General features: G+C 66.6%; 46 protein-coding genes, 1 tRNA gene and 2 pseudogenes (1 of these 49 running past the window's edge). 23 read left to right on the forward strand and 26 right to left on the reverse strand.

Annotation, left to right across the window (positions count from 1 at the left end; translation table 11 throughout):
* Nucleotides 1-125: 125 nt before the first annotated feature.
* A complete protein-coding gene (locus G6N55_RS04615; protein WP_085225497.1) occupies nucleotides 126-329 on the forward strand; it encodes a cold-shock protein in 204 nt (67 codons plus the stop codon).
* 4 nt (nucleotides 330-333) lie between these two features.
* On the opposite strand, the gene G6N55_RS04620 is transcribed toward G6N55_RS04615, so the two are convergent.
* Both G6N55_RS04620 and G6N55_RS30300 read right to left on the reverse strand, forming a co-directional pair.
* Entirely contained in the window at nucleotides 334-1,656 is a 1,323-nt protein-coding gene (locus G6N55_RS04620; RefSeq protein ID WP_085225690.1) for a fatty acid desaturase family protein, read from the reverse strand.
* Between the two features lie 275 nt (nucleotides 1,657-1,931).
* The gene (locus G6N55_RS30300; protein ID WP_372517630.1) at nucleotides 1,932-2,141 is read right to left on the reverse strand and encodes a DUF6131 family protein; all 210 of its coding nucleotides are present in this window, start codon (nucleotides 2,139-2,141) and stop codon (nucleotides 1,932-1,934) included.
* Between the two features lie 56 nt (nucleotides 2,142-2,197).
* Between G6N55_RS30300 and G6N55_RS04625 the strand changes: the two genes are divergently transcribed.
* The gene (locus G6N55_RS04625) at nucleotides 2,198-3,070 is read left to right on the forward strand and encodes an NYN domain-containing protein (protein ID WP_085225501.1); all 873 of its coding nucleotides are present in this window, start codon (nucleotides 2,198-2,200) and stop codon (nucleotides 3,068-3,070) included.
* On the opposite strand, the gene G6N55_RS04630 is transcribed toward G6N55_RS04625, so the two are convergent.
* Nucleotides 3,063-4,265, reverse strand: coding sequence for a fatty acid desaturase family protein (locus G6N55_RS04630; RefSeq protein ID WP_085225502.1), 1,203 nt, complete (start codon nucleotides 4,263-4,265; stop codon nucleotides 3,063-3,065). The genes G6N55_RS04625 and G6N55_RS04630 overlap by 8 nt on opposite strands.
* A 446-nt stretch (nucleotides 4,266-4,711) precedes the next feature.
* Here G6N55_RS04630 and G6N55_RS04635 point away from each other — a divergent pair, with 446 nt between their 5' ends.
* Nucleotides 4,712-6,148, forward strand: a complete 1,437-nt coding sequence (locus G6N55_RS04635) for a WS/DGAT/MGAT family O-acyltransferase (protein ID WP_085225504.1) — start codon at nucleotides 4,712-4,714, stop codon at nucleotides 6,146-6,148.
* 12 nt (nucleotides 6,149-6,160) lie between these two features.
* Here the strand turns inward: G6N55_RS04635 and uvrA are convergent, their stop codons facing one another.
* Nucleotides 6,161-9,076: an excinuclease ABC subunit UvrA gene (gene uvrA / locus G6N55_RS04640; protein WP_085225505.1), complete on the reverse strand. Its 2,916-nt coding sequence runs from the start codon at nucleotides 9,074-9,076 to the stop codon at nucleotides 6,161-6,163.
* Between the two features lie 133 nt (nucleotides 9,077-9,209).
* Here uvrA and G6N55_RS04645 point away from each other — a divergent pair, with 133 nt between their 5' ends.
* Both G6N55_RS04645 and G6N55_RS04650 read left to right on the forward strand, forming a co-directional pair.
* Nucleotides 9,210-9,896 (forward strand): MBL fold metallo-hydrolase, encoded by a 687-nt coding sequence (locus G6N55_RS04645; protein WP_085225507.1) that lies wholly within the window; start codon nucleotides 9,210-9,212, stop codon nucleotides 9,894-9,896.
* A gap of 282 nt (nucleotides 9,897-10,178) precedes the next feature.
* Nucleotides 10,179-11,591, forward strand: coding sequence for a PPE family protein (locus G6N55_RS04650; protein WP_085225509.1), 1,413 nt, complete (start codon nucleotides 10,179-10,181; stop codon nucleotides 11,589-11,591).
* 15 nt (nucleotides 11,592-11,606) lie between these two features.
* Here G6N55_RS04650 and G6N55_RS04655 read toward each other — a convergent pair whose 3' ends face one another.
* The gene (locus G6N55_RS04655; RefSeq protein ID WP_085225511.1) at nucleotides 11,607-12,050 is read right to left on the reverse strand and encodes a universal stress protein; all 444 of its coding nucleotides are present in this window, start codon (nucleotides 12,048-12,050) and stop codon (nucleotides 11,607-11,609) included.
* A gap of 318 nt (nucleotides 12,051-12,368) precedes the next feature.
* Here G6N55_RS04655 and G6N55_RS04660 point away from each other — a divergent pair, with 318 nt between their 5' ends.
* Nucleotides 12,369-13,940, forward strand: coding sequence for a mannosyltransferase (locus G6N55_RS04660; RefSeq protein WP_085225512.1), 1,572 nt, complete (start codon nucleotides 12,369-12,371; stop codon nucleotides 13,938-13,940).
* Nucleotides 13,941-13,945: 5 nt separating this feature from the next.
* On the opposite strand, the gene G6N55_RS04665 is transcribed toward G6N55_RS04660, so the two are convergent.
* The 3 genes from G6N55_RS04665 to G6N55_RS04675 form a co-directional block, all read right to left on the reverse strand.
* Complete coding sequence (locus G6N55_RS04665; protein ID WP_085225514.1) at nucleotides 13,946-15,352, reverse strand: MFS transporter; 1,407 nt, start codon at nucleotides 15,350-15,352, stop codon at nucleotides 13,946-13,948.
* Nucleotides 15,353-15,378: 26 nt separating this feature from the next.
* Complete coding sequence (gene uvrB, locus G6N55_RS04670) at nucleotides 15,379-17,538, reverse strand: excinuclease ABC subunit UvrB (protein WP_085225516.1); 2,160 nt, start codon at nucleotides 17,536-17,538, stop codon at nucleotides 15,379-15,381.
* A 90-nt stretch (nucleotides 17,539-17,628) separates the two neighbouring features.
* Nucleotides 17,629-19,677, reverse strand: a complete 2,049-nt coding sequence (locus G6N55_RS04675) for a serine/threonine-protein kinase (protein WP_085225518.1) — start codon at nucleotides 19,675-19,677, stop codon at nucleotides 17,629-17,631.
* Nucleotides 19,678-19,908: 231 nt separating this feature from the next.
* Between G6N55_RS04675 and G6N55_RS04680 the strand changes: the two genes are divergently transcribed.
* The 4 genes from G6N55_RS04680 to G6N55_RS04695 all read left to right on the forward strand — a co-directional run bounded on the left by G6N55_RS04680 (nucleotide 19,909) and on the right by G6N55_RS04695 (nucleotide 24,162).
* On the forward strand, nucleotides 19,909-22,584 hold the full coding sequence (locus G6N55_RS04680; protein WP_085225520.1) for an ATP-binding cassette domain-containing protein: 2,676 nt from the start codon (nucleotides 19,909-19,911) through the stop codon (nucleotides 22,582-22,584).
* A gap of 93 nt (nucleotides 22,585-22,677) precedes the next feature.
* Complete coding sequence (locus G6N55_RS04685; protein ID WP_139827031.1) at nucleotides 22,678-23,118, forward strand: DUF402 domain-containing protein; 441 nt, start codon at nucleotides 22,678-22,680, stop codon at nucleotides 23,116-23,118.
* Nucleotides 23,119-23,161: 43 nt separating this feature from the next.
* Nucleotides 23,162-23,701 (forward strand): DNA polymerase ligase N-terminal domain-containing protein, encoded by a 540-nt coding sequence (locus tag G6N55_RS04690; RefSeq protein ID WP_085225524.1) that lies wholly within the window; start codon nucleotides 23,162-23,164, stop codon nucleotides 23,699-23,701.
* A 50-nt stretch (nucleotides 23,702-23,751) separates the two neighbouring features.
* Nucleotides 23,752-24,162 carry a hypothetical protein gene (locus tag G6N55_RS04695; RefSeq protein ID WP_085225526.1) on the forward strand — a complete coding sequence of 137 codons (411 nt, stop codon included), beginning with the start codon at nucleotides 23,752-23,754 and terminating at the stop codon, nucleotides 24,160-24,162.
* Between the two features lie 4 nt (nucleotides 24,163-24,166).
* Here G6N55_RS04695 and coaE read toward each other — a convergent pair whose 3' ends face one another.
* From coaE to polA, 3 genes are all read right to left on the reverse strand, one after another.
* On the reverse strand, nucleotides 24,167-25,381 hold the full coding sequence (gene coaE, locus G6N55_RS04700) for a dephospho-CoA kinase (RefSeq protein ID WP_085225528.1): 1,215 nt from the start codon (nucleotides 25,379-25,381) through the stop codon (nucleotides 24,167-24,169).
* Between the two features lie 12 nt (nucleotides 25,382-25,393).
* Nucleotides 25,394-26,839 carry a 30S ribosomal protein S1 gene (rpsA, locus tag G6N55_RS04705; protein WP_085225530.1) on the reverse strand — a complete coding sequence of 482 codons (1,446 nt, stop codon included), beginning with the start codon at nucleotides 26,837-26,839 and terminating at the stop codon, nucleotides 25,394-25,396.
* Nucleotides 26,840-27,001: 162 nt separating this feature from the next.
* Nucleotides 27,002-29,662: a DNA polymerase I gene (gene polA, locus G6N55_RS04710; protein ID WP_179968166.1), complete on the reverse strand. Its 2,661-nt coding sequence runs from the start codon at nucleotides 29,660-29,662 to the stop codon at nucleotides 27,002-27,004.
* A 134-nt stretch (nucleotides 29,663-29,796) separates the two neighbouring features.
* On the opposite strand from polA, the gene G6N55_RS04715 reads away from it, so the two are divergent.
* Together G6N55_RS04715 and G6N55_RS04720 are read left to right on the forward strand one after the other, a co-directional pair.
* The gene (locus tag G6N55_RS04715; RefSeq protein ID WP_085225533.1) at nucleotides 29,797-30,240 is read left to right on the forward strand and encodes a Zn-ribbon domain-containing OB-fold protein; all 444 of its coding nucleotides are present in this window, start codon (nucleotides 29,797-29,799) and stop codon (nucleotides 30,238-30,240) included.
* Nucleotides 30,237-31,439: a lipid-transfer protein gene (locus tag G6N55_RS04720; RefSeq protein ID WP_085225534.1), complete on the forward strand. Its 1,203-nt coding sequence runs from the start codon at nucleotides 30,237-30,239 to the stop codon at nucleotides 31,437-31,439. The genes G6N55_RS04715 and G6N55_RS04720 overlap by 4 nt, the downstream gene beginning before the upstream one ends.
* Nucleotides 31,440-31,575: 136 nt before the next feature.
* Here the strand turns inward: G6N55_RS04720 and G6N55_RS04725 are convergent, their stop codons facing one another.
* Complete coding sequence (locus tag G6N55_RS04725; protein WP_139827037.1) at nucleotides 31,576-32,202, reverse strand: ANTAR domain-containing response regulator; 627 nt, start codon at nucleotides 32,200-32,202, stop codon at nucleotides 31,576-31,578.
* 112 nt (nucleotides 32,203-32,314) lie between these two features.
* On the opposite strand from G6N55_RS04725, the gene G6N55_RS04730 reads away from it, so the two are divergent.
* From G6N55_RS04730 to cydC, 8 genes and pseudogenes are all read left to right on the forward strand, one after another.
* Nucleotides 32,315-32,391: transfer RNA gene (locus G6N55_RS04730), tRNA-Leu, on the forward strand.
* A gap of 454 nt (nucleotides 32,392-32,845) precedes the next feature.
* Nucleotides 32,846-33,529, forward strand: a complete 684-nt coding sequence (locus tag G6N55_RS04735) for a hypothetical protein (RefSeq protein WP_139827032.1) — start codon at nucleotides 32,846-32,848, stop codon at nucleotides 33,527-33,529.
* Between the two features lie 48 nt (nucleotides 33,530-33,577).
* The gene (locus G6N55_RS04740) at nucleotides 33,578-34,918 is read left to right on the forward strand and encodes an adenylate/guanylate cyclase domain-containing protein (protein ID WP_085225538.1); all 1,341 of its coding nucleotides are present in this window, start codon (nucleotides 33,578-33,580) and stop codon (nucleotides 34,916-34,918) included.
* A 23-nt stretch (nucleotides 34,919-34,941) separates the two neighbouring features.
* The gene (locus tag G6N55_RS04745) at nucleotides 34,942-35,535 is read left to right on the forward strand and encodes an HdeD family acid-resistance protein (RefSeq protein WP_139827033.1); all 594 of its coding nucleotides are present in this window, start codon (nucleotides 34,942-34,944) and stop codon (nucleotides 35,533-35,535) included.
* Nucleotides 35,536-35,581: 46 nt separating this feature from the next.
* Nucleotides 35,582-37,036, forward strand: a complete 1,455-nt coding sequence (locus G6N55_RS04750) for a cytochrome ubiquinol oxidase subunit I (RefSeq protein ID WP_085225542.1) — start codon at nucleotides 35,582-35,584, stop codon at nucleotides 37,034-37,036.
* Nucleotides 37,037-37,055: 19 nt separating this feature from the next.
* Complete coding sequence (cydB, locus tag G6N55_RS04755; protein ID WP_085225543.1) at nucleotides 37,056-38,096, forward strand: cytochrome d ubiquinol oxidase subunit II; 1,041 nt, start codon at nucleotides 37,056-37,058, stop codon at nucleotides 38,094-38,096.
* 80 nt (nucleotides 38,097-38,176) lie between these two features.
* Complete coding sequence (cydD, locus tag G6N55_RS04760) at nucleotides 38,177-39,766, forward strand: thiol reductant ABC exporter subunit CydD (protein WP_232079033.1); 1,590 nt, start codon at nucleotides 38,177-38,179, stop codon at nucleotides 39,764-39,766.
* Nucleotides 39,753-41,508, forward strand: a pseudogene (cydC, locus tag G6N55_RS04765) (thiol reductant ABC exporter subunit CydC). Before cydD ends, cydC begins: the two are co-directional and overlap by 14 nt.
* Here cydC and G6N55_RS04770 read toward each other — a convergent pair.
* The 11 genes from G6N55_RS04770 to G6N55_RS04820 all read right to left on the reverse strand — a co-directional run bounded on the left by G6N55_RS04770 (nucleotide 41,400) and on the right by G6N55_RS04820 (nucleotide 53,097).
* Nucleotides 41,400-42,797: a bifunctional lysylphosphatidylglycerol flippase/synthetase MprF gene (locus G6N55_RS04770; protein ID WP_085225545.1), complete on the reverse strand. Its 1,398-nt coding sequence runs from the start codon at nucleotides 42,795-42,797 to the stop codon at nucleotides 41,400-41,402. The pseudogene cydC and the gene G6N55_RS04770 sit on opposite strands and share 109 nt — an antisense overlap.
* A 121-nt stretch (nucleotides 42,798-42,918) precedes the next feature.
* Nucleotides 42,919-43,830, reverse strand: a complete 912-nt coding sequence (locus G6N55_RS04775; protein WP_085225547.1) for an acyl-CoA thioesterase II — start codon at nucleotides 43,828-43,830, stop codon at nucleotides 42,919-42,921.
* A 16-nt stretch (nucleotides 43,831-43,846) separates the two neighbouring features.
* The gene (gene pyk, locus G6N55_RS04780) at nucleotides 43,847-45,265 is read right to left on the reverse strand and encodes a pyruvate kinase (protein WP_085225696.1); all 1,419 of its coding nucleotides are present in this window, start codon (nucleotides 45,263-45,265) and stop codon (nucleotides 43,847-43,849) included.
* A gap of 108 nt (nucleotides 45,266-45,373) precedes the next feature.
* The gene (locus G6N55_RS04785) at nucleotides 45,374-45,802 is read right to left on the reverse strand and encodes a DUF2752 domain-containing protein (protein ID WP_085225549.1); all 429 of its coding nucleotides are present in this window, start codon (nucleotides 45,800-45,802) and stop codon (nucleotides 45,374-45,376) included.
* On the reverse strand, nucleotides 45,792-46,178 hold the full coding sequence (locus tag G6N55_RS04790) for a TM2 domain-containing protein (protein ID WP_085225551.1): 387 nt from the start codon (nucleotides 46,176-46,178) through the stop codon (nucleotides 45,792-45,794). The genes G6N55_RS04785 and G6N55_RS04790 overlap by 11 nt, the downstream gene beginning before the upstream one ends.
* 53 nt (nucleotides 46,179-46,231) lie before the next feature.
* A complete protein-coding gene (locus tag G6N55_RS04795; protein ID WP_085225553.1) occupies nucleotides 46,232-47,878 on the reverse strand; it encodes a prolipoprotein diacylglyceryl transferase in 1,647 nt (548 codons plus the stop codon).
* Entirely contained in the window at nucleotides 47,875-48,675 is an 801-nt protein-coding gene (trpA, locus tag G6N55_RS04800) for a tryptophan synthase subunit alpha (RefSeq protein WP_085225555.1), read from the reverse strand. Before trpA ends, G6N55_RS04795 begins: the two co-directional genes overlap by 4 nt.
* Complete coding sequence (gene trpB / locus G6N55_RS04805) at nucleotides 48,672-49,937, reverse strand: tryptophan synthase subunit beta (protein ID WP_085225557.1); 1,266 nt, start codon at nucleotides 49,935-49,937, stop codon at nucleotides 48,672-48,674. Before trpB ends, trpA begins: the two co-directional genes overlap by 4 nt.
* Before the next feature lie 38 nt (nucleotides 49,938-49,975).
* Complete coding sequence (gene trpC / locus G6N55_RS04810; protein WP_085225559.1) at nucleotides 49,976-50,794, reverse strand: indole-3-glycerol phosphate synthase TrpC; 819 nt, start codon at nucleotides 50,792-50,794, stop codon at nucleotides 49,976-49,978.
* A gap of 103 nt (nucleotides 50,795-50,897) precedes the next feature.
* Nucleotides 50,898-51,566: a TIGR02234 family membrane protein gene (locus G6N55_RS04815; protein WP_085225561.1), complete on the reverse strand. Its 669-nt coding sequence runs from the start codon at nucleotides 51,564-51,566 to the stop codon at nucleotides 50,898-50,900.
* A complete protein-coding gene (locus G6N55_RS04820) occupies nucleotides 51,559-53,097 on the reverse strand; it encodes an anthranilate synthase component I (protein ID WP_085225563.1) in 1,539 nt (512 codons plus the stop codon). Before G6N55_RS04820 ends, G6N55_RS04815 begins: the two co-directional genes overlap by 8 nt.
* Nucleotides 53,098-53,202: 105 nt before the next feature.
* Between G6N55_RS04820 and G6N55_RS04825 the strand changes: the two genes are divergently transcribed.
* Nucleotides 53,203-53,667, forward strand: coding sequence for a peroxiredoxin (locus G6N55_RS04825; protein WP_085225565.1), 465 nt, complete (start codon nucleotides 53,203-53,205; stop codon nucleotides 53,665-53,667).
* A gap of 31 nt (nucleotides 53,668-53,698) precedes the next feature.
* Here the strand turns inward: G6N55_RS04825 and G6N55_RS04830 are convergent.
* Nucleotides 53,699-54,404, reverse strand: a pseudogene (locus tag G6N55_RS04830) (calcium:proton antiporter); the annotation flags it as partial.
* A gap of 86 nt (nucleotides 54,405-54,490) precedes the next feature.
* Here G6N55_RS04830 and G6N55_RS04835 point away from each other — a divergent pair.
* Nucleotides 54,491-55,984 carry a serine/threonine-protein kinase gene (locus G6N55_RS04835; protein WP_085225567.1) on the forward strand — a complete coding sequence of 498 codons (1,494 nt, stop codon included), beginning with the start codon at nucleotides 54,491-54,493 and terminating at the stop codon, nucleotides 55,982-55,984.
* A 158-nt stretch (nucleotides 55,985-56,142) separates the two neighbouring features.
* Nucleotides 56,143-56,616, forward strand: a complete 474-nt coding sequence (locus G6N55_RS04840; RefSeq protein WP_139827034.1) for a ferritin-like domain-containing protein — start codon at nucleotides 56,143-56,145, stop codon at nucleotides 56,614-56,616.
* Here G6N55_RS04840 and hisI read toward each other — a convergent pair.
* On the reverse strand, nucleotides 56,613-56,960 hold the full coding sequence (hisI, locus tag G6N55_RS04845) for a phosphoribosyl-AMP cyclohydrolase (RefSeq protein WP_085225571.1): 348 nt from the start codon (nucleotides 56,958-56,960) through the stop codon (nucleotides 56,613-56,615). The two genes, G6N55_RS04840 and hisI, sit on opposite strands and share 4 nt — an antisense overlap.
* A protein-coding gene (gene hisF / locus G6N55_RS04850) for an imidazole glycerol phosphate synthase subunit HisF (protein WP_085225573.1) crosses the window boundary here: on the reverse strand, nucleotides 56,957-57,671 show its 3' portion. Its footprint extends 71 nt past the window's final position; only the last 715 of its 786 coding nucleotides appear in the window; the start codon falls outside the window, past its right edge; it ends in the stop codon at nucleotides 56,957-56,959. The genes hisI and hisF overlap by 4 nt, the downstream gene beginning before the upstream one ends.

Genomic DNA, 57,671 nt, shown 5'->3' on the forward strand with positions numbered 1-57,671 from the left:
GGCCCGGAGAAATCATCCGATCCAACGCCGTTGACGTGCGGCGCTGTCCGTTGGGCACACCGCGGTCGGGTCAGAATCTTAGGTGCATCCGAATTGCATCTAGTTGAAAAAGAGAGAGAAAAAGAATGACACAGGGAACTGTGAAATGGTTCAACAATGACAAGGGCTTTGGCTTCATCGCCCCCGATGACGGCGCAAAAGATGTGTTCGTCCACCACTCGGAGATCCAAGGTAGCGGTTTTCGCTCCCTTGAAGAGAATCAGCGAGTGCAGTTCGAGATCAACCAGGGACCCAAAGGCCCCCAGGCCGTGCAAGTGACCATCGTCTAGCCTTTCAGTACGAAAGCCCCTGGGGCGGAGTGGATGTCGTCCTAGTTTTGCGACGAGCAACCGCTCGCCCCGGGGGTTTTGGCAACACGGCATCTCGGCGCCATCGTCGGACTGCCGCGATCGCCGTTTTGAGGCCACGGTGACGACCCGTTGCCGGATCGGTCCCGGCGAACCCGGGCGCCAGTTCGGCGAACATCCGCTCGCTGCGGGTCTCCGCTGCGTCGTCAGCGGTGTCGCGCAAAAAGCGGTCCGGCAGTGAGAGTTTGGCGATGGTGCGCCACGTCTTGCCGCACTGCACCAGGAATGAGCCTGTGGTGTAAGGCAAGTCGTACTTGTCGCACAACGCGCGCACTCGCACCGAAATCCCACGCAACCGGTTGCTCGGCAGGTCGGGGTACAAGTGATGCTCGATCTGATAGCACAAATTCCCACTCATGAACCGCAGCCCCGGTCCGGCGTCAAAATTGGCACTGCCGAGCATCTGGCGCAGATACCACTGCCCCTTTGATTCGCCGATCATGTCGGTCTTGGTGAATTTCTCTGCGCCATCGGGGAAATGACCACAGAAGATCACCGTGTCGGCCCACACGTTGCGGATCACGTTGGCCGCCAGATTCGCCCTGAGCGTGGATCTGTAAGTCGCGGCGGGCGACAGCGCGGTGAGACCCGGGAACGCGACGTAGTCCTTGACCGCCTGCCTTCCCGCCTTGACCGCCAGCTCGCGCACCTGCCGCAGGGTAGTCTCGCGGTCCGCGCCGGGCTTGAGGATCTTGCCGAGTTCGATGGGCTGGAAGCCGATTCCCCACTCGAAGCCGAACGCCAGGATGGTGTTGAACAGCAGGTTGCCGGCGTTGAACGGCCTCCAGGGCTGGTCACGAGTAACCCGGAGAATCGCGTATCCGATGTCGTCGTCCATTCCGACGATGTTGGTGTATTTGTGGTGCTGGTAGTTGTGGGTCGACCGCCAGTGTTTCGACGCTCCAGCCATGTCCCACTCCCACGTTGAGGAGTGGATCTCGGGGTCGTTCATCCAGTTCCACTGGCCGTGCATGACATTGTGGCCGATCTCCATGTTCTCGACGATCTTGGCCGCCCCCAGGGTCACCGTTCCGGCCCACCACGCCCAGCGTTTCGAACTGGCGGCCAGCAGGAGCCGGCCCACCCCCTCGAGGGCACGTTGTGCGGCGATGGTGCGACGGATGTAACGCGCGTCGCGCTCACCCAGGGATTCCTCGACGTCCACCCGGATCGAATCCAGCTCAACGGCCAAAGCGTCGATGTCGGCCTCGGTCAGGTGAGCGAAGGCGGCAATGTTACTGATTGCCACGTTGGTGTCCTTAAGTTCGTAGGGGCAGAGCTGCACCGCAGCCCGTATCGCGGAGCCGCCGGCTGGCCCTATCGGCAACTGAGGCCGCGAGCGCGGTGGCTTTACTGCGATATCTGGCTGGGTGGTTGTCTGCACCCAATTGATTTGCACACCAACGCTATTCGTAGCCCTGGTGAGATGGGTCTGGCCTGGCGGTTACCCAGCGAAGCGAAGTTTGTCGCAACCGGAGCCGCGGCTGGCCTGGCCGGGCAGCCGCGCCGGATAACTCTGGCTCCTTAGCAGTAGTGGCGGCGGTCGCCGACTACGGGCCCCATCAGTTCCATCGAGGCCACTAGCAGGCCGGCGACGACAAGAAGAGCGCCGAGAACCAAAACGACTTGGGTTTGGTTGAAAGTCTCAACAACTAACACGCTACACCCACAACCTGGCGGTCCGTCGCTATCGCCGCGCCCGGGCTTGATGCGTTGGACTCGGTGGCGCACCATGACCGAATGGCTGCTCTCGAAACGCTGGACCCGGTAGTCCACGGGGTGAACGCAGGATGACCGATTCCACCACCACCCGCGTAGCGGTGTACCTCGACTTCGACAACATCGTGATCTCCCGCTACGACCAGGTGCACGGACGCAACTCGTTCCAGAAGGACAAGGCCAAGGGGCTCGAGGCGGACCGGCTGCAGTCGGCGACCGTCGACGTCGGCGCCATCATCGATTTCGCGTCGTCGTTCGGCACGCTGGTGCTCACCCGCGCCTACGCGGACTGGTCCGCCGACGTCAACGCCGCCTACCATGGCCAGCTCGTGGGCCGCGCGGTCGATCTCGTGCAACTCTTCCCGGCCGCCGCTTACGGAAAGAACGGCGCCGACATCCGGCTGGCCGTCGACGCGGTCGAGGACATGTTCCGGTTGCCCGATCTGACGCACGTGGTGATCGTGGGCGGCGATTCGGACTACATCGCGTTGGCGCAGCGGTGCAAGCGGCTCGGCAGATACGTCGTAGGCATCGGGGTGGCCGGCGCCAGCAGCCGGTCCCTGGCTGCCGCCTGCGACGAGTTCGTCACCTACGACGCACTGCCCGGAATACCCACTGCCGCAGCGCAATCCACCGATTCCAAGAAACGCGGCCGGCGCCCGAGCACCACCTCTGAAGTCGATGACACACCAGCCGATGCGCAGGCCGCGGCCACCGGGTTGCTCGAACGCGCGCTGCGTATCGGCCTGGAGAAGGACGACACCGAGTGGCTGCACAACTCGGAGGTCAAAGCCCAGATGAAGCGGATGGATCCGTCGTTCAGCGAAAAGTCTTTAGGTTTCAAATCATTCAGCGATTTCCTGAGGTCCCGCGACGACCTCGCCGAACTCGACGAGACCAGCACCACGCGTTTGGTGCGGTTGCGCGCCGATTCGGTTACGTAGCCCGAAGGGCAAGAATTGCTGTCGCCAGTCCGCGCCGCGCCGCGCCGGGGACGTGCGATCGTTGCGACGTGTTCCGAAACCTGTACTCGGACGCGGTCTCTGGCGCGTCGTCGGAGGTAGCGGTCAAAAACCGGTCCGGCAGCGCCAGCTTGCAGATGGTGCGCGCGGTGAGCAGGAACTGGCGATGCAGCGGGCCGGTCGTGTAGGGCAGGTCGTAGGTGACACACAACTCGCGGACCCGTTCGGCGATCTCGGGGTATCGATTGCTCGGCAGATCGGGGAACATGTGATGTTCGATTTGGTAGCAGAGGTTTCCGCTCATGAACCGCATCACCGTGCCGGCCCGGAAGTTCGCGGTGCCCAGCATCTGCCGCAGATACCATTCCGGCTTCGTCTCGCCGACCAGCACTGACGGCGCGAACTTTTCCGCCCCGTCGGTGAAGTGACCGCAGACGATGACGATGTACGCCCACACGTTGCGCAGTCCGTTGGCAACCACGTTGGCCCCCAATGTGCGCCACCACCGCCGGCGACTCAGCGCGGGAAACACCACATAGTCCTTGCCGACCTGCCGAGCGATCTTGCGCAGCAGCGCCGTCTTGTGCGCATCTTTACCGGCGCTGGTCGTCTCGCGCTCCTGCACCGAGTACAAGCAGTGCAGGGCAACGCCCCACTCGAACAGCAGCGCCAGGAGCAATGCGCGCAACGGCTGCGCCAAGGCGCTGCGCTGCCACTTCTCGTCTCGAGTCACTCGCAGGACCCCGAAACCGAGATCGTCGTCCACGCCGACAACGTTGGAAAAGACATGGTGCTTGTAGTTGTGGGAGTTCTGCCACTGGGATGTCAGACCGGCCATGTCCCATTCCCAGGTCGTGGAATGGATTTCCGGGTCGTTCATCCAATCCCACTGGCCGTGGCTGATGTTGTGGCCGAGTTCCATGTTCTCTATGCATTTGGCCGCTGCCAGGGTGCCGGTTCCGGCGGCCCAGCCGAACTTGCCCTTGCCGAATCCGATGATCAGCCTCGCCACGACTTCGAGAATGCGGTGAAAAGCGATGGCGCGCTTGATATATACCCGATCCGCGGCGCAGCGCGAGGCCTCTATATCGCTGCGGATTCCGTCCAGCGCAGCCCCGAACGCCTCGAGATCCGAGTCGCTTAGATGGGCATATTCCGGAACGTCAGTTATGGCCATTGACGCTCAACGCCATTCGCGTGCAAAGGCGCGGGGCGTTAGCGCGGCAATGCACGGTCGAGAAAAGCTGGCAGGCCGCAGCATCCTAGGTAACGTCCGATCTTCTTGGGTGGTTCGTTGCGCGCGCAGGACAAGAATTGGGCGCGAGGTCAGACAGGCGAACTTATCTCAATCGGCACAGCAGAACTGTGGGTCCGGACCACCTCTATAGAGCGGCAAGGCGATGCGCAGCGCAAGGTCGTCCCAGGAACGTAGCGTTCCTGAGCACGGCCGACCCGTTTCGTTGGGCACCTGCCTTACCCCCTAGGCGTTGTTTGGATCTCTGAGGCTACATCAGCCGCGCGATATGCGGGTATGCGCATGACTTCCGGTGCCTGCTCGTGATTTTCCCGCAATGCAGCTAACCGGCCTACGCTGGCCCCCAGGAGCGAGCGCAGGGGGCGCCAATGCGGCAACTTAGTTGGACCGACGACATGATGTTGCGCGCGGAAACGCCGGCGACGCCGATACAGATTCAGCTGCTGCTGATTTATGACCCGTCGACCGCCCCGGGCGGCAAGGTGACCTTCAAGGGAATTCTCGAGGAACTCGACGCCCGGCTGCACCTGGCGGATATCTTTCGTCGCCGGCTGACCGAGTTGCCCGGCGGTTTGCATCGGCCCTACTGGGTGGACGACCCGAACTTCGATCTCGAATACCACGTCCGGCATATCGGGCTGCCCCAACCCGGTGACTGGCGACAACTGTGCATCCAGGTCGCGCGGCTGCACGCCCGGCAGGTCGACCTGCGGCGCCCGCCCTGGGAGATCACCGTGATCGAGGGGTTGAATTCGGTCTCGGGGGTGCCGAAGGGCTCCTTCGCAATGGCATTGAAATTGCACCACTGTGCGGTCGACGGGATGGCCAGCGTTCAGATGATCGCGGCGTTGCACGACCTGGCCGCGGACAGCCCCCGGCCGGCCGGGCCCGACCGTCCCTGGCAGCCCGATCCGCTCCCGTCGAACGCGGCACTACTCTCCCGCGCGACGCTCAACACCGCGCTGTACCCCTGGCGCGCGAGTGGGGTGCTGGCCTCCAACGCTCCCAAGGCGGCGCGCGGCCTGGCCGGCCTGCCGAGCAAGCTGATCGGAGGTGCCGTGCGCACGGCCGCGCGCGGCGCGGTGCCGTCATTTCCGCCGAAGACCCGCTTCAACCAGACGGTCTCGCCGCATCGCGTCTTCGAGGCGCGGTTCCACGATCTCGCCGATTTCAAAAGGATCAAGGCCAGCGTCCCGGGCGCGACGATCAACGACGTCGCACTCGCCTACGTCGGCGGTGCGCTTCGCGCCTACCTGGATGGCCACGGCGAGCTGCCGGGCGAATCGCTGGTCGCGGCGTGCCCGATGTCGGTACGCAAGCCAGGCGATACGACCAGCAACGGAAACGAACTGTTCGGCCGTCTGCAAACGCTCGGAACCGACATCGCCGATCCGATCAAGCGGCTCGCGGCAATCGCGGAATCGACCGCGGGAAGCCGCTCCGACGCGAAATCGAACGCCACCAATCGGCTTCTCGAATTGATTGGCACAGTGCCGACTTCACTACTCGGAATGACGGCGAAGGCCGCGAGCGCGCTCCCGATCTCCGGCCCGACGGTCGCCAACACGACCGTCACCAATGTTCCGGGCCCCACCGAACCACTGTTCTTCAGCGGTGCCCGACTGGTCCGCGCCGCCGGTCTCGGCCCGTTGGTCGGCGGCGCGAACCTCATCCACGTCGTCGCCAGCTACAACGGGACGCTGTCGATCAGCGCGACCGCCGATCGCGACGCCCTGCCGGACCCGGCGCGGTACGCCGCGTGCATGGACGAGTCGTTCGGCGAGTTACTCGCGGGCGCGGACTGACCGGCGAGGCCGTCAGGCGCTGACTTTGCGCCGCCGGCCGGCACGCGGCTTGGCCGCCGGCACCGTGCTGCGTCCGACGACCTCGGCGAGAAACTTTCCGGTGTAGCTTTCGGGCACCGCCGCGACGTCCTCAGGAGTGCCTTCGGCGACAACGGTTCCGCCTTCGGCCCCACCCTCCGGCCCCATGTCGACGATCCAGTCCGCCGTCTTGATCACGTCCAGGTTGTGCTCGATCACGATGACCGTATTGCCTTTGTCCACAAGGCCATTGATCACGCTGAGCAGCTTGCGGATGTCGTCGAAATGCAACCCGGTGGTGGGCTCGTCGAGGATGTAGATGGTGCGGCCCGTCGAACGCTTCTGCAGTTCGGACGCCAGCTTGACGCGTTGCGCCTCACCGCCGGACAGAGTCGGCGCGGGCTGGCCCAGTCGCACGTAGCCGAGGCCGACGTCGACCAGCGTGCGCAGATAGCGGTGAATGCCGCTGATCGGCTCGAAGAACTCGCATGCTTCCTCGATCGACATGTCCAGCACTTCGGAGATGGTCTTGCCCTTGTAATGCACCTCGAGGGTTTCCCGGTTGTACCGGGCGCCCTGGCACACCTCGCAGGGCACATACACGTCGGGCAGGAAGTTCATCTCGATCTTGATCGTTCCGTCGCCGGTGCATGCCTCGCAGCGGCCGCCCTTGACGTTGAACGAGAACCGCCCGGGTTGGTAGCCACGGACTTTCGCCTCGGTGGTCGCGGCGAACAAGGTGCGGATCTTGTCGAACACCCCGGTGTAGGTGGCCGGGTTCGAGCGCGGTGTACGCCCGATCGGCGACTGGTCCACCCGCACCAGCTTGTCCAGCTGGTCGATCCCATTGACCCGGGTGTGCCGGCCCGGAACCTGCCGAGCGCCGTTGAGCCGGTTGGCCAGCACCGCGGCCAGGATGTCGTTGACCAAGGTCGACTTGCCGGAGCCCGACACGCCGGTCACCGATGTGAGCACGCCCAGCGGGAACGACACATCAATGTCGCGCAGGTTGTGTTCGCGGGCCCCGACCACGGTGAGCTGACGCTTGCGATCGGCGACACGCCGATGTGTAGGCGTGGCAATGCTTTCCCGGCCCGACAGGTAGGCGCCGGTGATCGAGTTCTCGTTGGCCAGCAGCTCCTGATAGGTGCCGCTGTGCACGATTTGGCCGCCGTGTTCGCCGGCTCCCGGTCCGATGTCGACGATCCAGTCGGCGTGCGCGATGGTGTCCTCGTCATGCTCGACGACGATCAGGGTGTTTCCCAAAGCCCTTAGCCGCGTGAGGGTTTCGATGAGCCGACGGTTGTCGCGCTGGTGCAGCCCGATGGATGGCTCGTCGAGCACATAGAGCACGCCGACCAGACCGGAGCCGATCTGGGTGGCCAGCCGAATGCGCTGTGCCTCACCGCCGGACAGCGTCGCGGCGGCCCGGGACAGCGACAGGTACTCCAGCCCGACATCGAGCAGAAAGCCCAGCCGCGACTGGATTTCCTTGAGCACCTGCCCCGCGATCGCCTGCTCGCGCGGGCCCAGGGTGAGCGCGTTGAGGAAGTCGGCGCAATCCGAGATGGACAGCTCGCAGACCTCGGCGATGGACTTCGCGCCCCGGTCCCCCGCGGCCAGTGATACCGCCAGGATCTCCGGTTTGAGCCGCGTCCCTTCACAAACCGGACAAGGGATGTCCCGCATGAAGCCCTCGTAGCGCTCCTTCATCTGCTCGGACTCGGTCTGCTCCATCTTGCGTTGCAGGAACGCCAGCACGCCTTCGAAATCGGCGTAGTACGAACGGGTTCGGCCGTACCGGTTGCGGTAACGCACGTGCACCTGATGATCGGAGCCCTCGAGAATCGCCTTGCGGGCCTTGGCCGGGAGCTTGCGCCATGGCGTGTCGACGTCGAAACCCAGCTCCTCGCCGAGCCCGGCCATCATCCGGGTGAAGTACTCCGCGGTGTGTCCCGCCGACCACGGTGCCACCGCGCCCTCGGCCAGGGTGCGCTCCGGATCGGGCACCACCAGATCCGGGTCGACCTCCTTGCGGATACCCAAGCCCACGCATTCCGGGCAGGCGCCGTAGGGCGAGTTGAACGAGAACGAGCGGGGCTCCAGGTCGTCGACGGCCAGCGGGTGCCCGTTGGGGCAGGCGAGCTTCTCGGAGAACCGCTGCTCGCGCGGGTGGTCGTGCTCGTCGCGATCGTCGGGAAATTCCAGCACCACAATGCCGTCGGCCAGGTTCAGCGCGGTCTCCACCGAATCGGTGAGCCGCTGCTTGGCGGCGACCTTGACGGTGAGGCGATCCACCACCACCTCGATGTCGTGCTTTTCCTGCTTTTTCAGCTTGGGCGGATCGGCCAGCGAATGCACCACACCGTCGACCCGCACCCGGCTGTAGCCCTGAGCGTTGAGCTTGTCGAACAGGTCGGCAAACTCACCCTTGCGGGTGCGCACCACGGGGGCCAGCACCAGGAACCGGATGCCCTCCTCCATCGCCAACACCTGGTCCACGATTTGCTGCGGGGTCTGCCGCGCGATCCGCTCACCGCAGACCGGGCAGTGCGGCGTGCCCGCGCGCGCATACAGCAGCCGCAGGTAGTCGTACACCTCGGTGATCGTGCCGACGGTGGACCGGGGGTTGCGGTTGGTCGACTTCTGGTCGATGGACACCGCCGGCGACAGGCCCTCGATGAAGTCGACGTCGGGTTTGTCCATCTGCCCGAGGAATTGGCGCGCGTAGGCCGACAGGGACTCCACGTAGCGGCGCTGTCCCTCGGCGAAGATGGTGTCGAAGGCCAGGGATGACTTGCCCGATCCGGACAACCCGGTGAAGACGATCAACGAGTCGCGCGGCAGGTCGAGGTCGACGCCGCGCAGGTTGTGCTCGCGGGCACCCTTGACGATCAGGCGGTCAGCCAAGGCAGCCCCTCTTTCTAACGGTCCGAATCTTTTGCCCGCCTATCGGCGGTTACTGCGCACGGCGCATTCCATGCTAGGTGCCCCCACCGACAAGACACCCATCCCAGGCCGGCCACCTTGTAGCGTGAGCGGTATGGCTGCCCCGGACAAGCTCAGCGACAACTACACCGGACACGTGGACCCTGGTAACGCCGCCCGTCGCACCCTGCCCGGCGCGACCATCGTCAAGGCGTCGGTGGGCCCCATGGACAACAACGCCTACTTGGTGACATGTTCCGCGACCGGTGAAACGCTTCTGATCGACGCCGCCAACGACGCGGACGTGCTGATCGACCTGATCCAAACTTACGCTCCGAAGCTGTCGCTGATCGTGACCAGCCACCAGCACTTCGACCACTGGCAGGCGCTGGAGGCCGTGGCCGCCGCCACCGGTGCGCCGACCGCCTCGCACGAGATCGACGCCGAACCGCTGCCCGTCAAGCCGGATCGCTTGCTGGCCAACGGCGACACCGTGCAGATCGGCGAGCTGACGTTCGACGTCATCCACTTGCGCGGGCACACCCCCGGCTCGATCGCGCTGGCCCTGGGCGGGCCCGCGACCGGCGGCGTCACGCAGCTGTTCACCGGCGACTGCCTCTTCCCCGGCGGGGTGGGCAAGACGTGGCAGAAGGGTGACTTCGCCCAGTTGCTCGACGACGTCAGCACCAGGGTCTTCGACGTGTACGACGACTCGACCGTCGTCTATCCGGGCCACGGCGACGACACCGTGCTGGGCACCGAGCGCCCCCATCTCAGCGAATGGCGCGACCGAGGCTGGTAGCCGTCCACCTGGGCTACCTTGCCGCAGAACATAATTCGGAACCCACTGGCCGACCGTGATAGCGCTTCAGGGACCGGCCTCGGTGATCGACGGCACACCGTCCGGCCACCCCGGCGAACACCACGGGGCCGACTTACGAAACCCGATTGAGCTGCACCGAAACGCCCTCCGCAGCACACCGCGCTCGGTAGCATGCGAGCCGATCACCAATCGTTTTCCCGATGTCCGCCCCACGCCAGCCGCGCAGGCAGTCGTGCCCAATTAACTGATTGGCGAACGGAAATGGATTATGCAGCGTTACCGCCCGAGGTCAACTCCGGCCGGATGTACGCGGGGGCGGGGTCCGTGCCGATGTGGGCGGCCGCCGCGGCCTGGGACGGGCTGGGCGCCGAACTGACCTCGGCGGCGGCCGCCTACCGGTCGGTGGTGTCCGGGCTGACGCGTGAGGCGTGGATGGGCCCGGCGTCGATGTCGATGCGCGCCGCGGCGATCTCCTTCGCGTCGTGGTTGAGCACCACCGCCGAGCAGGTGAAGCTGACGGCCAGACAGGCCCGCGCGGCGGCGGCGGCGTACGAGACGGCCTTCGCGGCGACGGTGCCGCCCGCCTTGATCGCCGAGAACCGGGCGCTACTGCTGGAATTGGTCGCGACGAACCTCTTCGGTCAGAACACCCCGGCCATCTCGGCCACCGAGACGCAGTACAGCGAGATGTGGGCGCAGGATGCGACCACCATGTTCACCTACGCCGGCGGGTCGGCGGCCGCGTCCAGGTTGACGCCGTTCAGCGATCCGCCGCAGACCACCGACCCGTCCGGGGTCGGCGCCCAGGACGCCGCCGTGAGCAAGGCCGGCACCTCGGCCGCGGCGAGCCCCAAAGCCCTGAACCAAGTGCTGCAGACGGTGCCCGAAGTGCTGGACACGCTCGCGGGAGCGCCCGGTGATCCGACCCTGTCGGACATCTTCAATGTCACGGCGAGCGGTACCTACGTCGCCAGTGGCGTGCTGTTCATCCTCGGCCCGTTGCTGACCGGCCCGATCAATGCGGTGCTGCCGCCCACGATCCTGGGTGCCGCGGCCCCGGCACTGGGCGCGGCGGGTGCGGTGGCAGGACTGATCAGCGACACCGCGCCGGCCACGGGAAGTCTGGGCGGTAGGGGCGTGCTGGCCGGCCTGGGGCGGTCGCTGCCGGTCGGTGGGCTGTCGGTACCGCCGGCCTGGGCCGGAGCGGCACCCGTGCTCGCCAGCGCGGTGCGGGCATTGCCGGAAGCCGCCCTGGCCGGGCTGCCGGAAGCGGCGATCGACGGGCTCGGGCCCGGCGCCGGAGCGTTCCTGCCGGGCAGCCTGATGGCCGCGGCGGCGGGCGGCGGCGGCGCGGCGGGCGGTGGTTTTGCGGCGACGCGCGCCGGCGCGGCGGCCCAACGCGGTGCGACCCCGCCACCCGATCGCGGTACGCCGGCCCGCTACGGCGCCCCTCCCGGGGTGATTCCGCAGGTGGCGCGGGCGGCCGGCCCGCACGAGGGCCTGCACAGCCCGGCGATGTTGACCGATCAGCGAGCGCCCGCGACCGACGGCATGGTGGGCGAGACCCTTCGCGACGAAATCAACGACCTGCGCAAACAGATCTCCGACCTGGCGCTGGAGCGCGATGTGCTGATGAGGTCCCTGGCCCTGTGGGCCAGAGGATCCGCGGAGTAGCGAAAACCCGTCCGGTTAGGACGTGGTGTGCACGATCAATACGTCGACCTTGGCCCGGCGTGACACGTTGGCCGGCACCGAGCCGAGCAAGCGGCCGGCGATGGTGCTCAGGCCGACGTTACCGACGACCAGTAGGTCGGCTTTCACGTCTTCGGCCAGGCTGACCAGGGCGTCGACGGGGGCGCCGACGATCGGGCGCTCCTCGACGTTCTTAGCGCCGGCCTTGTGTGCCCGCTCCTTGGCGTCCTGCAAGATCGCGTAAATCGGGGCGGTGCCCGACACTTTGTAGCTTTCTTCCTTCAGGACGTCGGCGGCCCGGCCGTCCTGATGCTGGGGTAGATACGCCGACGCGACGATCAGCTTTCCGTCGGGCCCGGCGATGGTGGCCGCCCGCTCGACCGCACGCAACGATGAGTCCGAGCCGTCAGTACCGACCACCACAGTCCGATAAGCGGACATTAACCCTCCCAGTGTCGTTTGCCAGGCCAACCCCAAGACAGTAGCGCGTTGTCCGATCTAGATGGGTCAGATTACCCACACCAAAGTGGTGTGGCGCAAGCCTCCATTTACCTCGCCACGCTGCAGCAACGGCCTCAATTCCCGATAATGAAGCCATGAGATGCCCCCGCCCAGGCCGGAAGGCCTTGCGCGGCGGCGTTTTCCAGGAGCTACGGACGCGGCAAGCGAGGCCGTCGAGCCGTGTCCGGCGGTCCCCCACCGACCGGCCGGACCGCTGATGACCTGGTCGATCGGGTGCGCCTTACAGTGACAGGCATCATGGCTACCTCCGCCCTCGAGCAGCGCTCCCCGGAAGTGATTGCCGAGTCCGGGCCCGGGACCCAGCGCGGCAGGTTGCTCGACCCGTGGGCGATCGCCGTTCTGGCTGCCGTCATCAGTGGCGCCTGGGCCTGCCGGCCTTCGCTGTGGTTCGACGAGGGCGCCACCATCTCGGCCGCGGCGAGCCGGACTTTGCCCGAACTGTGGCGGCTGCTGGGCCACATCGATGCCGTGCATGGCCTGTACTACCTGGTGATGCACGGATGGTTCGCGATCTTTCCGCCGACCGAGTTCTGGTCGCGGGTTCCCAGCGCCCTCGCGATCGGGGCCGCGGCCGCCGGCGTCGTCGTATTCACCCGGCAATTCACGCCGGGACGCGGCACCGCGCTGTGCGCGGGCGTCATCTTCGCGATCCTGCCGCGCACCACCTGGGCGGGTATCGAGGCCCGCCCGTATGCCCTGTCGGTGGCCGCGGCGATCTGGCTGACGGTATTGCTGGTCACCGCGGTGCGACGGAATCGGCCCCGGCGCTGGGCGGGCTACGCCGTGGCGCTGATGGTGTCGATCCTGTTGAGCCTCAACCTGGTGCTGCTGGTCCTGGTGTACGCGGTGATGCTGCCACTGCTGGCGCCCAAGGGATCTCGGAAATCCCCGGTCATCTGGTGGGCGGCCAGCACGGCCGTCGCGCTGGGTGTCATGACGCCGTTCATCCTGTTCGCCCATGGTCAGGCATTCCAGGTGAACTGGCTTTTCCCGGTCAGCTGGCACTACGCATTCGACATCACCCAGCGGCAGTATTTCGACCACAGTGTGCCGTTCGCCGTGCTCAGCGGGGTGATCATGGTGGCCGCGGTCGTCGTCCGGCGGTTCGGCGCACCGGCGCCGGCGGGCGACATGCGCCGGCTGCTGCTCATCTGCGTCGGGTGGATCGTGCTGCCCACCACCGCCGTTGTGGTCTATTCGGCGATCGGCGAGCCGATGTACTTTCCGCGCTACCTGATCCTGACCACGCCCGCGTTGGCCGTGCTGTTGGCGGTCTGCATCATCACGGTGGCGCGCCGGAGGTGGGCCGTTGTCGGTGTAGTGCTGCTGTTCGTCGTTGCGGCGGTGCCGGATTACCTGTTCGTCCAGCGCTGGCCGTACGCCAAGGAGGGCTGGGACTACAGCCAGGTGGCCGATGTGATCAGCTCGCACGCCGCGCCCGGGGACTGCCTGCTGGCGGACAACACCGTGCCGTGGCGGCCCGGCCCGATCCGCGCGCTGCTGGCCACCCGTCCGGGCGCGTTCCGGTCGCTGATCGACGTCGAGCGCGGCGTTTACGGGCCCAAGGTCGGCTCGCTGTGGGACGGCCACGTCGCGGTGTGGCTGACGACGGCCAAGATCAACAAGTGCACGACGCTGTGGACGATCACGAATTACGACAAGTCGTTCCCGGATCATCAGTCGGGACAATCATTGCCCCCCGGCGCATTTGGCCGCACTCCGGCGTATAAATTCCCCGGCTATCTCGGCTTCCACATCGTCGAACGGTGGCAGTTCCACTACTCGCAGGTCGTCAAATCGACCCGCTGATCGCATCAGCCCGGCGCGCGGCGATAGCGACGGCTGGCCTTTGTGGATGCCACGACGGCCGAGGCCGCCAGCACCGCGATGACGGCGTACAACCACCGGGCCGCCGCCAGATCCCCACCCGCGGCGTTGTTGACCACCACGCCCGCCAGCCCGGCCCCGAAGGCCGCCGAAATCAATTGGACGGTATTGATGGCCGCGGCCGCCGCGCCGCCCTCGGACGGGTCGTCGACGGTGTCCATCGCACGCATCGACAGATGCGGCCAGGTCATCCCCATCCCGATTCCGGCGATCAGGAAGCCCACCGCCCAGACCAGGACGACCCCGGTCGGCGCGTCAGCGCGCTGGGTCGCAGCGGCCAGCACCAGACCCGACGCCATCACCAGCGGAGCGATCGCGATCACCCGACCGACCACCAGAGGGGCGCTGAGCGAGGCGCTGGACAGCTCGGAGATCGTCCAACCCATGGCCAGCACCGCACCCAAGAATCCGGCCGCGACCGGCGTCAGATGTGCCAACCGCTGACCGAACAACGGCACATAGGTGTCGACCATCACGGCGGCCATCTGCACCGCCATCGTCAGATAGATCCATTTCAACGGACCGCTTCCAAAGGTGCTGGGCGGCAACACTTTTGCCCGCATCCGCCAGTCGACGTAGACGAACAGCCCGAGCAGCACCGCACCGGCGACCAGCAGCCCCACCGTCGCGAAGACATTGCGCGGCAACTCCGCAACGCTGACCGCCAGCGCGGCCGCACCCATCAGCAGCAGCGACAGCACCGGCACCTTGGTGATTGCCGTCGCGTCGCCGGGGCCGCCGTCGGCGTTGTTGAGTGCCCGCGGCACCAAGATCGCCATCAGCGCGGCGAGAATCGTCATCGCGCCAAATGCCCACCGCCACAACCCAAACTGCGAAAAGAGGCCGCCGATCGCGGGCCCGACCAGGGTCGCGACGCCCCACATCGCCGACACCAGCGCCGAGCCGCGGGTCCACAGCGAGCGCGGCAAGGCGGTGTTGATCAGCGAATAGCCCAGGCCGGCCAGTAGACCGCCCGCCACCCCCTGCAGGGCACGTCCGGCGATCAACACCTCCATCGTCGGCGCCAGCGCGCACACGATGCTCGCGATGCCGAACACGGCCAGACCCCAGAGGAACGAGGAGCGTGCACCGATGCGCAGTCGCAACGTGTTCACCGTGGCCGCCGCGACGACGGACCCGACCAGATACAGGGTGATCACCCATGCGTACAGCCGGCTGCCACCGATTTCGGCGACGGTGCTCGGGAGCAGGCTGGTGGTCAGAAACTCGGTGGTGGCGTAGAGCAGCACACCACCGGCCAGGACGGTGGACGTGCCCAGGTAGCCACCCAGCAGCTCGCGCCAGCTGCCGGTGTCGCTGGCCGTATCCGTCACCCCTACACCGTATTAGGCGTCGCGAGTCACTTCAGACCGGCGGCATCCATTCCGCGCAGTTCCTTTTTGAGGTCGGCGATTTCGTCGCGGAACCGTGCCGCGAGTTCGAATTGCAGGTCGCGGGCGGCGGCCATCATCTGCGCGGTGAGGTCTTTGATCAGATCGGCCAGCTCGGCGCGCGGCATGCTGGTGGTGTCGCGGCCCTCGATGATGCCGGCGCTGACCGCGCGACCGGGCTCCCCCTGCGCGCGCCGGCCGCGCGACGCGTTGCGTCCCGACCCGCCGATCTGAACGTTTTCGGAGTCGTCCGCCTCGCGATAGACCTGATCGAGGATGTCGGCGATCTTTTTGCGCAGCGGTTGCGGGTCGATGCCGTTGGCCTCGTTGTAGGCGATCTGCTTGGCGCGGCGCCGTTCGGTCTCGTCGATGGCCTCGGTCATCGAGTCGGTCATCTTGTCGGCATACATGTGGACCTCGCCCGAGACGTTGCGGGCGGCGCGGCCGATGGTCTGGATCAGGCTGCGCGCCGAGCGCAGGAAGCCTTCCTTGTCGGCGTCGAGGATCGAGACCAGCGACACCTCGGGCAGGTCCAGGCCCTCGCGCAGCAGATTGATGCCGACCAGGACGTCGTAATCGCCGAGGCGCAGCTGGCGCAGCAGCTCGACCCGGCGCAGCGTGTCGACCTCGGAGTGCAGGTAGCGCACCCGGATGCCCATCTCCAACAGGTAGTCGGTGAGGTCTTCGGCCATCTTCTTGGTCAGCGTCGTCACCAGCACCCGCTCGTCGGCCTCGGCCCGCTTGCGGATCTCCCCGATCAGGTCGTCGATCTGCCCCTTCGTCGGCTTGACCACGACCTTCGGGTCCACCAGGCCGGTGGGGCGAATCACCTGCTCGACGAACTCCCCGGCGGCCTGGCTCAGCTCGTAGGGGCCCGGGGTGGCGGACAGGTAGACGGTCTGACCGATCCGGTCGGCGAACTCCTCCCAGGTCAGCGGACGGTTGTCGCAGGCCGACGGCAGCCGGAATCCGTAGTCGACCAAGTTGCGTTTGCGGGACATGTCGCCCTCGTACATGCCGCCGATCTGCGGCACGGTCACGTGCGACTCGTCGATGACCAGCAGAAAGTCTTCGGGGAAGTAGTCCAGCAGCGTCGCCGGGGGGGTACCCGCGCCGCGGCCGTCGATATGGCGCGAGTAGTTCTCGATGCCCGAGCAGAAGCCGACCTGCCGCATCATCTCGATGTCGTAGTTGGTGCGCATCCGCAGCCGCTGGGCCTCCAGCAGCTTGCCCTGACCCTCGAATTCGGCGAGCCGCTCGGCAAGCTCCTCTTCGATGGTCGAGATCGCCTGCGCCATCCGCTCCGGGCCGGCCACATAGTGGGTGGCCGGAAAGATCCGCAGCGAGTCGACCTGACGGACCACGTCGCCGGTCAACGGGTGCAGGTAATAGAGCGCCTCGATCTCGTCGCCGAAGAACTCGATACGCACCGCGAGCTCCTCATACGACGGAATGATCTCCACGGTGTCGCCGCGCACCCGGAACGAGCCGCGGGTGAACGACAGGTCGTTGCGGGTGTACTGCACGTCGACCAGCAACCGCAGCAACCCGTCGCGTGGCACCTCGGTGCCGACCCGCAGCTCGACCGAACGGTCTAGGTAGGACTGCGGCGTGCCCAGGCCGTAGATGCACGACACCGAGGCGACCACCACCACATCGCGGCGGGACAGCAGCGACGACGTCGCGGAGTGCCGCAGCCGCTCCACGTCGTCGTTGATCGAGCTGTCCTTTTCGATGTAGGTGTCGGTCTGCGCGATGTAAGCCTCCGGCTGGTAGTAATCGTAGTACGACACGAAGTACTCGACCGCGTTGTGCGGCAACATCTCTCGCAGCTCGTTGGCGAGCTGGGCGGCCAGCGTCTTGTTCGGGGCCATGACCAGGGTGGGCCGCTGCAGCCGCTCGATCAGCCAGGCCGTAGTGGCCGACTTTCCGGTGCCGGTGGCGCCGAGCAGCACGACGTCGCGCTCCCCCGCCCGGATGCGGCGTTCCAGCTCGTCGATCGCGCCCGGCTGGTCACCGGCGGGATCGTGCGGGCTGACCACCTCGAACCGGCCGCCGGCGCGCACGACCTGATCGACCGCGCGGTACTCCGAATGCGCGACGACAGGGTGCTCGGTGGCGAAAGCCATGTCCCCAGGGTAGAGGCGCGCACCGACAAGTGTGGCAACGCCGGCGGCCCCCACCACATCTGCCACAGGAGTACCGCGCGGGCACCAGCCTCAGTGCCGGGTCCACATCCGGGTGACCGGATCGCATTGCAGCAGATAGCCGTCGTTCGAGGTGGACATCGCGAACACCGGGACGTCGGGCAGGTCGCACGAGCTGCCCGCGGCGTGCACCCCCGTCGCAATCGGCGCCTTGTCCCAGGTGTTGCCCTCGCACACCACCTGCTGATTGCTGGTCGGGTCGTAGGCGAGCTTGTCGACGTCGGTGCACAACCCGCCGAGGACGGCCGGCGCCGGGTGCGCCGGTGTGGTCGAGGTGCTGATCACCTGGTTGGGATCGGCCAACGCCACCCCGGCCGGTGCGTCACCGACCCGGGTGGCCACGACGGGAACCCGCACCACGGCCCCCTGCGCGCCGCACTCGTTGCTCAGCACGGTCTCGGTTTCGGTGCCGCGCAGGGTGCCGTCCGGTTGCGGAGCCAACGACCAGGCGACCGTCTCCTGCTGGGTCGCAAGGACTTGCCCGTTCGGCTGGTGGCAGCCGACCCGCTCCTGCTGCGGTGCCCCCTGCCAATATCCGCCGACGTAACGCAACGTGTCGGTCTCGCCGCCGTCGGCGGTGCTGGCCACTTGGTGGTTGGTGTCATCCAGCTTGGTACCGCTGGCCGCGCATCCGTTCGTGGTGCACGCGGAGCGGAACGCCCACCAGTTCGTATCGGAGCCGTCGTGGCGGATCGCAATGCCATTGGTGGTCCGCTTGGTCCGGTCATAGGTCAATTGGTAGGTGCCACCCAGGACCGGTCCCCCGGGCCGCGGTGCGACGCCGGCCGCGGGCGCCGACGGTCGCGACGCCAGCGCGGGGTTGGGTTGCGTACTTTCCGGCTGGAAGGAGTACAGCGTCGACCACGTCGCCGCCACGGCGACCAGCACCGCGCACACCAGCGCGGCCGACCACCGGGTCCTCGACGAAAACCTGTGGTAGGCCGAGGAAATCAGCCCGCCGGCCCCGCGGCGCCGGTGCGGCAAAACGGCTGCATCACCGGCCTCCTCGACGGCGTCGACCTGCTCGCCGACGGCGGCGGCGGCGGCGAATGCACGACACCGCTCGAAGCGCTCCGCCGGTTGCTTGCCAAGGGCTTTGAAGAACACGTCGTCCAGGTAGGCCAGCTCCGGCCGGTAATCGCTGAGCCGCGGCGGATCCTCGTGCAGATGCTGGCTGATCACCGCGATCGGATTGGAATGCTGAAACGGCGGAGCACCGGTGAGCAGATGAAATGCCGTGGCGGCCAACGCATATTGGTCCGCCCTGCCGTCGATGTTGGATCCGGTCAACTGTTCGGGCGCCGCGTACGCGACCGTTCCGACCGCGACATTGGTCTCGGTGATCCCGCTGATGTTGCCCAGGTGTCGCGCTACCCCGAAGTCCGCCAACAGGATTCGCTGATCATCGTCGCCGGGGTGGGTGAGCAGGATGTTGGCGGGTTTGACGTCGCGGTGCAGCAGGCCGCGGTCGTGCGCGTAATCGAGGGCGGCCGCAACGGCGTGCAGAATCGCACACACCTCGCCGATCGGCATCCCCTCCTGGTAGCGCTCCTTCACCAGCCGCGACGCATCGGTGCCCTCGACGTAGTCCATCGAGATCCACAGCCGGCCGTCGAATTCACCGCGATCGTGCACGCCGACGATGTGTGGGTGCCACAGCGTAGCGGCGAGATCGGCTTCGCGGTTGAACCTTTCGCGGAACTCGCTGTCCGCCGTGACGGCCTCGGCGAGGACTTTGATCACGTCGCGACGCGGCAGCCGCGGATGCAGGGCCAGATAGACCTCGGCCATCCCGCCGGCGCCCAGCGGTCGCAGGATGGTGTAGCCCGCGAAGGAGGCACCGTTGGCCATCGCCGGGCGCGATCCGCTGACCTGTTCGTCGGCCGGGGCGGGTGCGAGTTCCGCATGGGGAGTCGGGTTGGCCGGGGGGACGCGGCGAAACAGGTGTGCGACGGTCGCCGAATGTAACCCGGCGCGCAGCGCCTCACCGGCCAGGCGCGGGTTGGTCAGCAGCCGCCGGCCGCTGCCGAGGCGCCGGGTCGGGCGCTTCAGCTCGTCCATGTGTGATTGCCCCCTCGTGGTTTCGGCATTCCTGCGCACGCCAAAACCACACCGTTTCGGCAGTACGGAAAGGTCCCCCCGTGACTCCTCCGGTTCGAATCATGCCGGACGCGGATTGGCGAAAGGCTGCTGGACGCTATGAGCCAGCTATGAAGCGGCCGAACGGAAACAAAGCCAAGTCACAGGCGAGTCCAATGGGGGGCACTGACTCGGCGCACCGATACTTGAGTAGTGAGTCGACCCGCCCCTCCTGTCCTGACAATTCGGCACGACGGGTCTCAACGAACCTTTGCCGCAGGTCACGAGGCGATCGTCGGCCGTGACCAGCAGGCGGACCTGCGCATCGCCGACCCCCGGATATCCCGTGCGCACCTGATCGTGCGCTTCGATCAAGGACGTTGGCTGGCCATCGACAACGGCTCGCTGAACGGCACCTACGTCAACGGCTACCGGATGCCGGTCATCGACATCCATGACGGCCAGAGCATCAATATCGGAAATCCTCAGGGGCCGCGGCTAACCTTCGCCATCGGACCGCAGCAGGGTCAGATCAGCGGACCGCCCCCGATCAGGCCGACACCCGATTCGGGACCACCCACCGTCGCCTGGTCCGCGATGCCGGACCTACCGACCACCATCTCGCAGCCGCTCCCACCGCCGCCGCGGCAAGGCGCAAACCCACCACCCCGCACGCGACCCAGGCGGCAGCAACCCCAAATGCCCGGCCCACCAAGGTATCCCGGTACGCGGCCGCGTAAGGCGCCGCCTCGGATGCCACTGCCGCCGCCCGCCGTACCGCCCGACGAACTGACCGTCGTCCATGCCGGGTCGCTGGCCATGCCGTCGGCTCAGCCGGACGAGACCCCACCCGCCGAGTCCACCGTGATCGACGCCAAGACCGCCGACGTGTCGAGCCTCGCGACGCGTTTTGTGAAGCTGCTCTCACCACGGTCGTCGTCGGCCGCGGGCACCGCCGGCGCTAAGACGATCGGGCGCGCCCCCGAGAACGACATCGTCGTCTCCGACGTGCTGGCCTCGCGTCAGCACGCGACGTTGATCCCCACGCCGCTGGGCCTCGAGATCCGGGACAACAGCATCAACGGGACGTTCGTCAACGGCACCCGGGTCGGGTCGGCGATTTTGAGCGACGACGACGTGGTCACCATCGGCAACGTCGACCTGGTCGTTCGTGACGGCACCCTGGTCAAACTCACCGAGGCCGCCACCCGCGCCGGCGGCCTGGAGGTGCGTGACGTCAAGTACGTCGTCGACAACGGCAAGCAGCTGCTGGACAACATCTCGTTGACGGCGCGCCCCGGGACGCTGACCGCCGTCATCGGCGGATCCGGCGCCGGAAAGAGCACCCTGGCCCGATTGATCGCCGGCTACACCACTCCCAGCTCCGGCTCAGTCACGTTCGAGGGCCACAACATTCACGCCGAGTACGCGTCGTTGCGCAGCCGGATCGGCATGGTCCCGCAGGACGACGTCGTGCACCGCCAGCTGACCGTCAACCAGGCGCTGGGCTATGCCGCCGAACTGCGGCTGCCGCCCGACACCAGCAAGGCCGACCGCAACCAGGTCGTCACGCAAGTGCTCGAGGAACTCGACCTGACCAAGCACGCCGACACCCGCGTCGACAAGCTCTCCGGCGGCCAGCGCAAACGCGCCTCGGTGGCCCTCGAACTGCTCACCGGGCCGTCGCTGCTGATCCTCGACGAACCGACCTCGGGCCTGGATCCGGCGCTGGACCTGCAGGTCATGACGATGCTGCGCCAGCTCGCCGACGCCGGGCGCGTCGTGCTCGTCGTCACGCACTCGCTGTCGTACCTCGAACTGTGCGACCAGGTGCTGTTGATGGCGCCGGGCGGAAAAACCGCGTACTGCGGCCGGCCGGACCAGATCGGTACGGCGATGGGCACCAGTAATTGGGCCAAGATCTTCGCCAAGGTGGGCGCCGACCCCGAGGAAGCCAACCGGCGCTTCCTGGAACGGAAAGAGGCCGAGCGGCGGCCGCAGAAACCGTTGGCGGCCAAGGACGATGAGCCGGGCGAGCTGGGTGAACCGGTCCACACCAGCGTGCGGCGCCAGATCTCGACGATCGCCCGCCGGCAGATCCGGCTGGTGGTCGCCGACCGCGCCTATTTCATCTTCCTGGCGGTGTTGCCGTTCATTCTGGGGTCGCTGTCGCTGACGGTTCCGGGCTCGAACGGGTTCCATCTGCCCGGCCAAAACGCCGGCACACCAGACGAATCCGCCCAGATACTGGCCCTGTTGATGCCCGCCGCGGCGTTCATGGGCACCGCGCTGACGATCCGCGACCTGGTCGGCGAACGCGCCATTTTCCAGCGCGAGCAAGCGGTTGGGCTGTCGACGACCGCCTACCTGCTGGCCAAGACCGGTGTCTTTTGCGGGTTCGCGATCGTGCAGTCGGCGATCATTACCGCGATCGTGGTGATCGGCAAGAGCGCACCGACGCGGGGCGGCCTGCTGCTGGGCCATGGCACGCCCGCGGCCACCGTCGAGCTGTTTGCGACCGTCGCCGCGACGTGTGTCGCGTCGGCCATTCTCGGCCTGGCCATTTCGTCGCTGGTCCGCTCCAGCGAGCAGATCATGCCGCTGTTCGTGGTGACGGTGATGGCGCAGCTGGTGCTGTGCGGCGGGATGGTCCCGGTGACGGGCCGGCTCGGGCTCGATCAGCTGTCGTTCCTGATGCCGGCGCGCTGGGGTTACGCCGCGGCGGCCGCGACCGTCGACCTGCGGCATCTGGTGCCGGATTCGCTGCTCTCCCAGGACAAGTTCTGGCAGCACACGCTGAAGACCTGGCTGTTCGACCTGGGCATGCTGGGCGGCCTGTCCCTGTTCTATCTCGGATTCGTGCGATGGAGGATCCGGCTGCGCCGCTGACCGTCGCGATCCCGGTAAGGTGACGCCATCCATCCACCGAAGCACGAGACATTCGACCTGCTCGCCCGCACCAACACCGATCCCAAGGGCATTGTGCGGGCGGTCGATGAGTACGCGCTGCACCCGTGGGGGCTCTACGTCGCCCGGCCGACGCCGGGCCGAGCTCAATTCCACTACCTGGAATCATGGCTGCTGCCCTCGCTGGGACTGCGCGCCACGGTATTCCACTACAACCCGGGCCACGAGCGCGACCACGACTACTACCTCGATGTCGGCGAATATGTGCCCGGCCCGAAGGTGTGGACCTCCGAGGACCACTACCTCGATATCGAGGTGCGCACCGGATCCGCCGCGGGGCTGGCCGACGTCGACGAGCTGCTGGATGCGGTGCATCAGGGTCTGCTGACAACCGAAGTTGCTGAGCAGGCGCTCTATCGTGCCGTACACGCCATCGAAGGGCTGGCTCGAAACGGCTACGACCTGCACCGCTGGCTGGCCGGCACCGGCATCGAAGTCACCTGGCGCCAGCGGTAGCCCGGTTCAGTTTCCGCGGCCTGCGCGGGGGTAACTCTGCGGTATGCCTTTGAGTGAATACCGGCGCAAACGTCGAGCCGAGAGCCTCAAACCGCGCCGGCGGCTGCGACGTCGGCGCCGTGCCGGCCGGCGCGCGCCGTCCTTCGTGATCCAGCACCACGAGGCCCACTACGACTTGCGCCTGGAGATCCGGGGCGTGCTCGTGTCGTGGGCGATAGCCAACGGGCCGTCGGCGAACCCGAGGGACAGGCGGATGGCGCGCCGCACCGAGGACCACCCACTGTTTCCCGAGGACGAGCGTGGCGCCGGTCCGGCGATCGTCTGGGACCGCGGCAGCTACGCCAACGCGACCGAGCGCGCGATGGCAGAGTGCCTGGACCGCGGTCACCTGTCGTTCCGTCTCGAGGGCGAGAAGCTGTGCGGCGGCTTTACCCTCACCAGAATCCGTGCGGGCCGCGACGAGACCTGGCTGATGATCAGACGCCAAGACGAAGGCGCCGCCGCTGGGCGCAAACCCGTTACGAGCCAACCCGAGTCGGCACCGCCCGACCGCGAGCCGGACGATCTGGCCGAATCGTCCTAACCGGGAACTCGTGTGGTTCGCGAAGTCCGCTGGGCGTAATCTCTGCTGCTATGACCCCTCCTACGTGCAGGTGGATGCCGGTGGTCGCGGTGACCGTGATCGGCTCACAGCTGGTTCCCGCGACGGCGCATGCGGAGCTGCACAACATCACCTACCGGGCCAGGATCGACGCCCTCACGACCGGCAGTCAGGCGACCTTCGTCACCAACGGTGGCCAGACGAACACCACCAACCTTCCGTCGATGCCGGGCAACGCATTCGAGGCCAACACCGTGTTGCCCGATCCGGCGCAAGCCGGCCTGCGGATCGTGCTGCATTTCCCGTACGCGGCGAACGTGCACTGCGAGATCGACGTCGACGACGACGTTTTCGCCCAGGCCGATCAGATGGTGCGGCCGGTGGCCGGCAATTCGGATCCCAATAACGGTGCGCTGCAATGCGGAGCGCCACTGCCCACCTAAGGAACTAAGGCTTCCAGCCGGTGAAATCCGCCCACTCCCAGGCCCGGCGGTAGGCGTCGGCGAACCACGGCTCCTTGGCCTCGACGTAGATGTTCATGTCGCCGTCCGCGGGCTTTTCGGCCTCGTGCTTGACGGCCAGGTAATTCACCCGCTCCCCCGGGTTGGCGGCCAGCCAGTCGACGAACAGCAGGGCGAACTGCTGGTTCGGCCAGCCCGCGACCCTGATGTGCACGTTGGTGGGACGCCCGGGATCGGCCGAGGCATGAATTCGCTTCTGCCACAATGCCGGATCGTCTTTGTGGTCGTAGTCGGCGACCGTGCTGCGCGCATCGGTCTTGGCATCGTCGCGCTCGATGTGGTCGATGCGCGGGTAGCCGGCCGCCAGCAACGCCTCGCCGAGTTCATCGGCCACCGCCAGTGATTCGACGGTGATCTGGATGTCGATGACGTCCTTGGCGTCGAATTCCGGCACCGCGGTCGATCCAATGTGGTCGACGCGCAACGCCTTATGGCCGCACGACGTCACCAGCCGGTTGACGATGCGCCGCGCCTGATCCGGCCAGGTCGGGTCGGCCGGCACCACTCGCGCCGGTGCGCGCACGAACCGGCGCTCGGCCAGGTTGGCCGCGAACGGCACGATCCGGTCGTTCCACACCTCGCGGGCGCGTTTGACCAAATCCTCTTGGCTGCCCGAGTTATCCAGCCAGATGTCGGCGACGGCACGACGCTGCTCGTCGTTGGCCTGCAGCGCGATCCTGGCGCGGGCGTCGTTCTCGGGCATGCCGCGCAGCTCGATCAGCCGCCGCACCCGCAGTTCCACATCGGCGTACACGATGATCACCAACGGGAACAACGGCGCCATACCCGATTCCACCAGTAGCGGAATGTCTTCGACCACAACCGAATCGGCAGGTACCGACGCGATGATCTCCGAACGCCGCTGCGCCACCAGTGGGTGCACGATCGAGTTCAGCTTCTGGCGCGCCTCGTCGTCGACAAAAGCCTTGGCCGCCAAGGCCGGACGGTCCAGTGAACCGTCCGGCTGCAGGATGTCCGCACCGAACGCCTCGACGAGCGACGCCAGCCCTTCGGTGCCCGGCTGGACGACCTCGCGGGCGATGACGTCGCCGTCGACGATGACACCACCGCATTCCGCGAAAGTGGCGGACAGCGCCGATTTCCCGGCGCCAATGCCACCGGTCAACCCGATGCGCAGCATCCGTGGCGAAGGTTAGGCGTTGCCGGCGAGCTTTTCACGCAGCGCGGCGAGTTGCGCATCGCTGGCCAGCGAGCCGCCCGCCTCCTTCGGCGAGGCCGCACCGTTGCCCGGCGCGTGGTCGCCACTGGTGTGAGCCTCGGCCTCGGCAGCGGCGAACTTCTCCATCTGCGCGGTGTGCATCTTGTGCCGGCGCTCGGCCTCGGCGTAGCGGGCCTCCCACTCGTTGCGCTGAGTGTCGAAGCCGTCCATCCACTCGTTGGTTTCGGCGTCGAAGCCCTCGGGGAAGATGTAGTTGCCCTGCTCGTCGTAGCTGTCGGCCATGCCGTACTTCGCGGGGTCGAACTCGTCGGTGTAGTCCTCGTTGGCCTGCTTGAGCGACAACGAGATTCGGCGACGCTCCAGGTCGATGTCGATGACCTTGACCATCGCGTCGTCGCTGACGGCAACCACCTGGTCGGGCACCTCGACGTGGCGCTCGGCCAGCTCCGAGATGTGCACCAGACCTTCGATGCCCTCCTCGACACGCACGAACGCGCCGAACGGCACCAGCTTGGTGACCTTGCCGGGAACGATCTGGCCGATCGCGTGGGTGCGGGCAAAGTGGCGCCACGGGTCTTCCTGGGTCGCCTTGAGCGACAACGAAACCCGCTCGCGGTCCATGTCGACGTCGAGCACCTCGACGGTGACCTCGTCGCCCACCTGGACGACCTCGGACGGGTGATCGATGTGCTTCCACGACAACTCGGAAACGTGCACCAGACCGTCGACACCGCCGAGATCGACGAACGCGCCGAAGTTGACGATCGACGAGACCACACCCTTGCGGATGGTGCCCTTCTGCAGCTGGTTGAGGAACTCGCTGCGCACCTCGGACTGGGTCTGCTCCAGCCAGGCGCGGCGGCTCAGCACCACGTTGTTGCGGTTCTTGTCCAGCTCGATGATCTTGGCTTCGATCTCCTTGCCGATGTACGGCTGCAGATCGCGGACCCGGCGCATCTCGACCAGCGATGCGGGCAGGAAGCCACGCAACCCGATGTCGAGGATCAGGCCGCCCTTGACGACCTCGATGACGGTGCCCTTGACGGCCTCGTCCTTCTCCTTGAGCGCCTCGATGGTGCCCCAGGCGCGCTCGTACTGTGCGCGCTTCTTGGACAGGATCAGACGGCCTTCTTTGTCCTCCTTGGTGAGAACAAGGGCCTCGACCTCATCACCGACGGTAACGACCTCGTTGGGGTCGACATCGTGCTTGATGGAGAGTTCGCGGGCGGGGATGACCCCTTCGGTCTTGTAGCCGATATCGAGGAGCACCTCGTCCCGGTCCACTTTGACGATCGTGCCTTCGACGATGTCGCCATCGTTGAAGTACTTGATCGTTTTATCTATTGCGGCGAGAAAATCCTCGCTCGAGCCAATGTCGTTGACGGCTACTTGCGGCGAGGTGACGGCGGGACTCGGCATATTGTTGGGGTGCTCCGGACAGGTTGGGTCGTAGGGATAAAACAGGGATTTACCTGATTAGGCTACTCGACTAGGCCTACGCTGGCCAAACTCGGCCTCCGCAGACCGTTGCATATCTGGCGCGGAAGTTACGGCTCGGCAAATTCCGAGTCGGATTCGGCGCTAATGGGCCGCGTTGTCCCAGCTGCGGCCGTAGCCGACGGAAACCTCGAGCGGAACGTCCAGCGGATAGGCGGCGCCCATCTTGTCGCGGGCCAGCTCTTCGACCTGTTCACGCTCGCCGGGGGCGATTTCGAACAGCAATTCGTCGTGGACCTGCAACAACATGCGTGACTTGAGCCCGGCTTCCTTGATGGCCTTGTCGACCTCGATCATCGCCACCTTGATGATGTCGGCCGCGCTGCCCTGGATGGGTGCGTTGAGCGCCGCCCGCTCGGCGGCCTCGCGGACCTGGCGATTGCTGCTGTCCAGCTCGGGCAGATAACGCCGGCGGCCGAACACGGTGGAGGTGTAGCCGTCCTTGCGGGCCTGCTCGACGACGTTCATCAGGTAGTCGCGGACTCCGCCGAACCGGGCGAAGTATTGGTCCATCTGATCTTTGGCCTCTTCGGTGGAGATCTTGAGCTGGGCGGACAACCCGTAGGCGCTCAACCCGTAGGCCAGGCCGTACGACATCGCCTTGACCCGGCGGCGCAGCTCGGGCGTGACCTCCTCGATCGGCACGCCGAATGCCCGGGACGCGACGAACGAGTGCAGGTCTTCGCCGGTGTTGAACGCCTCGATCAGTCCCTCGTCGCCGGACAAGTGCGCCATGATCCGCATCTCGATCTGGCTGTAGTCGGCGGTCATCAGCTCGGCATAGCCGTCGCCGACCACGAACGCGTCGCGGATGCGCCGGCCGGCCTCGGTGCGGATCGGAATGTTCTGCAGATTCGGCTCGGTCGACGACAACCGGCCGGTCGCGGCGATGGTCTGGTTGAACGTGGTGTGGATACGCCCGTCCGAGGCGACCGCATTGAGCAGCCCGTCGACGGTGACCTTGAGCCGGGTGGCATCGCGATGGGCGAGCAGATGCTGCAGGAACGGATGGCCGGTCTTGTCGAACAGCGACTGCAGGGCGTCCGCGTCGGTGGTGTAGCCGGTCTTGGTGCGCTTGGTCTTCGGCATGCCCAGCTCGTCGAAAAGCACCGTCTGCAACTGCTTTGGCGAGCCCAGGTTGATCTGCTTGCCGATCACCTCGTAGGCCGCCTCGGCCGCGTCGCGGATCTGGGCCGCGAAATCGCTTTGCAGCTCGGACAGTCGCGGCAGATCCACCGCGATGCCGACGTGCTCCATCCCCGCCAGCACCCGTTGCACCGGCAGCTCCATGCCCTCCAACAGCGACGTGGAGTTGATCCGGGCCAGCTCCTCGTCCAGCGCATCGGCCAGGTCCAGCACCGCAACGGCGCGCAGGATCAGCGTCTGCACCGCCTGGTCGTCGACCCCCTCGGAGTCGTCGAGAAGCGAAAGTTGTTGCTGCTCAGCCGTTTCGGCGCGCAGCTCACGGCGCAGGTAGCGCAGCGACAGGTCGTCGAGGGAGAAGCTGCGCTGCCCGGGCCGCACCAGGTAGGCCGCCAGCGCGGTATCCGAGGTGACGCCGGCCAGCGTCCAGCCCCGCCCGGCGAGGTCGTGCATCGCGAGCTTGGCTTCGTGCAGCGCCTTGGGCGGGCCGGGGTCGGCCAGCCAGGACGCCAGCGCCGCCTCATCGTCGGGATCCAGCGTCGAGGTGTCGATGTAGCGGCCCTCGCCGTCGGAGGACACGATGGCCAGCGCGGTGGCGTCGGCGTCGTACGCCAGGTGGGTGCCGACGACGGCCAGGCCGAACCGCTTGCCTGAGCTGTGTTCGGCCAGCCACACGGCCAGCTGACCGGCCTCCAGCGCGCCGCCGCGCACGTCGAATCCCTCGTCCACTTCGGGCTCGACGGCGGCCAGCGTGTCGAACAACCGGTCGCGCAGGACCCGGAACTCGAGATCGTCGAACAGCCGGTGGATGTGGTCGCGATCCCACGGCAGCAGCCGCAGCGTGTCCGGGGTTTGCGCCAGCGGCACGTCTTTGACGAGATCGGTGAGCTCGCGGTTGCGGATGACATTGGCCAGATGGGCCCGCAGCGCGTCGCCCACCTTGCCGCGCACCGAGTCGACGTTGTCGACCAGGCCCTGCAGCGACCCGTACTCGACGATCCACTTGGATGCGGTCTTCTCTCCCACGCCGGGAATGCCGGGCAGGTTGTCGCTGGGATCGCCACGCAGCGCGGCGAAGTCGGGGTATTGGGTGGGCGTCAGCCCGTACTTCTCGACGACGGCGTCCGGGGTGAAGCGGGTGAGTTCGCTGACGCCCTTGCGCGGATACAGCACCGTCACGTCGTCGCTGACCAATTGCAGGGCGTCGCGGTCGCCGGTGACCACCAGCACGCGGTAGCCCTCGTTCTCGGCCTGGGTGGCCAGCGTCGCGATCAGGTCGTCGGCTTCGAATCCGGGCTCGGCGAGCACGGTGATGCCCAGCGCGTTCAGCACTTCCTTGGTGATGTCGATCTGCCCGCGAAACTCGTCGGGGGTCTCCGATCGGCCGGCCTTGTACTCCGGGTAGCGCTCCAGCCGGAACGTCTGCCGGGACACGTCGAACGCCGCGGCGACGTGCGTCGGGGCCTCGTCGCGCAACAGGTTGATCAGCATGGCGGTGAAGCCGTAGACCGCGTTGGTGGTCAGGCCGCCGCGGGTCTTGAAGTTCTCCGCGGGCAGCGCGTAGAACGCCCGAAAGGCCAGCGAATTGCCGTCCAGCAACATCAGCGTCGGTTTGGTCTGTTCCTTTGTGGCGGCAGGCACGGGTCTCACTCTAGGCACCGGGTGTGACGGCGCTGCGGCCCCGGCAGAACTGCAACACGTTTCAGTTTTGTGTTTGAGCTGGGTAGTCTGGCCGAGTGCCAGAGGTCACCAGTAAACAAGCCGCGATCGACGGGTGGTTCGCCACCGACGACGCCGGAAATCCCCATCTGATCGGCAGCAAGTGCCCCGAGTGCGGAACGTATGTTTTCCCGCCGCGGGAGAACAACTGCCCGAACCCGGCCTGCGCCAGCGACCGCCTGGAGTCCGTCGCACTGTCGACGCGGGGAATGCTGTGGAGCTACACCGAAAACCGGTACCCCCCGCCCGCGCCCTACCCCGCGGCCGACCCGTTCGAGCCGTTCGCCATCGCCGCAGTGGAGCTGGCCGACGAGGGAATCATCGTGCTGGGCAAGGTGGTCGAGGGCACGCTGGCCGCCGACCTGAAGGTCGGCATGGAGATGCAACTGGCCACGATGACCCTGTTCACCGACGACGACGGCGTCGAGCGCATCGTGCACGCCTGGAGGATCGCATCATGAGCACACCCGAACCGCTGTACATCCTCGGCGCCGGGATGCACCCCTGGGGGAAGTGGGGCCGCGACTTCACCGAATACGGCGTCGTCGCCGCGCGCGCCGCGCTGGCCGAGGCCGGGCTGGACTGGCAGCAGATCCAACTGGTCGCCGGCGCCGACACCATCCGCAACGGCTACCCGGGCTTCATCGCCGGGTCGACGTTCGCGCAGAAGCTCGGCTGGAACGGCGTGCCGGTCAGCTCGAGCTACGCCGCCTGCGCCAGCGGTTCGCAGGCGCTGCAAAGCGCGCGTGCACACATTCTGGCCGGGTTCTGCGACGTCGCGCTGGTGATCGGCGCCGACACCACGCCGAAGGGGGCGTTCGCCCCGGTGGGTGGGGAACGCAAGAACGACCCCGACTGGCAGCGGTTCCACCTGATCGGCGCGATGAACCCGGTGTACTTCGCGCTGCTCGCGCGCCGGCGGATGGACCTCTACGGCGCGACGTCGGAGGACTTCGCCCAGGTGAAGGTCAAGAACTCCCAGCACGGCCTGCAGAACCCGAATGCCCGCTACCGCAAGGAATCCTCGGTCGAGGACGTGCTGGCCAGCCCGGTGGTCTCCGACCCGCTGCGGCAACTCGACATCTGCGCCACCTCCGACGGCGCCGCGGCGCTGATCGTGGCCAGCGCCGAGTTCGCCCGCAAGCACCTCGGCTCGCTCGACGGCGTGCCCTCGGTGCGTGCGGTCAGCACAGTGACGCCGCAGTATCCCCAGCATCTGCCCGAATTGCCGGACATCGCAACGGATTCCACCGCGGTGGTGCCCGGGCCGGAGCGGGTGTTCAAGGATCAGATCCTCGACGCGGCCTACGCCGAAGCCGGTATCGGCCCCGAGGACGTGAGCCTGGCCGAGGTCTACGACCTGTCCACCGCGCTGGAGCTCGACTGGTACGAGCACCTGGGGCTGTGCCCCAAGGGCGAGGCCGAGCAGTTGCTGCGCAGTGGCGCGACGGCCATTGGCGGCAAGGTGCCGGTGAATCCCTCCGGCGGGCTGGCGTGTTTCGGCGAGGCCATCCCGGCCCAGGCGATCGCTCAGGTCTGCGAGCTGACCTGGCAGCTGCGTGGCCAGGCCACCGGCCGGCAGGTGGAGAACGCCAAGGTCGGCGTCACGGCGAATCAGGGCCTCTTTGGCCACGGTTCGTCGGTCATCGTCGCCCGCTAGGGGCTTGGGCCTCGTTGCGTGTGCGTTCACGGCTTTCGGTGTGCGCTCACGGATTGGTGCCACGGCGTGTCGCCAGCCTGACCGCACACTCCAGGCCGTCACCGCACACTCAATGCGGCGGGCGGGGCGCGGCGAGCTAGCCGGACTCCCCGTCGGACTCGCCGCCGAGCGTTTCCAGCACGACTTCGGCCACCCGCTTCATCGTCGTCCGGCGATCCATGGCGGCCCGCTGAATCCACTTGAACGCCTCGGGCTCCGTCATGCCCTGCTTGGACTGCAGCAGGCCCTTGGCGCGTTCGATGACCTTGCGGGTCTCCAGGCGGTCGGACAGCGTCGCGACTTCGTGTTCCAGCGCGGTGATCTCACCGAATCGGCTGACGGCCAATTCAATGGCCGGAATCAGGTCGCTGATAGTGAACGGCTTCACCAGGTAAGCCATCGCCCCGGCATCGCGCGCCCGCTCGACGAGGTCGCGCTGGCTAAACGCGGTCAGCACGACGATCGGCGCGATGCGTTTGCTGGCTATCTCCGACGCCGCGTCGATGCCGTCACGGCGCGGCATCTTCACATCCATGATCACGAGGTCGGGCTTATGGCGCTCGGCCAGCTCGACGGCTTCCTGGCCGTCCCCCGCCTCGCCGACGATGTCATACCCCTCCTCTCGGAGCATCTCGGCCAAGTCCATACGGATCAGCGCTTCGTCTTCCGCGATCAGGACCCGGCGCGGCACAGCGGCGTCGGTGTCGGTCGTGGGGCCTGTCATGACGGACATTCTCTCGTGGATCACGTCGACCAGCGACATCGGGGGCGGCGAGAGCAGATGACCGCGGCGATCCTCTATGGTGGGAGGCCGCTTAAGTTAATAGGCCGGACACGCCCTCGTATCCCAACTGGCAGAGGAAACGGATTCAAAACCCGTCCAGTGTGAGTTCGAATCTCACCGAGGGCACCACGCCCGACCCGGCGGAAACCGGGTCCAGGATCGCGTTTCGGCAACGCCTCAATAACGCCGCAATCCCGAATGCAGCACGGTTGGTTCTCGGCACCTTTTCGGCTTGTTCAACAGACGTACAGTAAGCACGCTTTACCCCCGTTCACCCAGAATGGAGTTCGTCGTGTCGCGTTTTAGCAAACTGTTCATTGCCATCGTTATTGTGCTGACCCCGCTCACCACTTCGGGATGCGGAAGCTTCTGCCTTCCCGGCGGGTCCTGCGTCACTATCTAAGTGGCTCAGTGCTATCCACCCCTCCACGGAGGGGTGGATAGTTAGCTTCACCCGGTGGTTGATCACTGGGATCGCCTATACACCAATGTATTCGGTGAATACCGCAGATGCGCACACCGACCTCAGTAGTATTCGGGGATGCCGTGAGAAACGGCACCTTCTCGTGCGGGAGGTGGTGGCGTGAACCTGCGACGCGATCGACGGGAACCGTTGGCGGACATCGTCATTGAACTCGACGACCCCGCCGATCTGTTCGCCGTCGACGAGCGGGCCGTGTTATCCGGCGCCCGCCGAATCGACAGCGGCATCGACGAACTCGTCGAATTGTTGTTGGCCCAGAAACGACATTCCAGCGTTCAGCGAATCGTTTTGGATATCGCCGGCGAAGGCTCCGAGGAACTGGCAGCGAACTTGGAGGCGTCGGTCCGCCGCTACTGCGCGATGGCCGTGCGCCGCGCAGACCGGCAGCATGACCTGATTTGGCGCCAGGGCATGCGGTCGCTGATCAGCGGCTCGCTGCTGTTCGTTTCCGGCATTGGGCTGTCGTACCTGTTCACTCGCCCGTGGGTGGGTGAGCTCCCGGGTGAATTGCTCGGCAATGGCGTGTTCCTCGTGGTGGCGTGGGTCGGCCTTTGGTACCCGCTGGATGTGCTGTTCATCGCCAGAGAGCAGGCAAAGCGCGAGTCGCGGGTGTTCGCCATGATGCTGGCCATGCCGGTCGTGGTCCGGACCCATGCCGGCGCGGTGACCATCGAGCACCGGCCCGGGTTCACCCCATCCGGCGGACGGCGCAGCACTCGCTTGCGTGATACGCACATCCGTTTGCGCGGTGCGCCGCCGACCGGGAGTCCCGGCCCGAGTTAGCCAACCGCAACGCTGGGGAATCGTCTGGCAAGCGGTTACGCTTCTAACGTGGTGGCTAGGAAATGCGGTGCCCCACCAAGTGAGCCGGATGGCTCGACACGCCCGGACTGTAAAGCGGCGGTGCGGGCCAAGAATCGCGCCCGCAACGATCACTACGCCGATAGCCACGACCGCCGTGTCCGGGTGCTCAATATCAACGCCATGATGGCGGTGGTCATCAGCCTGCTCTTCGGGATCCTGGGCATCTGGGCCGGAACGTTCGCCCAGCGAACCCAGGTGATCACCCTCATCGCCGCGATGATCTTCCTCACGGTCCCGTGGCTGCACCGCTTCGGGGAATTGGTTGCGCCGCTTACCTACATCGTCTCGGCGTATCTCGTCATCTTCTTCATCTGCTGGGAGGTCGGCACCGGCTCCGGCGTCCAGTACTACTACGTCGCGAACGCGAGCCTGGTGGTGTTGCAGCTCGGCATCGAGCGCGTCGGCCTGGCCGCTCTGCTGGCAGCCGTCGGCGCCGGACTGGTGATCACCCTGCAGTTCCTGGTCCCCCGCTCGACCGGGCTCGAGCAGCCCTGGGCCGAGCGGACGAGCTTCATCATCACGACCATCTCGGCCTGCACGATGGCGGTGGTCACGGTGTGGTTCGCGCTGCGGGACACCAAGCGCGCCGAGGCCGTCATGGAGTCCGAGTACGAGCGCTCGGAAGCCCTGTTGGCCAACATGTTGCCGGCCAGCGTCGCCGACCGCCTCAAAGAACCCGAGCGCGACGTCATCGCCGACCGCTACGAGGAAGCCTCGGTGTTGTTCGCCGACATGGTCGGCTTCACCGAGCGCGCCAGCTCCACCGCACCGTGCGACCTCGTCAAGTTCCTCGACCGCCTCTACAGCGCGTTCGACGAACTGGTGGACAAGCACGGACTGGAGAAGATCAAAGTCAGCGGGGACTCCTACATGGTCGTCAGCGGCGTCCCGCGACCCCGGCCCGACCACGTGCAAGCACTGGCCGACTTTGCCCTCGACATGGTCGCTACCGCCACGAAAATCCAAGACGCACAAGGCGACCCGGTGCCGATCCGAGTCGGCTTCGCAATGGGCACCGTGGTCGCCGGCGTCGTGGGGTCGCGGCGTTTCTTCTACGACGTGTGGGGTGACGCGGTCAACGTCGCGGCCCGGATGGAATCGACCGACTCCGTGGGCCAGATTCAAGTGCCCGAGGACGTTTACCAGCGCCTGAAGGACGAGTTCGTGCTGCGGGAGCGTGGCCGGATCGAGGTCAAAGGCAAAGGCGTCATGCACACCTGGTACCTGATCGGTCGCAAGCCGGGAGCGGCCGAAGCCGATGATATGACCGCCGACGCACCCCAAACATCCCACGGCGCCACGGTCTAAAGCCCCTATTCTCGGCTGCGCGGTTGTGCCACAGTGAGGCTATGCAGCCAAGCGAAGTTCCAAGTATGTTGCCGCATTTGTGGAAATCCACGCTGGCATCGGGAGTCCTGACGTTGATCGTCGGTGTCCTGGTGCTGGCGTGGCCGGGAATATCCGTCCTGGCCGCCTCGATCGCCTTCGGCGTCTATCTGCTGATCACGGGTGTCGCGCAGGCTGTATTCGCCTTCAGCCTGCATGTTTCGGCGGGCAGCCGCATCCTGCTGTTCATCAGCGGCGCCGCGTCATTGATCCTGGCCGTACTGGCATTTCGCCATTTCGGCCAGGGGTACGCGGTGCTGTTGCTGGCCATCTGGATCGGCATCGGATTCATCTTTCGTGGTGTGGCCACAACGGTTTCCGCGATCAGCGATCCCACCCTGCCGGGGCGCGGCTGGTCGATTTTCCTCGGCGCGATCACGCTGATCGCCGGCATCGTCGTGCTGGCGTCGCCGCTCGCATCGATCATCACCCTGGCGATCGTCGTCGGCATCTGGCTGGCCGTCATCGGCGTCTTCGAGGTGATCGCGTCATTCGGGATCCGCAAGGCCTCGAAGGAACTTGGCGCCGAGACCGCCTAACTACTACACTGTGTCGTAGACACGCTGCAGTCACGGGAGATGACAGATGAATGTCGTCGACATTTCGCGGTGGCAGTTCGGTATCACCACCGTCTACCACTTCATCTTTGTGCCGCTCACGATCGGCCTGGCCCCGTTGATCGCGGTCATGCAGACCGTCTGGGTGGCCACCGGCAATACCGCGTGGTATCGCCTGACCAAGTTCTTCGGCAAGCTGTTCCTGATCAACTTCGCGATCGGGGTGGCCACCGGGATCGTGCAGGAATTCCAGTTCGGCATGAACTGGAGCGAGTACTCGCGGTTCGTCGGCGACATCTTCGGTGCCCCACTCGCGATGGAAGGCCTGGCCGCCTTCTTCTTCGAATCCACCTTCCTCGGGTTGTGGATCTTCGGCTGGAGCCGACTGCCGAAGTTGGTGCACCTGGCCTGCATTTGGATCGTTGCCATCTCGGTCAACGTGTCCGCGTTCTTCATCATCTCGGCGAATTCGTTCATGCAGCATCCGGTCGGCGCGCATTACAACCCCGCGACGCGGCGCGCCGAACTGGACAGCATCGGGGCACTACTCGGCAATAACACTGCGCGAGCGGCATTTTCGCATGCGGTCAACGGTTCACTGCTGACCGCGGCCACCTTCGTTGCCGCCGTGAGCGCCTGGTGGCTGATTCGCGCGAAGAAGACCGCCGACCTAGACCTCGGTGCGGTGTTTCGCCCGGCGGCGATCCTGGGTTGCTGGGTGGCGCTGTTCGCCACCGTCGGGCTGTTCTTCACCGGCGACCTACAGGGCAAGCTGATGTTCCAGCAGCAGCCGATGAAAATGGCGTCGGCCGAATCCTTGTGCGACACCCAGACCGATCCGGACTTCTCCATCCTGACACTCGGTAGGCACAACAACTGCGACAGCATCACCCGCGTGATCGAGGTGCCCTACGTCTTGCCGTTCCTCGCCGAAAGCAAGTTCACCGGGGTGACATTGCAGGGCGTGCGCGACATCCAAAAAGCCTCCGAGCACAAGTTCGGGCCGAATGACTACCGGCCCAACCTGTTCGTTACCTATTGGTCGTTCCGCATGATGATTGGTCTGATGGCGATCCCGGTGCTGTTCGCGCTCACCACCTTGTGGCTCACGCGTGGCGGCCGTAACCCCACCCAATCGTGGTTCTCCTGGTTCGCACTGCTGACCATCCCCACCCCGTTCCTGGCCAACAGCGCCGGATGGGTATTCACCGAAATGGGCCGCCAGCCTTGGCTTGTGGTGCCGAACCCGACCGGCGACCAGCAGGTGCGGTTGACGGTCAGCCAGGGCGTGTCGGATCACGCGTCGGGCATGGTCGTCACCTCACTGGTGACGTTCACTCTGGTCTACGCGGTGCTCGCGGTCATCTGGTTCTGGCTGTTGAAGCGCTACATCGTCGAGGGACCGCTGGAACACGACGCGGAGCCCGCACCGCCGAAAGGCCCCGGCGATGACGAAGTCGCCCCGTTGTCGTTTGCCTACTGACCCGGGAAGGAGATAACCAATGGCGTTGCAAGAGTTGTGGTTCGGCATCATCGCCGTGCTGTTCCTGGGCTTCTTCATCCTGGAGGGCTTCGACTTCGGGGTGGGCATGCTGATGGAGCCGTTCGGCCGGGTCGGCAACGGCGATCCAGAAAACCACCGGCGCGCCGCGCTGAACACCATTGGCCCGGTGTGGGACGGCAACGAGGTCTGGTTGATCACCGCCGGCGCCGGGATGTTCGCCGCGTTTCCCGGCTGGTATGCGTCGGTGTTCTCGACGCTGTACCTGCCGCTGCTCGCGATCCTGTTCGGCATGATCGTGCGCGTCGTGGCCATCGAATGGCGCGGCAAGGTCGACGACCCAAAGTGGCGTGCCGTGGCCGATTTCGCGATCGCGGCCGGATCGTGGCTGCCCGCGGTGCTGTGGGGGGTGGCGTTCGCCATCCTGGTACGCGGCCTGCCGGTGGACGCCAATGGTCACATTCATCTCTCCATTGGCGACGTGCTCAACGCCTACACGCTGCTGGGCGGCCTGGCCACGGCCGGGCTGTTCTTGTTCTACGGCGCGGTCTTCGTCGCGCTCAAGACGTCGGGCGGGATCCGCGACGATGCGCAGCGGTTCGCCAAGCAGTTGTCGCTGCCCGTCACGGGACTGGTTGGCGTCTTTGGGCTTTGGACGCAGCTCGCGCATGGCAAGACCTGGACCTGGCTGGTGCTGGCGGTGGCGGTCGTCGCGCTGCTTGCCGCGGTCGCATTGGTGTGGCGCCGCGCCGCCGACGGCTGGGCATTCGCGAGCACGGCGCTGGTGGTCGCCGCGGTGGTGATTCTGTTGTTCGGTGTGCTGTATCCGGATTTGGTGCCCTCGACGCTGAACAAGCAGTGGAGCCTGACGATTTACAACGCGTCGTCGACTCCCTACACGCTGAAGATCATGACGTGGGTCACCGGCTTCTTCGCGCCGCTGACGGTCGTGTACCAGGCGTGGACGTATTGGGTGTTCCGGCAACGGATCTCCGCTGACCGGATACCGCCGTCGATCGGGCTGGCAAGGCGTCCGTCCTGAGCACGCGCAACTCCCGGGCGCCCGTGGACCCGCGCCTGTGGCGGGCATCGGCCGCGTTGCGTCGCTACCTCGCCGCCACGGTGAGCTGTGGGGTGGTGATCTCCGCGTGCGCGATCGGCTCGGCCATCGTGCTGGCAGGCATCGTCGCGCGGATCATCACCGATCCGTCAGCCCGCAGTCTGCGGAGCTGGCTGGGACCGCTGTCAATCCTGTTGGCGCTGTGGGCCGTTCGCACGATGGCGCACTGGCTGCAGGCGCGCCTGGGCCAGCGCGGCGCCAGCGCGGTGATCGCCGACCTCAACGGCCAGGTACTGGCGGCGGTGACCGCCCGGCAACCCAACGAGCTTGCCGCGCAGCGGGATGCGGCCACGATCGTGGTGACCCGCGGTCTTGACGGTCTACGTCCCTATTTCACCGGCTATGTGCCGACCCTGTTGCTGGCCGCGATCCTGACTCCGGCGACCGTGGCCGTGATCGCGCTCTATGACTTGAAATCGACGGTGATCGTGGTGATCACGCTGCCGCTGATCCCGATCTTCATGGTCCTGATCGGGCTCGCGACGGCCGAGCGGTCGGCGGCCGCGCTGGCGGCCATGACGACGCTGCAAGGCCGGCTGCTGGACCTGATCGCCGGTATCCCCACGCTGCGGGCTCTGGGCCGTGCCTCAGGCCCCGAACATCGCATCGCCGAACTCGCTGCCGCCCATCGGCGTTCGGCGATGGCGACGCTGCGTATCGCATTCCTGTCGGCGCTGGTGCTCGAACTGCTGGCCACCTTGGGTGTCGCACTGATCGCGGTCGGAATCGGTCTGCGCCTGGTGTTCGGTGAGTTGAGCCTGGCCACCGGATTGACGGTGCTACTGCTGGCACCCGACGTCTACTGGCCGCTGCGCCGTATCGGCGTGGAATTCCATGCCGCTCAGGACGGTCGAGCCGCGGCCGACGAGGCATTCGCCCTCATCGGCGCGCCGACGATCGCGCCCGAGCCCAACCGCACGGTCGACGCGCGCGGAGCGGAAATCCGCCTGGAGAACCTCAGCGTGGCCGGGCGAGACGGCAATTCGCCGTGCGAGCTGACCGCGGCGATTCCGCCGGGCCTGGTAACGGTGCTGACCGGCCGCAACGGCGCCGGCAAGAGCACCACCCTGCAGGCCATCGCCGGACTCGCGGTGCCGTCATCGGGCCGGGTCCTCGTCGACGGGGTCGATATCACCGAGCTGGAGCAGGCCGCGTGGTGGCGACAATTGTTCTGGCTGCCACAACGCCCAGTGCTCGTCCCCGGCACGGTCCGGGACAACCTGGCCCTGCTGGGCGACTTGGACGACGTGGAACGCGCTTGTGCCGCAGCGGTATTCGATGCGGTGCTGGTCGAGCTGCCCGACGGGCTTGACACCACACTGGGGCGCGACGGCGCCGGGCTGTCACTGGGACAGCGGCAGCGGCTGGGCCTGGCCCGAGCATTCGGGTCGCCGGCACCGGTGCTGCTGCTCGATGAACCCACCGCACACCTGGACGCCGACACCGAACAGCACGTGCTGCGGGCCATCGCCGAGCGGGCGCGGGCGGGGGCGAGCGTGGTGATCGTCGGCCACCGGCAGCCGGTCCTGGCAATCGCGGATCAGGTCGTCGAGGTGGTATCGGACCGCGAGGTGCAGTGTGCGCGCGTCTGATCCGCTGCTGGCCGCGTCGAGTCTGTTGCGCCCACGGCTGCCCCGCATCCTAGCGGCCATCGCGCTGGGGGTGCTGTCGCTGGGCAGCGCACTGGCCCTGGCCGGAGTGTCGGCGTGGCTGATCACGCGGGCCTGGCAGATGCCACCCGTCCTCGACCTGTCCGTCGCGGTCGTCGCGGTGCGCCTGTTCGCGATCGCGCGAGGCCTGCTGCATTACTGCGAGCGACTCGCTACCCACAACACCGCGCTGCGCGCGGCCGGCGTTGCGCGCGCGCAGATCTATCGACGGCTGGCCGACGGGCCGGCCGCGGTGGCCGTCCGGTTGCACAGCGGCGAGCTGGTGGCGCGCGTCGGCGCAGACGTCGACGAACTGGCAGACGTGTTGGTGCGCGCCCTGATCCCGATCGGTGTCGCGGCGGTGTTGGCGGTGGCGGCAACCGTCGCGGTCGCGGTCATTTCTCCGGCGGCCGGCACGGTGCTGGCGATCTGCCTGCTCATCACGGGCGTGGTGGCTCCCCTGATTGCCGGCAGAGCCGCGGCCACTCAGGAAAAGGTTGCCCGCCAACATCATTCCGAGCGCGACACGTCGGCGATGATCGCGCTCGAACACGCGCCCGAACTCCGGGTCGCGGGTGCTCTTCCCGAGGTGATCGCCGAATCGCACCGCCGTCAACTCCATTGGAGCGATGCGTTGGATGCGGCAGCCAGACCGGCCGCCCTGGCCGAGGCGATGCCCACCGCCGCGATCGGCGCCAGTGTGCTCGGCGCGGTCGTGGCGGGGATCGGCCTGGCGCCCGCGGTCGCCCCCACCACCCTGGCGGTGTTGATGTTGTTGCCACTGTCCGCCTTCGAGGCGATGACTCCACTGCCGGCGGCCGCCATTCAATTGACCCGCTCGCGCATCGCCGCACGTCGCCTGCTCGATCTGGCTCCGCCAGTACACCCAACCGAATCCCCTACGCCGACACCACTACCGAACGGCACCGCCCGGTTATCGGCCGACGTGCGCTCCGGCCACACACAGGCGTCCTCACTCCAGGTGAGCGTCGACCTCGAGCCGGGCGCGCGGCTGGCCGTCACCGGCGCCAGCGGCTCCGGTAAGACGACACTGCTGATGACCCTCGCCGGCCTGGTGCCGCCGCTGCGTGGCCACGCGACGCTGAACGGGAACGACCTGAGCCGGTTCGATGAGCATGAATTGCATCGCGCAGTCAGCTTTTTCGCCGAAGATGCACACATATTCGCCACCACGGTCCGAGACAATCTCCTGGTCGCCCGCGGCGACTGCGCGGACGACGAATTGGCGGCAGCGCTGGACGCTGTCGGGCTCGGCGCATGGCTCGCCAGCCTGCCCGACGGCCTCTCGACGGTGTTGACCGGCGGCGTGCACGCCGTCTCGGCGGGTCAGCGCAGGCGTCTGCTGTTGGCCCGGGCAATGCTCTCGCCGGCCCGCATCGTGCTGCTCGACGAGCCCACCGAGCACCTCGACGCGGTTGACGCCGAACGGATCCTGGCGGATCTGCTGACCCCGGCGTCCGGGCTGATGAACGCCGAGCGCACCGTTGTGGTGGCCACTCACCACATGCCCACCGCCGTTGGCTGTCCCGAACTGCACATCGGCTAACCGCGCGACTCAGAGGTGGCGTCGGCGCGGCATGAATTCCAGTGTCAGCAAAACGAATGCCAGCGGCACCAGCTGTGTCAGCGAAATCAGCGCGTACCGGCGGGCGTCCAGCGCGTGAAATTTGCGCACGTACCGGTACAGCGACTCGAGAGCGATCAACGGGTCGAGCAGATGGATCAACCGGTAGCACACTCTCTCCAGCAGGCCGGGATTCTTGTCGTCGAAGATCTCCGGGAACGCCGCAAATGCGAGCGAAACGCGTTGTGCACCGTCAGCCTTACCGGCCATGATCATGTCGACACTGAGCCGTTCGTCGATTCCGTTGGGTGCGCCGCGGCGACGCCACGGCACATCGAGGCTGATATCGCTGCCACCCCCGGCAGTCGCGTATCGATGGAAGCCCTGGGCCCGCCCGTCGGCATCCCTGGCGATAATCAGCCGTACGCCCGGGAATCGGCCCTCCAGCACGCCATCGAGGTTCATGTAGAAGCCGCGATCGGTGTGAGCTCCGCTGGGCGATGCGTGCACCACATCCGCCAGCTCGGCCACCAACGTATCGTCGAGTTCTTGCTCGGTAACGATTTCCGTGGTGATGCCCGCGTTGTGGGTGCGCTGTACCGCCTGCCGCAAATTGCGAAACTTGCGGCCCACCATGTCGAAACCGGCCACGTCGACGACGACGTCGCGCCCGATCGGCACGGCCCGCAGCGACTGCCTGATCACGGCTCGGTCGCTCCAGAGCGCGAGCCGGCGCTCGCTGCACCCCACTACCGCGATACGCCAGCCGTGGGCATGACACATCGCGGCGAAATCGGCGACCAATTGCGGGAATTGGGCCTCGTCACCGATCGGGTCCCCGCCGACGACCGCGAACCCCATCCGAGTCCGATAGGCCAGCGCCGCCGTGCCCCCGGCGCTGAAGTGGTAGGTCTTACCCGTTTGCATCGCGAATGGCGCCAGCGGATCATTGGTGGTGGCGTTGATCAAAGCCCATGCCCGGGGCAGATTTTCGGGTTGCGGATGCGACGAGGTCGGCCACATCAACACCAATCCCGATCCAGCGATCAGCAAGTCGCCAAACAGGTCGAACCCCAACACATGCGAGCCCAGCCCCGCCAACACACAAAGCGCGGCCAGTCCAGCGTGCAGGGTGATCACCGGACGCCCCAGGAAAATGCCGCGGGCGATCAACGCCACCGCGGCCAGCACCACCAGGGACCAGCCGAGCCGATCGGCGTAGTGCCATTGGGGCGCAGAGCGGTGATGGGCGAGGATCGCGACCAGCCAGCATGCGGCGCACAATAGCGCCACGGCGCCGACGCAACGCGCTGCGAGCGAATCGACGTGAACCACAACGCGTTCGCGCGCGCGCAGTTTGGGGAGGAGGTCTGGTGACGGGCTTTTCATACTTCACCTCCCGATGGGGTGGCGCTGGTCCCATCGAATACCCGGCACACTCGAAGTTACGCTCAATTGCGGCCCCGCAGAACCGAAATCGGACCGATGTCCGGTAACTATTCGATAACCGTTAGCGGCCCGAGGGCGGAAAGTATTTCAGCACGCCTTCTTGGGTCACGGTGGCGACGATTTGACCGGCGCCGTCGAAGAAGTGGCCGGTGCCGAGCCCGCGGGAGTCCGCGGCCACCGGCGACGAGGTCGAATACAACACCCAGTCGTTGAAGTCGACCTGCCGGTGAAACCACACCGAATGATTGGTCGACGCGGCAAAAATGCGGTCGAAGCCCCACGACAGCCCGTGGGTGGTGATCACCGAATCCAGCACCGTGGTGTCCGAGGAGTACACCATCATCGCGGTGTGCAGCACCGGGTCGTCGGGCACTTTGCCCAGCGCCTTGAGCCACACCCGGTTGTGCGGCAGCCGCTCCCCCTTGTCCCGCATCACCCACGCCGGGTCGTTGGTGTAGCGCCATTCGATCGGCTGCAGGGCGTTGACGAAGTGCGGGACCGTCTCCTCGTAGCCGCGCAACAAATCGCCAAGCGGCGGCTGGGCGTGGGCCTCGCCCACCTGGGGCGGCTCGACGGAGTGCTCCAGGCCGCGTCCGCCGGACATGTAGGCGACCATCGCCGAGGACAACAGTGTGCCGTCCTGCACGGCGTCGACGCGCCGGTTGGCGAAGCGCCGCTCGTCCCGCAACCGGGAGACGTGGAATTCGATGTCCTTGCTCGTGTCACCGCCGTTGATGAAATGCACCGAGAGCGCGCTGGGCGGCAGATCGTCGCGGATCAGGCTGCGGCTGCTTGCGACGAACGATTGCGCCATGAGCTGCCCACCGAAAGTCCGCATCGGGTTCTTGCTGGGATGGGACCCGAGGAACAGGTCGTCGCCCACGCGATTGAGGTCTAGGACCGCCAGCAGCTCTTCAAAATCAGGCGAGCAGTCGGTGTTCGGCTCTCCGTCAGACTCGAAGCCGGCCGGCACGGGCTCTCCTTACGCGTTAGAGGTCGTCCTCCCCGATCCGGTGGACGTGGATCAGGTTGGTTGACCCTACTGTGCCAGGTGGAGCGCCGGCGACGATCACCACCAGGTCGCCCCGCTTGTATCGGCCCAGCTCGAGCAGCGATTTGTCGGCCTGACGGATCATCTCGTCGGTGGAATCCATGATGGGGACGATGAACGTCTCGGTGCCCCACGTCATGGCCAGCTGGCTGCGCACCTCGGGCCAGGCCGTGAAGGCCAGCAGCGGCAACGGGGTGTGCAGGCGCGCGAGCCGCTTCACGGTGTCGCCGGACTGCGTGAAGGCGACCAACGCCTTGGCGTCGAGCCGTTCGCCGATGTCGCGGGCGGCGTAGGAGATCACTCCTCGTTTGGTGCGCGGCACATGGGTCAACGGCGGGGCGGCCGTGGAGTTGTCCTCGACCGCGGTCACGATGCGGGCCATGGTGCGGACGGCGGCCAGCGGGTACTTCCCGACGGAGGTCTCCCCGGACAACATCACCGCATCGGCGCCGTCGAGCACCGCGTTCGCGACGTCGGAGGCCTCGGCCCGGGTGGGCCGCGAGCTTTCGATCATCGACTCGAGCATCTGCGTGGCGACGATGACGGGCTTGGCGTTCTCGCGGGCCATCTGAATCGCCCGCTTCTGCACCAGCGGAACCTCTTCGAGTGGCAGCTCGACGCCGAGGTCGCCGCGCGCCACCATGATGGCGTCGAAGGCCAGCACGATCGCCTCGAGATTGTCGATCGCTTCCGGCTTTTCCAGTTTGGCGATCACCGGCACCCGGCGCCCGACCCGATCCATCACCTCGTGGACCAGCTCGACATCCGATGGCGAACGCACGAAAGACAGCGCTACAAGGTCGACGCCCAGATCCAGAGCAAAGATCAGATCGTCGATGTCCTTCTCCGACAAGGCCGGCGCGGACACGTTCATTCCGGGCAACGACATGCCCTTGTTATTGCTGACCGGGCCGCCCTCGGTGACGGTGCAGATGACGTCGTCGCCCTCGATACCCGCAACGACCAGCCCGACCTTGCCGTCGTCGACCAGAACCCGGTCACCGACCACCGCGTCCTTGGACAACGTCTTGTAGGTGGTCGAAACCCGGTCATGGGTTCCTTCGCAGTCTTCGACGGTGATCCGGATCGTTTCCCCGTCGGCCCAGTAGGTAGACCCGGTAGCGAAGCGCCCGAGCCGGATCTTCGGGCCTTGCAGGTCGGCGAGCACCCCGACGGCGCGCCCGGTGGCGTCCGAGGCGGCACGCACCCGCTCGTAGGCGGCCTTGTGATCCGCATAGTCGCCGTGGCTGAAGTTCATTCGGGCGACGTCCATTCCGGCCTCGACCAGTGCCAAAATCAGTTCGTCCGTTTGGGTTGCAGGGCCAAGGGTGCAGACGATCTTTCCGCGTCTACTCACGCCGAACAGCTTAGTCGTGCCATCGGTTGTGGGGGTGACTCCCAGGTGGACGCGCATTGAGCCATCGGGAAATCACGACGATGGGCGGCGAGGCGATTTCGTGGCCGGCTATCCACTGAGCATCGTCGGCACCAGCGGAAACCCGGGCATGTTGCGCAGCACCGTCCACGCGATCGTCATGACAGTGATGGTGATCACCGCCGCTATTGGTAGCGCGCGTCGGCCCTGCCGCCAGCGCACCAGCAGCAGCCCGGCCAAGGCCGGCAAACCGACCAGCAGGAAGACGTTGTCGTAGATGCTGGCCACCAGGTGGCCGTGCAGCAGGTCATGTGTCATCCGAAGCCCGCCGCAGAAGGGGCAGTTCCAGCCGGTGAGCCATTTGAACGGACAGAGCGGGTAGGTCGAATTCGCGTTGTGCGGGTCGACGGATCCGACGTAGCCGAGTGCTCCGGCCAGCAGCACGCCGGTACCGGCGGCGATGTAGCGACCGTGACGGGGACGCTGGGCTCCCGTGCGGGAGGCCGAGTCAGGTTCCATCGCGCAGCGGGCGACCCTGCGGGTCGTTGACCTTGTCGGTCAGGATCAGCACGGCGTCGATGATGCTCCAGATCAAACCGACTCCGCAGGTGAGCAGGCCGACGAGCAGTTGCGCGACGCCCAGTCCGACGTCGCCGATGTAGAAGCGGCCGACCCCGCCGATGCCGACCAGGCTGAGTAGCTGCAGCAGACCGGCGATGGTCTTCGACTTGTCCGAGTACGGCAGACCCGTCACCGGGTGACGGCCATAGGGGGCCGCCGGATCGTACCCGGGGCCCGGGTACGGCTGGTATTGCGGGTACGGCGGTGGATATCCCGACGGCTGCGGTGGTGGTGCGCCTGGGTTTGGGGCATCGCTCCACGACGGTTCGCTCACGGATTCAGCATGCCAGATGAACTGGGCGTACCCCAGCCTCAACGAGTCGTTTGCTAGCGGCCCGAACGCCGGCTCCGTAGCCGAGACAACGGCCCGCGGCGCCGCGTGCCCTTGTCGTCCCCGCTGGTTGGGGTCTCGACTTCGTCGGCTGCGGGTTCTTCGGATGCCGAGTCGACGACCGGGGCAGGCTCCGGCTCGCCCTCCGCGGCTTCTTCGACAGTTTCTTCCGGTTCGCTGACCTCGGCCTCGGCCGCGGGCTCTTCAGCGTCCGACTCGGGCTCGGCATCAGCCTCGGGCTCGGCAGCCTCGGGCTCGGCTTCCGGTTCTTTCGCTTCGGAGTCTTCGACTTTCGGCTCCTCGGCCTCAGGTTCCTCAGGGTCCTCGGCCTCAGGCTCCTCAGCCTCGACGGCCTGTGTCTCTTCAGCTTCGGGCTCCCCGGCTACCGCCTCTTCGGCTTCCGGTTCCTCAGCTTCGGACTCCTCCGCGTCTGCCTCGGCCTCTGGCTCTTCAGCCTCTTCAGCTTCGGGCTCCTCCGCCTCAACCTCTTCAGCTTCGGCTTCCTCAGCTTCGGCGTCAGGCTCCTCGACTGCGGCCTCTCCAGGCTCCTCGACTGCGTGCTCCTCGGCCTCGGGCTCCTCGACCGTCGCCGTTTCGAGCGGCTCGGCTGCGTGCTCCTCGACCGTCGCCGTTTCGAGCGGCTCGGGTGAATCCGCCGAACCACCGTCATCGTCGGCAGCGGCGCCCGTCGCGGCCGTCGTCGCGGAAGCCGCAGCGACACTGGCGAGTTCCTCAGTCGGCTCGACTTCGGGCTCAGATTCCGCTTCGGCCTCGGCGCTCTTGCCGCGCAAGCTCTCGGGATCCTCGCGTCCCTTCGGCGCCAAAACGATGTAGACGACGGCGCCGATGAATACGAAAGTCGATGTAAACGAGTTGATCCGGATACCGGCGATGTGGGTGGCGGTGTCGTCACGCATCAGCTCAACCCAGAAGCGCCCGACGCAGTAGAGCGCGACATACGTCGCAAAGAGCCGCCCATGACCGATTGCGTACCGCCGATCGATGTAAATCAGTACCGCGAAAACCAGGATGTTCCATAGCAATTCATACAGAAACGTCGGTTGCACGACGACCGCGAGTTGCCCGGTCGACACACCGTCGAGCGAATGCGGGTCGATGTATCCCGACGGATCGCGGCGATAGAAGATTTCCAGGCCCCACGGCAGCGTGGTCTCGCGGCCGTAGAGTTCCTGGTTGAAGTAGTTCCCGAGCCGACCGATGGCCTGCGCCAAGATGATTCCCGGGGCAACTGCGTCGAGGAAGCCCGGCAACGGGATTCCGCGCCGGCGGCAACCGATCCAGCCGCCGAGCACGCCGAAGGCCACCGCGCCCCAAATGCCCAACCCGCCGTCCCAGATTCGGAACGCCGCGGCGAAGCCGGCTCCACCCGGGCCCCAATACGTCCGCCAATCGGTGGCCAGGTGGTAGAGCCTGCCGCCGACCAAACCGAACGGCACCACCCACAACGCGATGTCGTAAATCACCCCGCGCTCCCCGCCGCGGGCCGCCCATCGCCGATCGCCAATCATCAGCGCGACCACGATTCCGGTGATGATGAACAGCGCGTACGCGCGAATCGGCAACGGCCCAAGGTGCCAGACACCTTGCGGTGGGCTGGGGAAATAAGTGGGCAACATCGTCATGATGTCGACACTCGCACACCTTCGGCCAATTCCTGGGTCAAGGCACGCAAGCTCGGCAGACCGTCGGCGAGCGCCGAAACCAGGGCCGAACCGACAATCACGCCGTCGGCGTAGGCGCCGATCTGGGCGGCCTGCTCACGCGATCGCACGCCGAGGCCCACGCCAACAGGGATGTCGGACACCGCTTTGACCCGGCTGACCAGTTCGGATGCGGCGTTCGACACCGCGTCGCGCGCCCCGGTCACGCCCATCGTCGAGGCCGCATAGACGAACCCGCGCGACGCCTCAATCGTGGTCACCAGACGCTGCGGCGTCGACGAGGGCGCCACCAGAAAGATGCGATCCAACCGATGCTCGTCGGAGGCGGCCATCCACTCTTCGGCCTCGTCGGGAATCAGATCCGGGGTGATGAGCCCGTGTCCGCCCGCCGAGGCCAGGTCGCGCGCGAACGCGTCAACCCCGTAGCGCAGCACCGGGTTCCAGTACGTCATCACCACCGCACGACCGCCGGCCGAGCTGATCGCTTCGACGGCGGCCAGCGTGTCGCGAACGCGCACTCCCTCACGCAAAGCGGCCTCGGTGGCGCGCGCGATCGTCGGGCCGTCCATGCCCGGATCGGAATACGGCACACCGACTTCGATGAGGTCACAACCCGATTCGACGAGAGCGGTCATCGCGTCCATCGAGGTCCGCACGTCGGGATAGCCGGTGGGCAGATATCCGATCAGCGCTGCGCGGTTTTCGGCACGGCACGCATCGAAAAGCGGTGCCAGGCTGCTGGCGTGCTCCACCGTCATCGCTTGTCCTGCTCGTCCATCAGGCCGAACCATTTCGCGGCCGTTTCGACATCCTTGTCGCCGCGGCCCGACAGGTTCACCACAATGACTGCGCCGCTGCCCAATTCGTTACCGAGTTTCAGGGCACCGGCCACGGCGTGCGCGGATTCGATGGCCGGGATGATGCCCTCGGTGCGGCACAGCAGGCCAAACGCTTCCATCGCCTCGGCATCGGTGATCGGCCGGTATTCGGCGCGCCCGGTCTCCCGCAGCCACGCGTGCTCCGGGCCCACCCCGGGGTAGTCCAAACCCGCTGAGATCGAATGGGATTCGATTGTCTGACCGTCTTCGTCCTGCAGCAGATACGAGAACGACCCCTGAAACGCCCCGGGTGACCCGCCGGTGAAGGTCGCCGCGTGCCGGCCGGTCTCGACGCCGTCGCCCGCCGCCTCGTACCCCACCAGCCGCACACCGGGGTCGTCGATGAAGGCGTGGAAGATTCCGATGGCGTTGGAACCGCCGCCGACGCACGCCGTGACAGCGTCGGGCAGCCGGCCGGCCTGCGTCTGAATCTGCGCGCGCGCCTCGAGCCCGATGATGCGCTGGAAATCGCGGACCATCGTCGGGAAGGGGTGCGGTCCTGCCGCGGTACCGAAGCAGTAGTACGTGTTGTCGGCGTTGGTGACCCAGTCGCGGAACGCCTCGTTGATGGCGTCTTTCAGCGTTTGCGAACCGGTGTCGACCGAGACCACCTCGGCGCCCAACAGCCGCATCCGCGCCACGTTGAGCGCTTGGCGCGCCGTGTCGACCGCGCCCATGTAGATCACGCACTCCAGGCCGAGCAACGCGCAGGCGGTGGCCGTGGCCACACCGTGCTGCCCGGCGCCCGTCTCCGCGATCACCCGGGTCTTGCCCATCCTGCTGGCGAGCAGCGCCTGACCGAGCACGTTGTTGATCTTGTGAGAACCGGTGTGGTTCAGGTCTTCTCGCTTGAGGAAAAGGCGTGCCGAGCCGGCGTGTTCGCTCAGCCGGGTGGCCTCATACAGCGGCGACGGCCGGCCCGCGTAGTTGGCCTGCAGGTCGTCCAGCAGATTCAGGAACTCCGGATTGACGCGTTCCTTCTCGTAGGCCGCGGTGACTTCTTCGATCACCGCCATCAACGCCTCGGCGACGTAGCGACCGCCGTACACACCGAAATGCCCGCCCGAGTCGGGGTCGTGTCGGGTGGGTTCGGAGACGGCCGCGCTCGAAAGCGGAAGGGCGGGGCGAGTTAAATCCACCATCACCAATGCTCAACGCGGGGATGGTTCATCAGGTTCAACTAGCGAGACGGCTTCGGACAGGACGGGTGGGTGCCCGCGGTCACCAGATCGGCGACCGCGGCCCGCGGGTCGCCACTTTTGACCAGGCCCTCACCGACGAGGACGGCGTCAGCGCCGGCGCCGGCATAGGCCAACAGGTCCGCGGTTCCCCGCACCCCGGATTCGGCGATCCTGATGACGTTGCTGGGCAGTCCGGGCGCGATCCGCGAGAAGCTATCGCGGTCCACATGCAGCGTCTTGAGATCGCGGGCATTGACCCCGATCACGTTGGCCCCGGCCTTCAGCGCCCGGTCGGCCTCTTCTTCGGTGTGGACCTCGACAAGCGCGGTCATACCAAGCGATTCGGTGCGGTCGAGCATGGCCGCCAGCGCCGACTGCTCCAGGGCGGCGACGATCAGCAGCAGCATGTCGGCGCCGTGCGCACGCGCCTCGTGAATCTGATAGGGCTGCACCACAAAGTCTTTGCGCAAGACCGGAATCGACACGGCGGCCCGCACCGCATCCAGGTCGTCGAGCGAGCCGTTGAAGCGCCGCTCCTCGGTCAACACGCTGATGATCCGGGCCCCGCCGTCCTCGTAGGCCTGAGCCAACTTGGCCGGATCGGCAATGGGCGCTAACGAACCCGCCGACGGACTGGCGCGCTTGACCTCGGCGATGACGCCGATCCCGGGCTCGCGCAGGGCGGCCATCACATCGAGAGGGGGCGGCGCCGCGGCGGCGGCCGCTTTGATCTCGGGAAGCGAGATACGGGCTTCGCGCGCGGCAACATCGGCCCGGACTCCCTCGAGGATGGAGTCAAGGACAGTCGCCGGACTCATACCTGTCGTTTCCCTTCGCAAATGTCACTCACGGTCACCTAACCGGTTTCGAGCCGATTTCGACGACGTCAATGAAGGGTAGCGACCGTCGGCTCGCGACCCTTCACCGACCCTCGGTGTCAGACTCGCTGGGCCGATCCGTCGGGTCGTGCCCCTCATCGAGTGCGTCCCAGATCATCCGCTCCGACATCTCTGGGGCCCCCGGCTCCTCCAGCATCGCCCCATCGGCGCCTTCGCGTCGCGCAATTGAGCGGCGGGTCGCCGGCGCGGCGTATTTTTTTGCCCCGGCGCGTGCCAGCATCGCCGACCGCATCAACAGCACCGCGGCGATCAACGTGCACACCGCGGCGGCCACCGCGAACCCCGCTCCCCAGTACCGCCGCTCGCTGCCCACCAGCGTCACCAGCGAAATATGGGCAAGTTCGGTTCCCCGCACCGCCACGTCCGGCAACACCCACAGGCTGACACCCAGATAGCCGATCGCCAGGCTGATCACGGCCAGCAGCCCCGCCACCGCCCGCAGCACCCAGCCCCGCACCGCGAGCGCCGCGACGGCGGTGGCCAGCATCAGCAGCGCCAACGGCAGCAGCACCGTCGACCACGACGCGCCGGCCAGGATCACTTCCTTGGGCGGTCCCAGCCCGTCGAACGACCGAATGACGACCCACGGCAATCGCGAGGCCGTCCACAGCAGGCCCGCGGCGATCACCAGCAGGAGCTGGGCGATGCCGATCGTCAGCCGGGCCCGCCGGTCCGGCCGGGCATCAGCCATTGCGGGTTGCGTCCGGGGCGCCGAGCGTCTGTGCGGCGGCGATAGCGTTCAGCACCGCGCGCGCCTTGTTGCTCGCCTCGGTGTACTCGTAAGGACCGTTGGAATCGGCGACCACCCCGCCGCCGGCCTGGACATACGCGGTGCCGTTGCGCATCAGCGCGGTGCGGATGGCGATCGCGAAGTCGGCGTTGCCGGCGAAATCGAGGTAGCCGAGCACGCCGCCGTAGACACCGCGGCGCGTCTTCTCCACCTCTTCGATCAGCTCCATGGCCCGCACCTTGGGCGCGCCGGACAGCGTGCCGGCCGGGAAACACGCCGTGACGGCGTCCAACGCGGTGCGGCCCGCGCCGAGCATGCCGGTCACCGTGGAGACCAGGTGCATCACGTGGCTATAGCGCTCGATGTGGCTGTAGTCCTCGACGCGTACGGTGCCTGGTGTGCAGACCCGGCCGAGGTCGTTGCGGCCGAGGTCGACCAGCATCAGATGCTCGGCGCGTTCCTTGTCGTCGGACAGCAGCTCCTTTTCCAGCAGCTGATCTTCTTCCTCGTTCTGCCCCCGCCACCGGGTACCGGCGATCGGATGCGTGGTGGCGCGGCCGTCGACGACGGTGACGAGTGCCTCCGGGCTGGATCCGACGATCGAAAAGTCGGTCACACCAGCACTATTCGGCACATGCAGCAGATACATGTAGGGGCTCGGATTGGTCACCCGCAGAATCCGGTAGACGTCGATCGGGTCGACGTCGGTGTCCATCTCGAAGCGCTGCGAGGGCACCACCTGGAAGGCTTCGCCCGCCGCGATCTGCTCGACGAGGTAGTCGACGATCTTCCCGTATTCCTCGACCGTGCGTTGCGCCCGATACTGCGGCTCGGGCCTGCTGAAGGTGGCCACAGTCGACGGCAGCGGCTGGCCCAGCGCCTCGGTCATCACATCCAGGCGCGCGACGGCGTCGTCGTAGGCCTCGTCGACCCGTTCGTCGGTCCCGTTCCAGTTCACCGCGTTGGCGATCAGCGTGATGGTGCCCTCGTGGTGGTCGACCGCCGCCACATCGGTGGCCAGCAGCATCAGCATGTCCGGCAGCCCAAGGTCGTCGACGGCCATTTCCGGCAGACGTTCCAGGCGCCGCACCATGTCGTAGGCGAAGAACCCCACCAGTCCGCCCGACAGCGGCGGGAGCCCCGGCACCGCGGCCGTTGCCAGCAGCTCAAGAGTCGCCTGCAGCGCCTCCAGCGGGTCGCCGACGGTGGGCGCATCCTGCGGCACCGCACCCAGCCACACCGCTTGGCCGTCGCGCACGGTCAATGCCGACGGCGACCCCGCCCCGATGAACGACCATCGTGACCACGACCGGCCGTTCTCAGCGGACTCCAGCAGGAAAGTGCCGGGTCGATTGTCGGCCAGCTTGCGGTATGCCGACAGCGGCGTCTCGCTGTCGGCCAAGACCTTCCGGGTCACCGGAACAAAGCGGTGCCCGGCCGCGAGCAGGCGAAATTCCTCTCGTGAGGTCGTGTCGGCGAGGTGAGGATGCACCAAACCATCCTCGCAGATCCGTTTGCCCGGATCGGGTCCGCCCGACGACCAGCCGGCCGCGCAGCGGGGTGCGTGGAGTCGGGCAATCGGCGTAGCGTGACGGCCATGAAAACTGGTGACACAGTGGCCGACTTCGAACTTCCCGATCAGACCGGAACGCCGCGCAAGCTCAGCGCCCTGCTCGCCGACGGCCCGGTGGTGCTGTTCTTCTACCCCGCGGCAATGACTCCCGGGTGCACCAAGGAAGCCTGCCATTTCCGCGACCTGGCATCCGAATTCGCGGCGGTCGGCGCCAACCGCGTCGGCATCAGCACCGACGCCGTGCAAAAGCAGGCCAAGTTCGCGGACAAGGAGAGCTTCGACTACCCGCTGCTGTCGGACAGCGACGGCAGCGTCGCCACCCAGTTCGGCGTCAAACGCGGCCTGCTCGGCAAGCTGATGCCGGTCAAGCGCACGACGTTCGTGATCGACACCGATCGCAAGGTGCTCAACGTGATCGCCAGCGAGTTCAGCATGGACGCGCACGCCGACCAGGCGCTGCAGACACTACGGGCCCGTTCGTCGGCGTAATCGGCTGTGCGGCTTGGTGTTACGGAATGATCGCCAAGAACACGAACGCGGCCAGCAGCACCAGGTGCAGTCCCAGGCTGCGCAGCGCCCTGGCGTTGCTCGGCGGCTCGGCATGGCTTTCCTCGTCGAAGATGCTCTGCTGACCTTTCTGCGCGACGGGCAGGAAGAAGTCGCGATGTCGCCACCGTCTGAGTGAAAACGAACAGCAGGTAGAGCAGCAGCGCGGCGACGGCGGCGAATACGAGCTGCCCCGGCGAGACTTCCTGACCACCACGGGTGGTGGTGAAGGTCGGCAGCACCAGGCTCAGCGTCGCCAGCGTGGTGAGCGTGGCCAGCGCCGCACCGCTGCCGTGCGGGTTGAACAACGTCACGCCGTAGCGGTGCGAACCCAGCAGCGGTGACAACCCGGCAATGCCGTTCGTGGTGATCATCAGCGCCGCGAACGCGGTGTCTCGGGCCAGCGTCGCCGCCTCGTTGCCGCCCGAGGCCATCAGCTCGACGATCAGCGCCAGTTCGATGACCGTGACCGCCGTGGCGAGCAGCAGCGAACCGAACGGCTCCCCGACTCGGTGCGCGACCACCTCGGCGTGGTGCACCGCGGCCAACACGGCACCGATGAGAAGGATCGCCTCGATCGCCGAAAGTATCGGCCCGGGGTGGCCGCCGCCCCGGGTCAGTGCCAGCGTGACAAGGGCGATCAGCGGCACCGCGACGTTCCAGGAGATCCGTTCGCGCATCGCCGCCCATTGTCACCGAAATCCTCGGTCTGTGCCGAGTCTCGATTAGCCGGCCGCCGCCATCACCGCCTCAGTAGCATGCTCACATGCTGCAAAGCGATGGCCTACCCGAAGGCGCCGTGTTCGCTGGATACACGATCGTTCGGCGGCTGGGGGCCGGGGGGATGGGCGAGGTATACCTGGCGCAGCACCCGCGGCTGCCCCGTCGCGACGCCCTGAAGATCTTGCCCGGTGAGCTCACCGAGAACCTCGAGTTTCGGCAACGCTTCAACCGGGAGGCCGACCTCGCCGCGAGCCTGTACAACGGGCACATCGTCGGCATCCACGACCGCGGCGAATACGAAGGGCAACTGTGGATTTCGATGGATTACGTCGAGGGCACCGACGCCGCGCAGCTGCTGCGCCAGTATCCGTCGGGAATGCCGAAGGTCGATGTCGTCGAGATCATCACGGCCATGGCCGACGCGCTGGACTACGCGCATTCGCGCGGCCTGCTGCACCGCGACGTCAAGCCCGCCAACATCCTGCTCACCGAGGCGACGCCCCGGCGGCGAATCCTGCTGGCCGATTTCGGCATTGCCCGCGAGCTAGGCGAAATCAGCGGTCTCACAGCGACAAACATGATGATGGGCACCACCGCCTATTGTGCGCCCGAGCAGTTGCAGGGTTTGAATCTCGACGGACGCGCCGACCAATACGCGCTGGGCTGCACCGCGTTCAACCTGTTGACCGGGTCCGCCCCCTTTCACGGCTCCAATCCGGCGGTGGTCATCACGCAGCATTTGTCCGCGCCGCCGCCGCCGGTCAGTGAGCGCCGGCCCGAGTTGGCCGACCTCGACGGCGCGCTCGCCAAAGCGCTCGCCAAGGACCCGGCCGACCGTTATGCGACGTGTGCGGATTTCGCGGCCGCGCTTTCAAGCCGGCTCGGCGCCGCGGCGGCCGAGGCCGTAGCTCCGACCCAGGCGGCCGCGATTGCGACGGAGGTGATCGCCACGCCGCAAACCGCCTCGGCCACAACGCCTCCCGTGCGCAGCAACCGGCGCACGGCGGTGGCGGTCGCGGCGATCGTCGGGGTCGCGCTGGTCGGCCTCGCGGTGCTCGTCGGTGTCCGCCTGCTCGGCGGGTCGAACCAATCCGGCAACAGCGGAGCCGCCTCGCCGTCGGTGGCGCGGCCCAGCAGCCAACCGCCGGCCAAACCGGCGCTCAAGCTGTCCGGCCAAATCACCGACAACGCGAATGCGCTCGGCCCGCTTGAGTACGACGCGGTGAACCGGGCGATCAGGAAGCTCTACGACACGCGCGGCACCCGGCTGTGGGTGGTGTACGTCAGGAACTTCGACGGCCTCAAGCCGCTGCGCTGGGCCGAGGACATCATGCGCGCAAACAACTTCACCGATAACGACGCGATCCTGGCCGTGGCCACCGAGGAGCCGGCCTACTCGTTCCGGGTGCCGAACGCGGTGATCAACGGGAGGGCGATCGATCTCGAAGTCATTCGGCGCGACCGCATTTCACCGGCGGTGTTCCGGCACGAGTGGCCTCGCGCGGCGATCGCCGCGGCCAACGGTTTGGACGCGTAGGTCCGGGCAAATTCTCGGGTGTTGATCGAGGACCTCAATCGACAGGTTCGGTAGCTGAGTCGGTAGTTTTGCGGATGTCATGTTCGCGTGGAGTTGGCATAGTCCGTAGCGGTCTTGTGGTGGGAGACGTTTCTGCTCGCCGACCCAGGAGGAATCCGTTGACAGTGCCACCGCCGTCCCTGGTGCACGTTCTCGACCGCTACCGCTCCATCGAAGGTTGGAACGCTGAGTACCTCGCCCGTTGGATCGACGTCACTTCAGATCCGGGCCTGCGCGGTGGGCTGAGGACGATTCTGCGCCGCGAGCAGGCCCACGCCGCAGAACTCGAAAGCCGGCTCAGCGAACTGGGTGGCGCCCAAGACGCCAAGATCTCCGATGGGCAACGAGAGCAGTCTTTCGAATTCTACGGTTCACCCGACGTGCGTGACCTCGATAAGCTGGCTTCGTTGGTCAACATCTTCCGCGAACCGGAGAAACTGCTCGGCTTCGTCCACGGTGCAGTAGCTGGCGATCACGACGACGAGCAGACGCGTGAGCTCCTTCGTACGATCATCGACGACGAGATGGCGACGATCAAGTGGGTGCGGACTGCCTACGAGCAACGGGCGGACGGCCAGGCCAACGACGGCTAATTCTCGGGCGCCAGCAGCTCGTCGGCATCGAAGCAGCTGTGGTCTCCGGTGTGGCAGGCGCCGCCGACCTGATCGACGGTCAACAGCACGGTGTCGCCGTCGCAGTCCAGCCGTACCGACTGCACCCGCTGGGTGTGGCCCGACGTCGCGCCCTTGATCCACTGCTCGCCGCGGGATCGTGAAAAGTAGGTCGCCTCACGGGTTTCCAGAGTGCGGGCCAACGCCGCGTCGTCCATCCAGGCGACCATCAGCACGTCGCCGCTGCCCCGCTCCTGCACGACGGCGGTGAACAGTCCGTCGGCATTGCGCTTGAGGCGCGCGGCGATGTTCGGGTCCAGCGTCATCGCACCGTAATCCCTTCCGCGGCCATCGCGGCCTTCACCTGCCGGATCGTCAGCTCACGGAAGTGAAAGACGCTGGCCGCCAACACCGCATCGGCACCGGCATCAACCGCCGGCGCGAAATGCTCCACCGCACCGGCGCCGCCGCTGGCGATCACCGGAACCGTGACCGCGGCGCGCACCGCGCGTAGCATCGCCAGATCGAAACCGGCCTTGGTGCCGTCGGCGTCCATCGAGTTGAGCAGAATCTCCCCCACGCCGAGGTCGGCACCGCGGGCAGCCCACTCGACGGCGTCGATGCCGGTGCCACGGCGGCCGCCGTGCGTGGTGACCTCCCAGCCAGACGGCGTCGGCGCCGAACCGGGCGGCACCGTGCGGGCGTCGACGGACAGCACGATGCATTGCGAGCCGAATTGCCTTGACATCTCGGCCAATAGCTCGGGGCGGGCGATCGCGGCGGTATTCACCGAAACCTTGTCCGCCCCGGCCCGCAGCAACACATCGACGTCCGCCACGGCACGCACGCCGCCGCCGACGGTCAGCGGGATGAACACCTGCTCGGCGGTATGGCGCACCACGTCGAGCATCGTCGCGCGGCCCGACGAGGACGCGGTCACGTCGAGGAACGTCAGCTCGTCGGCACCTTCGGCGTCATAGGCCGCGGCGAGTTCGACGGGATCACCCGCGTCGCGCAGGTTCTCGAAATTGACCCCC

This window comes from Mycobacterium florentinum, from assembly GCF_010730355.1.
In the GTDB taxonomy this organism is placed as follows: Bacteria; Actinomycetota; Actinomycetes; order Mycobacteriales; family Mycobacteriaceae; genus Mycobacterium; species Mycobacterium florentinum.

Excerpts from the sequence above, each read along its gene's own strand:
- G6N55_RS04720 (WP_085225534.1), top strand. The coding sequence starts at position 30,237 with ATGAGCACACCCGAACCGCTGTACATCCTCGGCGCCGGGATGCACCCC.
- trpB (WP_085225557.1), bottom strand. The coding sequence starts at position 49,937 with ATGGTGGATTTAACTCGCCCCGCCCTTCCGCTTTCGAGCGCGGCCGTC.
- G6N55_RS04835 (WP_085225567.1), top strand. The coding sequence starts at position 54,491 with ATGCTGCAAAGCGATGGCCTACCCGAAGGCGCCGTGTTCGCTGGATAC.
- cydB (WP_085225543.1), top strand. The coding sequence starts at position 37,056 with ATGGCGTTGCAAGAGTTGTGGTTCGGCATCATCGCCGTGCTGTTCCTG.
- uvrB (WP_085225516.1), bottom strand. The coding sequence starts at position 17,538 with ATGGCTTTCGCCACCGAGCACCCTGTCGTCGCGCATTCGGAGTACCGC.
- G6N55_RS04645 (WP_085225507.1), top strand. The coding sequence starts at position 9,210 with ATGGCTGCCCCGGACAAGCTCAGCGACAACTACACCGGACACGTGGAC.
- coaE (WP_085225528.1), bottom strand. The coding sequence starts at position 25,381 with ATGCTGCGCATCGGGTTGACCGGTGGCATTGGCGCCGGGAAATCGGCG.
- G6N55_RS04785 (WP_085225549.1), bottom strand. The coding sequence starts at position 45,802 with ATGGAACCTGACTCGGCCTCCCGCACGGGAGCCCAGCGTCCCCGTCAC.
- G6N55_RS04615 (WP_085225497.1), top strand. The coding sequence starts at position 126 with ATGACACAGGGAACTGTGAAATGGTTCAACAATGACAAGGGCTTTGGC.
- G6N55_RS04655 (WP_085225511.1), bottom strand. The coding sequence starts at position 12,050 with ATGTCCGCTTATCGGACTGTGGTGGTCGGTACTGACGGCTCGGACTCA.
- trpC (WP_085225559.1), bottom strand. The coding sequence starts at position 50,794 with ATGAGTCCGGCGACTGTCCTTGACTCCATCCTCGAGGGAGTCCGGGCC.
- polA (WP_179968166.1), bottom strand. The coding sequence starts at position 29,662 with ATGTTGCTGGACGGCAATTCGCTGGCCTTTCGGGCGTTCTACGCGCTG.
- G6N55_RS04625 (WP_085225501.1), top strand. The coding sequence starts at position 2,198 with ATGACCGATTCCACCACCACCCGCGTAGCGGTGTACCTCGACTTCGAC.
- trpA (WP_085225555.1), bottom strand. The coding sequence starts at position 48,675 with ATGACGGTGGAGCACGCCAGCAGCCTGGCACCGCTTTTCGATGCGTGC.
- G6N55_RS04690 (WP_085225524.1), top strand. The coding sequence starts at position 23,162 with ATGCCTTTGAGTGAATACCGGCGCAAACGTCGAGCCGAGAGCCTCAAA.
- G6N55_RS04650 (WP_085225509.1), top strand. The coding sequence starts at position 10,179 with ATGGATTATGCAGCGTTACCGCCCGAGGTCAACTCCGGCCGGATGTAC.
- rpsA (WP_085225530.1), bottom strand. The coding sequence starts at position 26,839 with ATGCCGAGTCCCGCCGTCACCTCGCCGCAAGTAGCCGTCAACGACATT.
- G6N55_RS04795 (WP_085225553.1), bottom strand. The coding sequence starts at position 47,878 with ATGACGATGTTGCCCACTTATTTCCCCAGCCCACCGCAAGGTGTCTGG.
- G6N55_RS04675 (WP_085225518.1), bottom strand. The coding sequence starts at position 19,677 with ATGGACGAGCTGAAGCGCCCGACCCGGCGCCTCGGCAGCGGCCGGCGG.
- G6N55_RS30300 (WP_372517630.1), bottom strand. The coding sequence starts at position 2,141 with ATGGTGCGCCACCGAGTCCAACGCATCAAGCCCGGGCGCGGCGATAGC.
- G6N55_RS04725 (WP_139827037.1), bottom strand. The coding sequence starts at position 32,202 with ATGACAGGCCCCACGACCGACACCGACGCCGCTGTGCCGCGCCGGGTC.
- G6N55_RS04660 (WP_085225512.1), top strand. The coding sequence starts at position 12,369 with ATGGCTACCTCCGCCCTCGAGCAGCGCTCCCCGGAAGTGATTGCCGAG.
- G6N55_RS04825 (WP_085225565.1), top strand. The coding sequence starts at position 53,203 with ATGAAAACTGGTGACACAGTGGCCGACTTCGAACTTCCCGATCAGACC.
- G6N55_RS04815 (WP_085225561.1), bottom strand. The coding sequence starts at position 51,566 with ATGGCTGATGCCCGGCCGGACCGGCGGGCCCGGCTGACGATCGGCATC.
- G6N55_RS04630 (WP_085225502.1), bottom strand. The coding sequence starts at position 4,265 with ATGGCCATAACTGACGTTCCGGAATATGCCCATCTAAGCGACTCGGAT.
- G6N55_RS04770 (WP_085225545.1), bottom strand. The coding sequence starts at position 42,797 with ATGAAAAGCCCGTCACCAGACCTCCTCCCCAAACTGCGCGCGCGCGAA.
- G6N55_RS04635 (WP_085225504.1), top strand. The coding sequence starts at position 4,712 with ATGCGGCAACTTAGTTGGACCGACGACATGATGTTGCGCGCGGAAACG.
- G6N55_RS04695 (WP_085225526.1), top strand. The coding sequence starts at position 23,752 with ATGACCCCTCCTACGTGCAGGTGGATGCCGGTGGTCGCGGTGACCGTG.
- hisI (WP_085225571.1), bottom strand. The coding sequence starts at position 56,960 with ATGACGCTGGACCCGAACATCGCCGCGCGCCTCAAGCGCAATGCCGAC.
- G6N55_RS04750 (WP_085225542.1), top strand. The coding sequence starts at position 35,582 with ATGAATGTCGTCGACATTTCGCGGTGGCAGTTCGGTATCACCACCGTC.